Source organism: Streptomyces sp. NPDC002867, from assembly GCF_053591895.1.
On the sequence record NZ_JBSFUR010000014.1, the window covers coordinates 1 to 54010 of the forward strand.

53 protein-coding genes, 7 tRNA genes and 1 pseudogene (1 of these 61 cut by a window edge) are annotated in these 54010 nt (G+C 72.5%); 22 read left to right on the plus strand and 39 right to left on the minus strand.

What is annotated here, in order from left to right; translation table 11 throughout:
• Positions 1-152 (minus strand): annotated as a pseudogene (locus ACWD0A_RS15815) (DUF4291 domain-containing protein); the annotation flags it as partial.
• Between the two features lie 55 nt (positions 153-207).
• Between ACWD0A_RS15815 and ACWD0A_RS15820 the strand changes: the two are divergent.
• Positions 208-1875: a hypothetical protein gene (locus ACWD0A_RS15820; RefSeq protein ID WP_451298402.1), complete on the plus strand. Its 1668-nt coding sequence runs from the start codon at positions 208-210 to the stop codon at positions 1873-1875.
• A 37-nt stretch (positions 1876-1912) separates the two neighbouring features.
• On the opposite strand, the gene ACWD0A_RS15825 is transcribed toward ACWD0A_RS15820, so the two are convergent.
• From ACWD0A_RS15825 to ACWD0A_RS15840, 4 genes are all read right to left on the minus strand, one after another.
• The gene (locus ACWD0A_RS15825) at positions 1913-2470 is read right to left on the minus strand and encodes an HIT family protein (RefSeq protein ID WP_307716413.1); all 558 of its coding nucleotides are present in this window, start codon (positions 2468-2470) and stop codon (positions 1913-1915) included.
• A 71-nt stretch (positions 2471-2541) separates the two neighbouring features.
• Positions 2542-4518, minus strand: coding sequence for a threonine--tRNA ligase (thrS, locus tag ACWD0A_RS15830; RefSeq protein WP_451298405.1), 1977 nt, complete (start codon positions 4516-4518; stop codon positions 2542-2544).
• Positions 4519-4608: 90 nt separating this feature from the next.
• Positions 4609-5874 carry a hypothetical protein gene (locus ACWD0A_RS15835; RefSeq protein WP_451298407.1) on the minus strand — a complete coding sequence of 422 codons (1266 nt, stop codon included), beginning with the start codon at positions 5872-5874 and terminating at the stop codon, positions 4609-4611.
• Positions 5871-6461, minus strand: coding sequence for a DUF4365 domain-containing protein (locus tag ACWD0A_RS15840; protein ID WP_451298409.1), 591 nt, complete (start codon positions 6459-6461; stop codon positions 5871-5873). Before ACWD0A_RS15840 ends, ACWD0A_RS15835 begins: the two co-directional genes overlap by 4 nt.
• Positions 6462-6582: 121 nt before the next feature.
• Between ACWD0A_RS15840 and ACWD0A_RS15845 the strand changes: the two genes are divergently transcribed.
• Positions 6583-7308, plus strand: coding sequence for an exonuclease domain-containing protein (locus tag ACWD0A_RS15845; RefSeq protein ID WP_451298411.1), 726 nt, complete (start codon positions 6583-6585; stop codon positions 7306-7308).
• A gap of 59 nt (positions 7309-7367) precedes the next feature.
• On the opposite strand, the gene ACWD0A_RS15850 is transcribed toward ACWD0A_RS15845, so the two are convergent.
• Together ACWD0A_RS15850 and ACWD0A_RS15855 are read right to left on the minus strand one after the other, a co-directional pair.
• A tRNA-Val gene (locus ACWD0A_RS15850) sits at positions 7368-7439 on the minus strand.
• Positions 7440-7478: 39 nt separating this feature from the next.
• Positions 7479-7925 (minus strand): SRPBCC family protein, encoded by a 447-nt coding sequence (locus tag ACWD0A_RS15855; RefSeq protein ID WP_451298413.1) that lies wholly within the window; start codon positions 7923-7925, stop codon positions 7479-7481.
• Between the two features lie 102 nt (positions 7926-8027).
• Here ACWD0A_RS15855 and ACWD0A_RS15860 point away from each other — a divergent pair, with 102 nt between their 5' ends.
• Positions 8028-10508 carry an SCO7613 C-terminal domain-containing membrane protein gene (locus tag ACWD0A_RS15860; protein WP_451298415.1) on the plus strand — a complete coding sequence of 827 codons (2481 nt, stop codon included), beginning with the start codon at positions 8028-8030 and terminating at the stop codon, positions 10506-10508.
• Positions 10509-10555: 47 nt separating this feature from the next.
• On the opposite strand, the gene ACWD0A_RS15865 is transcribed toward ACWD0A_RS15860, so the two are convergent.
• Together ACWD0A_RS15865 and ACWD0A_RS15870 are read right to left on the minus strand one after the other, a co-directional pair.
• Positions 10556-10627: transfer RNA gene (locus ACWD0A_RS15865), tRNA-Val, on the minus strand.
• Positions 10628-10681: 54 nt separating this feature from the next.
• Complete coding sequence (locus ACWD0A_RS15870) at positions 10682-11173, minus strand: TIGR02611 family protein (RefSeq protein WP_451298417.1); 492 nt, start codon at positions 11171-11173, stop codon at positions 10682-10684.
• Between the two features lie 190 nt (positions 11174-11363).
• Between ACWD0A_RS15870 and ACWD0A_RS15875 the strand changes: the two genes are divergently transcribed.
• Together ACWD0A_RS15875 and ACWD0A_RS15880 are read left to right on the plus strand one after the other, a co-directional pair.
• Positions 11364-11777 (plus strand): SsgA family sporulation/cell division regulator, encoded by a 414-nt coding sequence (locus tag ACWD0A_RS15875; protein WP_003959770.1) that lies wholly within the window; start codon positions 11364-11366, stop codon positions 11775-11777.
• A 192-nt stretch (positions 11778-11969) separates the two neighbouring features.
• A complete protein-coding gene (locus ACWD0A_RS15880) occupies positions 11970-12527 on the plus strand; it encodes a CGNR zinc finger domain-containing protein (protein WP_451298419.1) in 558 nt (185 codons plus the stop codon).
• Positions 12528-12590: 63 nt separating this feature from the next.
• On the opposite strand, the gene ACWD0A_RS15885 is transcribed toward ACWD0A_RS15880, so the two are convergent.
• Positions 12591-12743, minus strand: a complete 153-nt coding sequence (locus tag ACWD0A_RS15885) for a hypothetical protein (protein WP_451298421.1) — start codon at positions 12741-12743, stop codon at positions 12591-12593.
• 123 nt (positions 12744-12866) lie between these two features.
• A complete protein-coding gene (locus ACWD0A_RS15890; RefSeq protein ID WP_451298423.1) occupies positions 12867-13292 on the minus strand; it encodes a hypothetical protein in 426 nt (141 codons plus the stop codon).
• Between the two features lie 166 nt (positions 13293-13458).
• On the opposite strand from ACWD0A_RS15890, the gene ACWD0A_RS15895 reads away from it, so the two are divergent.
• Positions 13459-13983: a DsbA family protein gene (locus ACWD0A_RS15895; RefSeq protein WP_451298425.1), complete on the plus strand. Its 525-nt coding sequence runs from the start codon at positions 13459-13461 to the stop codon at positions 13981-13983.
• Positions 13984-13991: 8 nt separating this feature from the next.
• Here ACWD0A_RS15895 and ACWD0A_RS15900 read toward each other — a convergent pair whose 3' ends face one another.
• From ACWD0A_RS15900 to ACWD0A_RS15910, 3 genes are read right to left on the minus strand one after another with little or no spacing between them, the layout of a single operon-like run.
• Positions 13992-14834, minus strand: coding sequence for a GNAT family N-acetyltransferase (locus tag ACWD0A_RS15900; protein WP_451298427.1), 843 nt, complete (start codon positions 14832-14834; stop codon positions 13992-13994).
• Positions 14835-14893: 59 nt separating this feature from the next.
• Entirely contained in the window at positions 14894-15724 is an 831-nt protein-coding gene (locus ACWD0A_RS15905; RefSeq protein ID WP_177153631.1) for an aminotransferase class IV, read from the minus strand.
• A complete protein-coding gene (locus tag ACWD0A_RS15910) occupies positions 15721-16779 on the minus strand; it encodes a chorismate-binding protein (RefSeq protein WP_451298429.1) in 1059 nt (352 codons plus the stop codon). The genes ACWD0A_RS15905 and ACWD0A_RS15910 overlap by 4 nt, the downstream gene beginning before the upstream one ends.
• Before the next feature lie 189 nt (positions 16780-16968).
• Here ACWD0A_RS15910 and ACWD0A_RS15915 point away from each other — a divergent pair.
• The 5 genes from ACWD0A_RS15915 to ACWD0A_RS15935 all read left to right on the plus strand — a co-directional run bounded on the left by ACWD0A_RS15915 (position 16969) and on the right by ACWD0A_RS15935 (position 17426).
• Positions 16969-17041, plus strand: a tRNA-Gly gene (locus ACWD0A_RS15915).
• A gap of 36 nt (positions 17042-17077) precedes the next feature.
• Positions 17078-17151: transfer RNA gene (locus ACWD0A_RS15920), tRNA-Cys, on the plus strand.
• Position 17152: 1 nt separating this feature from the next.
• A tRNA-Val gene (locus tag ACWD0A_RS15925) sits at positions 17153-17224 on the plus strand.
• Between the two features lie 19 nt (positions 17225-17243).
• A tRNA-Val gene (locus ACWD0A_RS15930) sits at positions 17244-17315 on the plus strand.
• A gap of 39 nt (positions 17316-17354) precedes the next feature.
• Positions 17355-17426: transfer RNA gene (locus ACWD0A_RS15935), tRNA-Val, on the plus strand.
• 156 nt (positions 17427-17582) lie between these two features.
• Here the strand turns inward: ACWD0A_RS15935 and ACWD0A_RS15940 are convergent.
• The 4 genes from ACWD0A_RS15940 to ACWD0A_RS15955 all read right to left on the minus strand — a co-directional run bounded on the left by ACWD0A_RS15940 (position 17583) and on the right by ACWD0A_RS15955 (position 19833).
• Positions 17583-17885, minus strand: coding sequence for a TFIIB-type zinc ribbon-containing protein (locus ACWD0A_RS15940; protein WP_451298431.1), 303 nt, complete (start codon positions 17883-17885; stop codon positions 17583-17585).
• Positions 17886-17952: 67 nt separating this feature from the next.
• On the minus strand, positions 17953-18951 hold the full coding sequence (locus ACWD0A_RS15945; protein WP_451298433.1) for a phosphotransferase family protein: 999 nt from the start codon (positions 18949-18951) through the stop codon (positions 17953-17955).
• Between the two features lie 247 nt (positions 18952-19198).
• The gene (locus ACWD0A_RS15950; RefSeq protein WP_177153635.1) at positions 19199-19381 is read right to left on the minus strand and encodes a hypothetical protein; all 183 of its coding nucleotides are present in this window, start codon (positions 19379-19381) and stop codon (positions 19199-19201) included.
• A 158-nt stretch (positions 19382-19539) separates the two neighbouring features.
• Positions 19540-19833, minus strand: coding sequence for a hypothetical protein (locus tag ACWD0A_RS15955; RefSeq protein WP_451298435.1), 294 nt, complete (start codon positions 19831-19833; stop codon positions 19540-19542).
• Positions 19834-20063: 230 nt separating this feature from the next.
• On the opposite strand from ACWD0A_RS15955, the gene ACWD0A_RS15960 reads away from it, so the two are divergent.
• Positions 20064-21272, plus strand: coding sequence for a protein kinase domain-containing protein (locus ACWD0A_RS15960; protein ID WP_451298437.1), 1209 nt, complete (start codon positions 20064-20066; stop codon positions 21270-21272).
• A 1-nt stretch (position 21273) separates the two neighbouring features.
• Here the strand turns inward: ACWD0A_RS15960 and ACWD0A_RS15965 are convergent, their stop codons facing one another.
• From ACWD0A_RS15965 to ACWD0A_RS16005, 9 genes are all read right to left on the minus strand, one after another.
• Positions 21274-22092: a TrmH family RNA methyltransferase gene (locus tag ACWD0A_RS15965; RefSeq protein ID WP_451298439.1), complete on the minus strand. Its 819-nt coding sequence runs from the start codon at positions 22090-22092 to the stop codon at positions 21274-21276.
• A gap of 64 nt (positions 22093-22156) precedes the next feature.
• A complete protein-coding gene (gene cobA / locus ACWD0A_RS15970) occupies positions 22157-23386 on the minus strand; it encodes a uroporphyrinogen-III C-methyltransferase (protein ID WP_451298441.1) in 1230 nt (409 codons plus the stop codon).
• A 232-nt stretch (positions 23387-23618) separates the two neighbouring features.
• On the minus strand, positions 23619-27341 hold the full coding sequence (cobT, locus tag ACWD0A_RS15975) for a nicotinate-nucleotide--dimethylbenzimidazole phosphoribosyltransferase (protein WP_451298443.1): 3723 nt from the start codon (positions 27339-27341) through the stop codon (positions 23619-23621).
• A 362-nt stretch (positions 27342-27703) separates the two neighbouring features.
• The gene (gene cbiE, locus ACWD0A_RS15980) at positions 27704-28936 is read right to left on the minus strand and encodes a precorrin-6y C5,15-methyltransferase (decarboxylating) subunit CbiE (protein WP_451298445.1); all 1233 of its coding nucleotides are present in this window, start codon (positions 28934-28936) and stop codon (positions 27704-27706) included.
• A gap of 145 nt (positions 28937-29081) precedes the next feature.
• On the minus strand, positions 29082-29711 hold the full coding sequence (locus ACWD0A_RS15985) for a GNAT family N-acetyltransferase (RefSeq protein ID WP_451298447.1): 630 nt from the start codon (positions 29709-29711) through the stop codon (positions 29082-29084).
• Positions 29712-29881: 170 nt separating this feature from the next.
• Positions 29882-30742 (minus strand): MetQ/NlpA family ABC transporter substrate-binding protein, encoded by an 861-nt coding sequence (locus tag ACWD0A_RS15990; protein ID WP_451298449.1) that lies wholly within the window; start codon positions 30740-30742, stop codon positions 29882-29884.
• Between the two features lie 75 nt (positions 30743-30817).
• Entirely contained in the window at positions 30818-31489 is a 672-nt protein-coding gene (locus ACWD0A_RS15995; protein ID WP_451298451.1) for a methionine ABC transporter permease, read from the minus strand.
• Positions 31486-32547: a methionine ABC transporter ATP-binding protein gene (locus tag ACWD0A_RS16000; protein WP_451298453.1), complete on the minus strand. Its 1062-nt coding sequence runs from the start codon at positions 32545-32547 to the stop codon at positions 31486-31488. The genes ACWD0A_RS15995 and ACWD0A_RS16000 overlap by 4 nt, the downstream gene beginning before the upstream one ends.
• Positions 32548-32929: 382 nt before the next feature.
• Positions 32930-33577 (minus strand): HAD family hydrolase, encoded by a 648-nt coding sequence (locus ACWD0A_RS16005; protein WP_451298455.1) that lies wholly within the window; start codon positions 33575-33577, stop codon positions 32930-32932.
• Between the two features lie 85 nt (positions 33578-33662).
• Here ACWD0A_RS16005 and ACWD0A_RS16010 point away from each other — a divergent pair, with 85 nt between their 5' ends.
• The gene (locus ACWD0A_RS16010) at positions 33663-34022 is read left to right on the plus strand and encodes a hypothetical protein (RefSeq protein ID WP_451298457.1); all 360 of its coding nucleotides are present in this window, start codon (positions 33663-33665) and stop codon (positions 34020-34022) included.
• A 2-nt stretch (positions 34023-34024) separates the two neighbouring features.
• Positions 34025-34453, plus strand: coding sequence for a hypothetical protein (locus ACWD0A_RS16015; protein WP_451298459.1), 429 nt, complete (start codon positions 34025-34027; stop codon positions 34451-34453).
• Here the strand turns inward: ACWD0A_RS16015 and ACWD0A_RS16020 are convergent.
• The 3 genes from ACWD0A_RS16020 to ACWD0A_RS16030 all read right to left on the minus strand — a co-directional run bounded on the left by ACWD0A_RS16020 (position 34450) and on the right by ACWD0A_RS16030 (position 36919).
• A complete protein-coding gene (locus tag ACWD0A_RS16020) occupies positions 34450-34953 on the minus strand; it encodes a GNAT family N-acetyltransferase (protein ID WP_451298461.1) in 504 nt (167 codons plus the stop codon). The two genes, ACWD0A_RS16015 and ACWD0A_RS16020, sit on opposite strands and share 4 nt — an antisense overlap.
• Before the next feature lie 36 nt (positions 34954-34989).
• Positions 34990-35535 (minus strand): sigma-70 family RNA polymerase sigma factor, encoded by a 546-nt coding sequence (locus ACWD0A_RS16025; protein WP_451298463.1) that lies wholly within the window; start codon positions 35533-35535, stop codon positions 34990-34992.
• Between the two features lie 232 nt (positions 35536-35767).
• On the minus strand, positions 35768-36919 hold the full coding sequence (locus ACWD0A_RS16030) for a glycerophosphodiester phosphodiesterase (protein WP_451298465.1): 1152 nt from the start codon (positions 36917-36919) through the stop codon (positions 35768-35770).
• A 230-nt stretch (positions 36920-37149) separates the two neighbouring features.
• Here ACWD0A_RS16030 and ACWD0A_RS16035 point away from each other — a divergent pair, with 230 nt between their 5' ends.
• Positions 37150-37839 (plus strand): lysophospholipid acyltransferase family protein, encoded by a 690-nt coding sequence (locus ACWD0A_RS16035; protein WP_307716383.1) that lies wholly within the window; start codon positions 37150-37152, stop codon positions 37837-37839.
• A gap of 261 nt (positions 37840-38100) precedes the next feature.
• Here the strand turns inward: ACWD0A_RS16035 and ACWD0A_RS16040 are convergent, their stop codons facing one another.
• Both ACWD0A_RS16040 and ACWD0A_RS16045 read right to left on the minus strand, forming a co-directional pair.
• Positions 38101-39645, minus strand: coding sequence for an MFS transporter (locus tag ACWD0A_RS16040; protein ID WP_451298467.1), 1545 nt, complete (start codon positions 39643-39645; stop codon positions 38101-38103).
• Entirely contained in the window at positions 39642-40193 is a 552-nt protein-coding gene (locus tag ACWD0A_RS16045) for a TetR/AcrR family transcriptional regulator (RefSeq protein ID WP_451298469.1), read from the minus strand. The genes ACWD0A_RS16040 and ACWD0A_RS16045 overlap by 4 nt, the downstream gene beginning before the upstream one ends.
• A 376-nt stretch (positions 40194-40569) precedes the next feature.
• On the opposite strand from ACWD0A_RS16045, the gene ACWD0A_RS16050 reads away from it, so the two are divergent.
• Both ACWD0A_RS16050 and ACWD0A_RS16055 read left to right on the plus strand, forming a co-directional pair.
• Positions 40570-40767 (plus strand): hypothetical protein, encoded by a 198-nt coding sequence (locus ACWD0A_RS16050; protein WP_451298471.1) that lies wholly within the window; start codon positions 40570-40572, stop codon positions 40765-40767.
• Positions 40768-40790: 23 nt separating this feature from the next.
• Positions 40791-41297, plus strand: a complete 507-nt coding sequence (locus ACWD0A_RS16055) for an HAD domain-containing protein (RefSeq protein WP_451298473.1) — start codon at positions 40791-40793, stop codon at positions 41295-41297.
• A 12-nt stretch (positions 41298-41309) separates the two neighbouring features.
• On the opposite strand, the gene argH is transcribed toward ACWD0A_RS16055, so the two are convergent.
• Together argH and ACWD0A_RS16065 are read right to left on the minus strand one after the other, a co-directional pair.
• On the minus strand, positions 41310-42743 hold the full coding sequence (gene argH / locus ACWD0A_RS16060; RefSeq protein WP_451298475.1) for an argininosuccinate lyase: 1434 nt from the start codon (positions 42741-42743) through the stop codon (positions 41310-41312).
• Positions 42744-42907: 164 nt separating this feature from the next.
• A complete protein-coding gene (locus ACWD0A_RS16065) occupies positions 42908-44104 on the minus strand; it encodes an argininosuccinate synthase (RefSeq protein WP_451298477.1) in 1197 nt (398 codons plus the stop codon).
• Positions 44105-44249: 145 nt separating this feature from the next.
• Here ACWD0A_RS16065 and ACWD0A_RS16070 point away from each other — a divergent pair, with 145 nt between their 5' ends.
• A complete protein-coding gene (locus ACWD0A_RS16070) occupies positions 44250-45671 on the plus strand; it encodes a hypothetical protein (protein WP_451298479.1) in 1422 nt (473 codons plus the stop codon).
• A gap of 41 nt (positions 45672-45712) precedes the next feature.
• Positions 45713-46312: a pyridoxamine 5'-phosphate oxidase family protein gene (locus ACWD0A_RS16075; RefSeq protein ID WP_307716376.1), complete on the plus strand. Its 600-nt coding sequence runs from the start codon at positions 45713-45715 to the stop codon at positions 46310-46312.
• 49 nt (positions 46313-46361) lie between these two features.
• Here the strand turns inward: ACWD0A_RS16075 and ACWD0A_RS16080 are convergent, their stop codons facing one another.
• The 5 genes from ACWD0A_RS16080 to argC are packed head-to-tail and all read right to left on the minus strand — an operon-like array spanning position 46362 to position 51185.
• Entirely contained in the window at positions 46362-46907 is a 546-nt protein-coding gene (locus tag ACWD0A_RS16080; protein WP_451298482.1) for an arginine repressor, read from the minus strand.
• 7 nt (positions 46908-46914) lie between these two features.
• Complete coding sequence (locus tag ACWD0A_RS16085; RefSeq protein ID WP_451298484.1) at positions 46915-48111, minus strand: acetylornithine transaminase; 1197 nt, start codon at positions 48109-48111, stop codon at positions 46915-46917.
• A gap of 1 nt (position 48112) precedes the next feature.
• A complete protein-coding gene (argB, locus tag ACWD0A_RS16090) occupies positions 48113-49012 on the minus strand; it encodes an acetylglutamate kinase (RefSeq protein WP_307716373.1) in 900 nt (299 codons plus the stop codon).
• Positions 49009-50160: a bifunctional glutamate N-acetyltransferase/amino-acid acetyltransferase ArgJ gene (gene argJ / locus ACWD0A_RS16095; RefSeq protein ID WP_451298486.1), complete on the minus strand. Its 1152-nt coding sequence runs from the start codon at positions 50158-50160 to the stop codon at positions 49009-49011. The genes argB and argJ overlap by 4 nt, the downstream gene beginning before the upstream one ends.
• Positions 50157-51185, minus strand: coding sequence for an N-acetyl-gamma-glutamyl-phosphate reductase (gene argC, locus ACWD0A_RS16100; RefSeq protein WP_451298488.1), 1029 nt, complete (start codon positions 51183-51185; stop codon positions 50157-50159). Before argC ends, argJ begins: the two co-directional genes overlap by 4 nt.
• A 245-nt stretch (positions 51186-51430) precedes the next feature.
• Here argC and ACWD0A_RS16105 point away from each other — a divergent pair, with 245 nt between their 5' ends.
• From ACWD0A_RS16105 to ACWD0A_RS16115, 3 genes are all read left to right on the plus strand, one after another.
• On the plus strand, positions 51431-52654 hold the full coding sequence (locus tag ACWD0A_RS16105; RefSeq protein WP_451298490.1) for a beta-ketoacyl-[acyl-carrier-protein] synthase family protein: 1224 nt from the start codon (positions 51431-51433) through the stop codon (positions 52652-52654).
• A gap of 159 nt (positions 52655-52813) precedes the next feature.
• Entirely contained in the window at positions 52814-53167 is a 354-nt protein-coding gene (locus tag ACWD0A_RS16110; RefSeq protein WP_451298492.1) for a YciI family protein, read from the plus strand.
• Positions 53164-54010, plus strand: the 5' portion of a protein-coding gene (locus tag ACWD0A_RS16115; RefSeq protein WP_451298494.1) for an RNA polymerase sigma factor. 398 nt of this gene lie beyond the right edge of the window; 847 of the gene's 1245 nt are visible here — the first part of the coding sequence; it begins with the start codon at positions 53164-53166; its stop codon lies off the right edge, out of view. Before ACWD0A_RS16110 ends, ACWD0A_RS16115 begins: the two co-directional genes overlap by 4 nt.

Here is a 54010-nt window from a genome sequence, read left to right on the forward strand (position 1 = left end):
GGCTTGATCCACGTCATCCGGTCCCGCTTCCAGGCCGCTGGAAAGCGGCCCGCTCGGGCCGCGGGCAGGCCGATCCCGGGGGTGCGGACGGCCGTCCCGATGTCCACTGCCGCGACCGCCCGGCCCCCGATACGCTGAGGTGTCCAGCTCATCAGGTGTGCGGGGCGCGGCAGTTGGGAACAGGCCGCAGTGCGAACGCGTGCGGCGATGGGGGCGGTAGTGACAGACGGATTCGATTTCACACCCGGGGCTCAGGTCCCGCTCATGGGGTCGGCCGGGCAGACCGCGGCGACCCATGCGCTCGCCTCGGCGGCGTACCGCGACGGCCCGGTCGCCGAGATCCTCAAGGCCAACAGCGAGTGGCACAAGTCCGAGGTGACACCGGGAAAGTTCTCCCTCTTCGAGCCGAACCTCGGTGAGGCTTTCTCCCGGGCGGTCCAGGTGCGGATGCTCGGCGGCGCCCGCAAGGCGCTGATCCAGTCCTTCGGCACCGAGCCCCAGACCGTCGTGGAGCACTGCCTGGCCGCCACCCGCATCCGCAAGGAGCGGGACGCCAGGCTCACCGCCGTCATGGCGCTGTGCGGACTGCTCTTCCTGCCCGGACTCCTGCTGTGGATGGGCGTGTTCCAGCTGCGCCGCACCCTCGCCGGCGCGGCGAACAAGCGCGCCGGAGCCGTCGGCACCCTCCTGCTCGTGGGCCTCGGCATCATGGCCGTGGTTCTGCTCCTGCGGCTGCCGTTCACCGGGTTCTGGGGCTACTACATCCGGGGCATGATCGTCGCCCCCGTCGTCGGCTGGATGCTCGCGAAGAGGATCTGCGAGTCCACCGCGAAGGACATGCGCGCGCGATGGGACAGCCTCCTGTCCGGAGGCGGCGGCATCGGCGCGAAGGTCCCCGAGGCCGTGCCGGGAAACCCCGACGAGACCGCCCGTGAGCAGCTGCGCCAGGGTCTGCAGAAGCTCACCGCCGAGCAGCACTCCAACGTCGTCTTCTACGCGGGCCCCAAGGGAATACTGGGCATGGGCACCCGCTGGGGCAGCTGGCAGATGGCCGAGGAGCTCGTCTCCAGCGAACCGGGCAAGGAGATCAACCAGTTCCGCAGCTGGGACGTCATAAGGGCCATCCACGACAAGCTGAAGCTGCTGGAACGCGGCCCGCTGAACTCCGGCGGCTTCCCGACCCCGTCCGTCCGGCACTGGATCGTCTCCCCGGTCGGCGAGAACGCCGCGGCGGTCGCCAGGCCCGAGGGCCAGGACGTGGAGACCTTCCAGGTCAGGGGCCACGAGATACAGCGCATCTGCAACCACCAGCAGTTCGGCGGCGGCAACCGCCACTACCTGGGCGTGCAGTTCACGCTGTGGGACGGCCAGTTGGTCATCACCATGATGATCACCGTCACCGTGCTCCACGAGACCCTGCGCGTGGAGGTCACCGGGCACGCGCTCGGCCCGGTGCACTCCCTGTTCACCACCAAGCCCGAGCCCAAGACGGTCACCGTCAGCAAGACCGTCAAGTTCTGGGAGACGGTCGACCGCGTGCTGCCGCTGGTGGACGCGCCCGAGGTCGTACGCCTGGCGGTGCGGGCGCCCTTCACCTGGTTCCCGCCGCTGCTCGACTTCCTCGGCGGCAAGCTGGTGCTGCCGGAGCCGTTCGGACTGCGCCACGCCTGGGCCGAGAAGCCCTGGCGGCACCGGTTCATGGCGGACGACGCGATGCGCGCCGCCACTCCGGTGCTGCGCGTGGCCCACGCCGCCGCGATGAAGGTCCTGGCCGACAACGGCGTCAGCACGGAGAAGTTCGACAACCGCTCCATGGTCGTCAGCGGGTTCGTCCAGGACCCGACTCCGCGGAACGCGGACCTGTACGACGCGTGAGGCCGTACGGCTCCGGTGCGGGCGGCTCCGGTGCGGCTCAGAGGGGCCAGGCGGCGGCGAGCATCCGGCGGGTGTCGGCGAGGAGCTGCGGCAGGACCTTGGTCGAGCCGATGACGGGCATGAAGTTGGTGTCGCCGCCCCACCGGGGCACGATGTGCTGGTGCAGGTGGGCGGCGATCCCGGCCCCGGCGGCGCTGCCCTGGTTGAGGCCGATGTTGAACCCGTGGGCGCCGGAGGCGGCCCGCAGGGCGGTCATGGCCTCCTTGGTCAGCCGTGCGAGCTCGACGGTCTCGGCGTCGTCCAGCTCGGTGTAGTCGGCGACGTGGCGGTAGGGGACGACCATCAGGTGGCCGCCGTTGTAGGGGTAGAGGTTGAGCACGGCGTAGACCGTCTCGCCGCGGGCGATGATCAGACCGTCCTCGTCGGACTTCGACGGGATCGAGCAGAACGGGCAGCCGTCGTCGGCCCCGGGGCCGGTCGGCTTGTTCTCGCCCTGGATGTACGCCATGCGGTGAGGCGTCCACAGGCGCTGGAACGAGTCAGGCGTCCCGACTCCGATCTGCTGCTCCGGCTCAGTCGTCATGCGTGCCAGCATATTCGCCGGTGAGGGCGGCATGCGGCGAGGGGCGGCCCCTTCCGGGACCGCCCCTCGCGTGCCTGCTCGGGTCAGACCTGGACCCGTCGTTCCACCACGTCGACGAGCTTGGCCAGGGCCTCCTCGCGCGGAATGCCGTTCTCCTGCGAGCCGTCGCGGTAGCGGAAGGAGACGGTGCCCGCGTTCATGTCCTCGTCACCGACGATGATCATGAACGGGACCTTCTGCTTCTGCTGGTTGCGGATCTTCTTCTGCATCCGGTCCGAGGACGCGTCGACCTCGACCCGCAGCCCCTTCTTCTTCGCGTCCGCCGCGAACTGCTGCAGGTACTCGACGTGCGCGTCACCGATCGGGATGCCGACGGCCTGGACGGGCGCCAGCCACGGCGGCATCGCGCCCGCGTAGTGCTCGAGCAGCACCGCGAAGAACCGCTCGATCGAGCCGAACAGGGCACGGTGGATCATGACCGGGCGCTGCTTGGTCCCGTCGGGGCCGGTGTACTCGAGGTCGAAGCGCTCCGGCAGGTTGAAGTCGAGCTGGACGGTCGACATCTGCCAGGTCCGGCCGATCGCGTCCTTGGCCTGGACGGAGATCTTCGGGCCGTAGAAGGCGGCGCCGCCCGGGTCCGGGACCAGCGGCAGACCCTGCTTCTCGGCCACCTGCCGCAGCGTCTCGGTGGCCTCCTCCCAGACCTCGTCGCTGCCGACGAACTTCTCCGGGTCCTTGGTGGACAGCTCCAGGTAGAAGTCGGTCAGACCGTAGTCGCGGAGCAGGTTGAGCACGAAGGTGAGCGTCGAGTCGAGCTCGTCCGCCATCTGCTCCTTGGTGCAGTAGATGTGCGCGTCGTCCTGGGTGAAGCCGCGGGCACGGGTCAGACCGTGCACGACGCCGGACTTCTCGTAGCGGTACACGGTCCCGAACTCGAAGAGGCGCAGCGGCAGTTCACGGTAGGACCGGCCGCGCGCGTCGAAGATCAGGTTGTGCATCGGGCAGTTCATGGGCTTGAGGTAGTAGTCCACGCCCTCGTCGAGCTGCATGGGCGGGTACATGCCCTCGGCGTACCAGTCGAGGTGGCCCGACGTCTCGAAGAGCTTCCCCTTGGTGGCGTGCGGGGTGTAGACGAACTCGTACCCCTCCTCCTCGTGCCGCTTGCGCGAGTAGTCCTCCATGACCCGGCGGATGATGCCGCCCTTGGGGTGGAAGACCGCGAGGCCGGAGCCGATCTGGTCCGGGATGGAGAAGAGGTCCAGCTCGTTGCCGAGCTTGCGGTGGTCGCGCTTCTCGGCCTCGGCGAGGAAGTCCAGGTGCGCCTTCAGCTCGTCCTTGGACGGCCAGGCGGTGCCGTAGATGCGCTGGAGCATCGGGTTCTTCTCGCTGCCGCGCCAGTAGGCGGCGGCGTTGCGCATCAGCTTGAAGGCCGGGATGTTGCGCGTGGTGGGCAGGTGGGGGCCCCGGCAGAGGTCCTTCCAGCACAGGTCGCCCGTCTTGGCGTCCAGGTTGTCGTAGATCGTGAGCTCGCCGGCGCCCACCTCGACGTCGGCGCCGTCGTCGTGCGAGGCGGAGCCCTTGAGGCCGATCAGCTCCAGCTTGTACGGCTCGTCGGCGAGCTCCTCGCGGGCGGCGTCGTCGGTGACGACGCGGCGCGAGAAGCGCTGGCCGCGCTTCTGGATCTCCTGCATCTTCTTCTCGATGGCCTTGAGATCCTCGGGCGTGAACGGCTTCTCGACGTCGAAGTCGTAGTAGAAGCCGTCCTTGACCGGCGGGCCGATGCCGAGCTTGGCCTCCGGGAAGAGCTCCTGCACGGCCTGGGCCATGACGTGCGCGGTGGAGTGGCGCAGGATGTTGAGGCCGTCCTCGGAGGAGATCTCGACAGGCTCGACCTCCTCGCCGTCCTTGATCTCGTACGCGAGGTCCTTCAGCTCTCCGGCCACGCGGGCGGCGACGACCGTGCGCTCGCCGGCGAAGAGGTCGGCGGCCGTAGTGCCCGTCGTCACCACGCGCTCTTCCCGCTCGGAATCGCGTTGGATGATCACACGGACGTCTGACACCGGTCTCTCCTGACTGAAGGTGGATGCACGGCCTGGCACAGCACGCGCACCTGGAATCGTACCGAGCCGGAGCGACCACTCGCGAAACGGTTACGGGGCCGGGCGTGAGTCCTCCTCGTCCCCCGCTTCCCCGAAGAAGTCCAGGTTCTCCTGGAGCGACTTCATCAGCCGGTCCCGCTCCGCGTCGTCGACCGGCACGGGGGTCACGCCGGAGGCGTCGGTCAGCCGCCGGAATCCGCCCCGGCTCTCCAGCCGGCCGATCAACCGGATCGGCAGTCCGACCAGATGGGCGTGGCCGGCCGTGCGGTAGGAGTCCTCGTCCAGCGCCACCCGCACATGCGGCACCTCGGCCCCGGCCAGCACCCGCAGCCGTACGGTGCCCGGGCCCCGTGGTCCCGAGCGGCGCATGCGGACGACGGTGCCGGTGATCCGCACGGGGACGGACGGCTCGTCCTGGAGGTAGCGGGCGCCCGCCTCGCGCAGGGCGGGCAGGTCCCCCGCCGAGAACTCCACCGGCTCCATGCGGGCGGCGCAGCCCTGGGGCACCCCGGCGGCCGGGGACCAGTCGAGCGTGATGCGCGCTCCCTCCGAGCCGCGCACGAGCGCGATCACGGCCTCGGTCAGCTCGCAGCTGACGCCTGCCTGCACGGCGGTGTCGAACGCCTCCATGCCGCCCGCGGCCCGCCGGTAGTCGATGGCCTCGCGGGTGGCCTGGAGCGCGTGGGCGAGCCGGACGGCGACCGTGCGGCCGGTCTGCACGGGGACGAAGGCGGTGAGGGAACGGCCGCCGGGCGCCGGGCCCACCAGGACGCCTTCGAGCAGGGCCTGCGCCTGCCTGCGGTGACGGGCGCCGTAGTAGCCGGCGCGGCCCCGTACGGCGAGGGCGCCGGCCAGCAGCATCTGGCGGGCGGCCGAGCGCAGCTGTTCCTGCGCGGTCCACGAGACGGTGCCGGACGGTCCCTGGGGGATGTCGCGCCACCAGCGGATCTCGTCGCTGGGAACGGTGAGCCCGACGAGGACGTCGCGGGCCGAGGGAGCGGCGCTGCGGGCGAGTGCGGTGAGCGCTTCGCCGATGAGGTCCTCGCAGTCGGGGAAGGCGCGGCTCTCGGGCACGAGCAGGCTGGTGCCGCCGGCGGCAGGGCCGGGCGGGGTCCAGCGCGTGTAGCGCCCGGCGGCCCCGCCGCGGCGCCGCCAGCCGTGGCGGTCCAGGAGAGCGCCGAGGACGGCGGGGTCGATCTGGGCGGGGTCCGGCTCCGCCGTGGCGCCCCAGGGGCCGGGCGGGTCGGCCGTGGGGTCGGGGCGGCTGCCGGGCTGCGGGAAGCGGTGGAGGTGCTCGTCGAAGGGCCGGTGCGTCAAGGTCTACCTCCCGCCCCGACGCGCGCCATGATCTCGCAGAGCGCGCGGTCGTCGAAGATCCGCGTGGTCGGGATCCGCACAGTGGTCCGGCGCCTGCCCGTCACCGGGTGGCCTGCCAGATTGGTCCAGTAGCAGCAGTGCCTGAGGTCGAGCCGGTCGTGGCTGGCGCGCAGCCACTCGTCCTGAGTGCGGGGGACGAGCATGACGACCAGGATCTTGTGCACCGAGACCGGTGTGCGGGCGAGCTTCACCAGGTGGTCGTTGTCGAGGGTGAAGGAGAACGCGGGTCCCGGTGGGTGGGGCGGGATCTGGTAGGTGCACTTGAGCTGCACCTTGATGGTCACTTCGTCGTCGACCGTGTGCCGGGCCGAGCTGTGGCTGACGTGCCAGTCGATGCCGTTGTCCGGGAACGGCTGGGACAGCGAGCAGCCGGCCGCGGCGGCGACCGCGTGCAGATAGCCCACCTGGAGCGTCTCCATGCAGGCGGTGGTGGCGAGCGCTCCGCGCAACGGAACGGTCCCGTGGGGCTGGGGGCACCTCCCGCTTGCGGGGGACAGCCCTCCCGATTCGGGCTGGGCGAGCGCCATGGCAATTTCCTTCCCCGTCACCTGTGTTGTCACCGCACGGCGTACGGCGCAAACAGCCCGGGTATCACCGATTCGGGCAGGGCCCTTCGCCATCTGCCAGGCACGTGCGAGGAGTTCGGGGATGACGCACTGGTTCGACGGCCCGCTGGCCGCATTTGACACGGAGACAACCGGAGTGGACGTCGAGGCGGACCGGATCGTGTCGGCCGCGGTGGTCGTCCAGGACACGCCCGGCGGACGGCCGCGCATCACACGGTGGTTGGTGAATCCGGGCATCCCGGTGCCGCCGGCCGCCACCGAGGTGCACGGCCTGACGGACGATCACCTCCAGCGCAACGGGCGCTGGCCGGCGCCGGTGATGGAGGAGATAGCGAGGTCGCTGGCGGACCAGTGCGCGGCGTCGCGCCCGCTGGTGGTGATGAACGCACCCTTCGATCTGACCATCCTGGACCGGGAGTTGCGCCGTCACCGGGCCTCGTCGCTGGCGCGCTACCTGGAGAACGTACCGCTGTGCGTGCTGGATCCGCGGGTGCTGGACAAGCACCTGGACCGCTACCGCAAGGGGCGGCGGACGCTCACCGATCTGTGCGCGCACTACGAGGTGGCGCTGGACGGGGCACACGACGCCGCGGCCGACGCGCTGGCGGCGATGGAGGTCGTACGGGCGGTGGGGCGGCGTTTCGCGTCACGGCTGGAGCGGCTTTCCGCCGCGGAGCTGCACACGTTGCAGGCGGTGTGGCACGCGGCGCAGGCGCGGGGGCTGCAGGCGTGGTTCGCGCGCAGCGGTGTCCCCGAGCCGGTCGATCCGGCGTGGCCGCTGCGTCCGGACCTGCCCGCGGCGGCGTGACGGTCGGCGGCACGAACGCGTGAGGCCGGTCCGCCTGCTGACGGACCGGCCTCTCCCGGTGGGCGATACTGGGTTCGAACCAGTGACCTCTTCGGTGTGAACGAAGCGCTCTCCCACTGAGCTAATCGCCCGGGAACGCACTGAACCATACAGGGCGTCGCCGCCTTCCTTCAAACCGCTTCGAGGTAAGCGGCCAGACCGCGCCGTCCACCGCGCATCATCAGCGCGTGGTTGGCCCTGAAGACCGGGCGGCAGGGCACGGCGAGGCGCCTCATCAGCGGCTTGTGCACCTCGACCTCCTGCTCGAACAGGGCCCGCGTTCCGGCGCCGTGCTCCGTCACGGTCCAGCGCGACCAGCCCGCGAGGTCTCCGTCCAGCACGATCTCCAGCACGCCGGCCGCCGGGTCCCGACGGCCGGCGTGCGCGGTGACGCGGAGGTCGTACGGGAGGAAGGAGCGGAAGCGGACGGTGCCGGACTCCTCGTCCGCGAGGTCGACGGCGCGCACCTGCGGCCACCACCGCGGGTACTCCTCGGCCCGCTCCAGGACGCGGTAGACGGCCTCCGGGGCGGCCGGCAGGTCCCAGACGCTGCGGAAGCGGTAGCGGCACCAGTCCATGGCCCCAGTCTGGCCCGGCTGCGACCGCCGCGGCCTACTCATGGCGGATCTGAGTATCCGCGCCCATGCCCGGACCTTGTGGCGCGCGCCACACTTCCGGCCATGAAGAACGTTCCGACCCCCGCCGAGGAACTGGCGATCCTCGACCGCGAGCTGCGTCAACTGGACGCCCGCCGGGCGCAGTTGCTGGCCCGGCGCAGCTGGCTGCTGGCCGCCCTGCGGCCGCCGGTCACCGCGTCCGCGCCGCCGCCCTTCCCGCCGTCGGGTTCCTGGCCGGCCGGTCCGCGGCCGCACGCCGAGGCGTCCCCGCCGAGCGTGCAGAACGTGCTGCTGACGCTCGGGGGCATCCTGCTGGCCGTCGCGGCGATCGCGTTCACGCTGGTCAGCTGGGGCCACATGGGCATCGGCGGCCGCTCGGCGGTGCTCGGCGCGGTCACGCTGGCGGCCCTGGGCACGCCGGCGGTCCTGCTGCGCCGCGGTCTCGCCTCGACGGCCGAGTCGGTGGGCGTTCTGGGACTGGTGCTGATGGTGCTGGACGCGTACGCGGTGCACCGGGTCGCCCTGGCGGGCACCGACGGACTGGCGTACGCGGCCGGGGTGTCGGCGGTGCTGGCAGGGCTCTGGTCCGCGTACGGCCTGGCCCTGCCGCGGCTGCGCGCCCCGCTGCCGACGGCGCTGGTGACGGCGCAGTTGCCGCTGCCGCTGTGGGCGCTGGCCGGTGGTCCGGCCGCGCCCCCGATGGAGTGGGCGCTGCTGCTGACCGCGGCGGCGGACGTCGCGGTGGCGCTGTGGGGGCGGCCGGCGGTGGTGCGCGGGTTCGCCTGGGTGACCGCCTCGGTCACGGGCGGTCTGGCGATGCTGACCGGCCTGTGGCTCTCCGTGGCCGCCGGCTCACCCGGGGAGGCGGCCGGTCCGGCGGTCCTGCTGCTCGCGGCCTCGGCGGTGGCGCTGTTCGCGGCGTGGCGTTCGCCGGCCGCCGCGCCGGGCGCGTCGGTGGTCGCCGGTCTGGCGGCGGTCGCGGCCGTCGGCGGACCGATCCGTACGGCGGTCCCGCAGGGGTGGGCGGTAGTGGGCTACCTCCTGTGCGCGACGGCGCTCCTCGCGGTCGTCCGCACGTCCCTGCCCGAGCGCGTGCGGCAGGGTCTCGCCCGGTCGGCGGGCGCCGTGCAGGCGGCGGCCGCGGTGACGGCGCTGCCTGCGGTGCTCGTGTCGCTCGCGGGCCCGGCCACGCAGGTCACGGACATCTGGTCGACGGCACCGGCCGGCACGCGGGAGGCGCTGTCCCTGGACGTGCCGCTCTCCGTTCTCCCGGCTGCCCCGCTGGTCCTCGCGGTCCTCGCGGCGACGGCGGCGCTGGTGGCGCGCCGCCTTCCGGCCGACGACTGCGCGTCGCAGGCCGCCACGGACCACGCGGCGGCCGGTGCCCCTCCGACGGCCGCCGACGGCCACGGCAGCGCGCTGGGCGCCCTGCTCCGTCCCGCTGCGGCCTGCGGCTCCCTGGTCCTGTTCTGGGCCGCGCTGCTGGTCCTGCCCGTGGTCCTCGATGTGCCGTACGGCATCGCGGTCGGCTGGCAGCTGGTCCTCGCCGTGGCGCTCTTCGCGCTCGGTGCCGTACGGCACGCCCCGCTCGCGCACACCGCCCTGGCCTGCGGCCTGGCCGGCTCGGTGAGCGTGGCGCTGCTGTCCCTGGCGACGCGTCCGGCGACGTTCGTCGTGCTGGGGTTGCTGCCGGCGGCGCTCGCGGCCGCGGCGTTCCGGGCGCGCGGCCCGGCGCAGCAGGTGGCCGCCTGCGCGGCGACCGTGTTCGCGACCGGCCTCGCAGGGGCCTGCGCGGCCGCCGCCGGGCTGCCGCCGCACCGCGCGGCCCTCGTGCTGCTGCTCGTCCCCGCGGCTGCCGCCCTCGCCGGTGCACGCCTCGGCCGCCACCCCGTGGCCCTGCCGGTGGAGGCCACCGCGGCCGGCGCCGGCCCGGTCGCCGTGCTGCTCGCCACCGGACACCTCCCCACCCTGGCCCTGGTGCTGGCCCTGTGCGGCGTGATCGCCGCGGGCACAGCGGTGCGGGCCGAGCGCCGCCCGGCCGCCGGGTACGTCGCCGCGGTGCTGTTCGTGCTCGCCACGTGGGTGCGTCTGTTCGCCTCCGAGGTGGCCTCGCCCGAGGCGTACACGCTGCCCGTCACGGTCCCCGCGCTCGTGATCGGCGCGCTGCGCCGCCGGCGGGACCCGCAGGCGTCGTCGTGGACGTCGTACGGTCCCGGCCTCGCGGCGACCTTCGTGCCGAGCCTGTTCGCGGCCTGGGGCGACGAGCACTGGCTGCGGCCGCTGCTGCTGGGCGTCGCCGCGCTCGCCGTCACCCTTGCGGGCGCGCGGCTGCGGCTGCAGGCGCTGCTGGTGCTCGGCGGCGCGGTGCTCGCGCTGGACGCACTCCACGAGCTCGCCCCGTACGTGGTCCAGGTCGTCGACGCGCTCCCCCGCTGGCTGCCCCCGGCGGTGGCGGGTCTGCTACTGCTCGCGGTCGGCGCCACGTACGAGCAGCGGCTGCGGGACGCGCGCAGGCTCAGGGAGAGCCTCGGCCGGATGCGCTGAACGCCGAAGGCCCCGGAGACTGGTGTCTCCGGGGCCTTCGGTCCGGGTGGGCGATACTGGGTTCGAACCAGTGACCTCTTCGGTGTGAACGAAGCGCTCTCCCACTGAGCTAATCGCCCGGGCGCACCGCAAACATTACCCCATGTCAGCGGGTCCCCAGGACCACTGCGGGGTCACTCGTCGATCTTCCACGGCATCACGATGCCGAACTTCCAGAGGTAGATGCCGACGAGCACGGCGATGATCACCAGGCCGACCGTCGTGAGGATGATGTTCCGCCGCCGGACCTTGGGGTCGAGCGCGCGCTGGGCGGCCTCGGTGACCTTGCGCTTGGTCCAGCGCAGCACCAGCTGGGCCCAGACGAACTCGGTGGCCCAGATCGCCATGCCGCCGAAGATCACGACCCAGCCGGGACCCGGCAGCACGAGCATCGCCACGCCCGCGCCGACGACCGCGAGGCCGACGACGAAGACGCCGACCTGCCAGCTGATGTGCAGCGTTCTCGACCGCTTGATGAAGTGCGGCGCCCGCGAGCCGAGCTCCCGCTCGTCCTCCCTCGCCGCCTCCTGGGCCGGCTGCGCCGCGCCCGTCGTCACGTCCCCCGTCGCGGGGGCGGAGGCCGCGTCCGCGACCGCCTCGTCCCGCTCGTCACTCTGCGCATTCATAACGCCCAACTTACCCGATCGAACACCGTCACCGGATTGGCCGTATAACACAAAGTAATGCACGCCCGTACGAGCGACCCGAGGGATCACAAAACGGTCAGAGGGGTTTACAACGGCACCGTAGGTGGCATGTCGATTTCGCCGACGTGCGAATCCCCGAGCGCACACTGAGCGAAAGGCCCTGGCGCTTATGAACACCACGGTCAGCTGCGAGCTGCACCTGCGCCTCGTTGTATCGAGCGAGTCCTCACTGCCTGTACCCGCGGGCCTGCGGTATGACACGGCCGATCCCTACGCCGTGCACGCCACCTTCCACACCGGAGCCGAAGAGACGGTCGAGTGGGTCTTCGCCCGCGACCTCCTCGCAGAGGGGCTGCACCGCCCCACCGGCACGGGCGACGTACGAGTCTGGCCGTCCCGCAGCCACGGCCAGGGCGTCGTCTGCATCGCCCTCAGCTCCCCGGAGGGCGAAGCCCTCCTGGAGGCCCCGGCGCGGGCCCTGGAGTCGTTCCTCAAGCGGACGGACGCCGCGGTGCCACCGGGCACCGAGCATCGGCATTTCGACCTCGACACGGAGCTCTCGCACATCCTGGCCGAAAGCTGAGCCAGGTGAAAAGCCGCCCGGCGCCGTCCGTCTCGGGGAGACGGCGCCGTGCGGAGAATTCCCATACAGCCGGCACCGGCGCCGTCGTCACGGAATCCACCGTGACGACGGCGCTGCTGTGATCCCGGCACGAACCGCTAGAGTCGGCGCAATTCGGCGGGCACCGGCCCGCGGCCGGCCAGGGAGCGAATCGTGCTGATCCCCCACGACACCCGTATCGCCCTCGACACCGTCGTCGATCTGGTGAACACCGCACCGGAGGGCGACCAGGAGGACGGACTCGCGGACGTCGCGGCGCTCGACGAGTTCGTCCGGAGTCACCACGTCAGCGACGTGGGTGATCTGGGGCAGAAGGACCTCGCCGCGATGCAGGGCGTGCGGGACCGCTTCGCGGAGGTCTTCGCGGCGCGGGACAGCCGTACCGCGGCAGAACTGATCAACCAGCTCGTCGCGGCTGCCGGCACGACGCCGCAGCTCACCGATCACGACGGCTACGACTGGCACGTGCACTACTTCGCGCCGGGCGCCTCGGTGGCGGACCATCTCGCGGCGGACTGCGGGATGGCGCTGGCGTTCATCGTGGTCGCGGGCGAGCAGGAGCGGCTGCGGCGCTGCGAGGCGCCGGACTGCGGACGTGCCTTCGTCGACCTCTCGCGCAACCGGTCACGGCGTTACTGCGACAGCCGCACGTGCGGGAACCGGCTGCATGTCGCGGCCTACCGGGCCCGCCGCAAGGAAGCCGCCGGCTGACGGGCGGGCGGCCCGCCCCTTCCGCACCCCGGTCGTCTCCGGCCGCCGAGGGCACGGGACGGGTCACAGCAGGAACAGGTCGTGCACCGCGCCCATCAGCAGCAGCACGCCGATCACGCCGAGGAAGATCATGAGGGGCGGCTGGGAGAGCGCGAACAAGCAGCCGCGCGGCTCTGGGGTCGGTGCGGGGGCCTGGCCCCGGGAGGTATCGAGCATCTCGGGCCGATCATGACGCAGCGCGCCACGGCGTGATCGACCAACACACCCCGAGGGCGGGGTAGTTCATCACATCCCGCGCGGCAGGACCGGGCGCCCGCGCCCGGTCCGGGCCCACGGGCCCTAGATGCCGTGCTTCTTCAGGATCGCCTCGATGTCGCTGAAGTCGTCGGCCGCGGTCGTCTTCGGCGCCGCGGACGGACGCGCACCGCCGAGGGCGGGCGTGGACGCGCCGGACTCGGCGGCGGAGCGCTGCGCCGCGGCGGCGGCCTTGCGCTCCCGGCGACTGCCTCCGGAGCGCCGTTCGACGGCACGGGTGGTCATGAACAGCAGCCAGGCGCCGCCGAGCAGGCCGAAGCCGAGCCAGGCCGACGGGCTGAAGGCCGTGTCCACGAGCCACTGGACGGCCCCGGTCAACACCAGGCCGACGGGAACCAGGGAGTACGCGGCGATACGGGTCGCGGCGAGGAAACGCCTGCGGTACGCCGTGATCGCGGCGATGCCCAGGCCCGCCGCGGACACCGCGGAACAAATGGTCTCGGCAAGCATCCGGTCCTCCAGGCATCGGCGGGCACGAGGTGTTACGTCCCTTCCATCCTGCACCGTCCCCCTGACCGCGGGCCATGCCCGGCGGCGACCTCAGGGGGATCTCGGGGACGGTCTCCTCCTGCGGTCCCGGTTGGGTGCGCCGGGGACCGGCTGGAAGACTGGCCCCATGAGCGACTCCACCACCGCCCGCCCCGTCGTCCTCGACGTCTGGTGCGAGCTCCAGTGCCCCGACTGCCGTGCCGCCCTGGAGGACCTGCGGGCCCTGCGCGCGCGGTTCGGCGACCGGCTGGAACTGCGGCTGCGGCACTTCCCCCTCGACAAGCACCGGCACGCGTTCTCCGCCGCGCAGGCCGCGGAGGAGGCGGCCGAGCAGGGGAAGGGCTGGCCGTACGCGGAGGCCGTGCTGGAGCGCACCGATGACCTGGCGGCGCGGGGCGAGCCCGTGCTGCTCGAGGTGGCGCGCGAACTCGGCCTGGACGCCGAGGAGTTCGACACCGCCCTGATCGACGGCCGGCACATCCTGATCGTCGACGCGGACCAGGCCGAGGGCAAGGCGATCGGGGTGACGGGCACGCCGACGTACGTCATCGGCGGCGAGCGCCTCGACGGCGGAAAGAGCCAGGAGGGGCTGCGCGCCCGGATCGAGGAGATCGCCGAGCGGCTGCTCGGGGAGCGGACGGACACCCCGTAGCCCCGCGGTCAGAGGAGCCGCTTGACGAAGTTGTGGTGCGTGGTCCGGTAGCCGAGGGACTCGTAGAGGCGCTGCGCCGGGGTGTTGCCCGCGAAGACGTGCAGACCGATCAGCGTGTTGCCGGCGGCGCGGGCGATGCGCTCGGCGAGCAGCATCAGGGCGCGGCCGTAGCCCCTGCCGCGGTGCTCCTCGGCCACCTCGACGTCGAAGACATAGGCCCCCTGCTCCCCCGGGCGCACCTCGTGCCGCGTCGCGACCCAGACGTGCCCGACCACGGTGTCCTCCTCGACCAGGCAGTACAGCTCGGCGCCCGGCGTCGCGAGACCTTCCGGCAGGAGGGTGCGGTGGAGGTCCTCCGAGCGGGTGAGGGCCTCCTCGCGCGGCACTCCCCTGGCGATCCACTCCTCGGCGTAGTGCGCGACCGCCTTGGAGCGCCACCTGTCGAACTCGGCCTCGTCCATGGGCCGCCCCTCGACCGCGCCGGGCAGCGGGGGCGGACCGTCCGGCAGCTCCTTGAGCATGGTGCGGCCGCGCTCGGTGTAGCCGAGGGCGGAGACCATGCGCAGGGCGGCCGTGCCGTCGGCCGGGACGGAGGTGCGGGCCTCGGTGCAGCCCCAGCCCCGCAGTACCTCCTCGGCGGCGAGCGCGGCGACGGTGCCGCGGCCGCGCCTGCGGTCCGCGTCGTCGATGGTCAGGGAGCGCACGTAGCCGACCGAGGGCCCGGCCCCGGCGTCCGTCGCGAGGAGGACGGAGCCGACCGGCCGGCCGTTCACACAGACGTCGTACGCCCGCGAGGCGGCGCCGGACTCGTCGCGCTGTATCGGCCCGGTGGGCCGCAGGGTTGTGGTCATCGGAGACTTTCTACCTGCCCCGCGGCCGTCCGACACCACGTTTTCCGACGGGCCTGCTCCTACGGGGACTTGGGGTCCGGGTCGGCGGCCGCCCGCTCCTCGAAGACGCGCATCGCCTTCGTCGTCACGGGGCCGGGGGCCTGTCCGATCTCGCGGCCGTCGATGCGGACGACGGCCTGCACGTCGCGGAGGGTGGAGGTAAGGAAGACCTCCTCGGCCCGGTCGAGCACGTCGAGCGGCAGGTCCGTCTCCTTGGCCCCCGTCCACTCCACGGTCAGGGCGCGGGTGATGCCCGCGAGGCAGCCGGAGGAGACCGGCGGGGTGTGCAGTTCGCCGTCGAGGACGACGAAGACGTTCGAGCCGGTGCCCTCGCAGAGCTGCCCGACGGTGTTGGCGAACAGCGCCTCGGAGGCGCCCTGCTGGTGCGCCCGCGCCAGGGCGACGACGTTCTCGGCGTACGAGGTGGTCTTCAGGCCGGTCAGCGCGCCGCGCTCGTTGCGCGTCCACGGGACGGTGATCACGGCGGTGGTGTCGGGCCTGCGGCCGCTCTCGCCGAGGGCGACGACCAGGGTCGGGCCGGCGTCGCCGCGGTCGGAGCCGAGCGGCGAGAGCCCTCCGGTGTAGGTGATGCGCAGGCGCCCGAGCGGCATCGGGTTGGCGTCGAGGACGGCGGCACAGGCGCGGCGCACCTCGTCGTGGTCGGGCTCGGGCAGGCCGAGGCCGCGGGCCGAGCGCGTGAGCCGTTCCAGATGGCGGGTGAGGGCGAAGGGCTGCCCGTGGACCGCCTTCACGGTCTCGAAGATGCCGTCGCCCACGGTCATGCCGTGGTCGAGGACCGACACCCGGGCGTCCTCGGCGTCCTTGAGCTCGCCGTTGACCCAGAGCTTCATCCAGCTGTCCTTCCGCTTGCCTCGTACGCACCCGACGCTACCGCGAGCAGCCGGGACGCCTTCAGTTCGGTCTCGTCCCACTCGCGCTCGGGGTCGGAGCCCCAGGTGATCCCGGCGCCGGTGCCGAAGCGCAGCGCGGGACCGTCCGGGGCTCGGCGGTCGATCCAGAACGTGCGTATGCCGACGGCGAGCTCGCCGGTGCCGCGGTCGGCGTCGACCCAGCCGATGCCTCCGCAGTACGGGCCGCGGGGAGAGGTCTCCAGCGCCTCGATGATCTTCAGCGCGCTGGACTTGGGGGCGCCGGTGACCGAGCCGGGCGGGAACGTGGCCGCCAGCAGCTCGCTCCAGCCGGCCTCCGGGGCGAGATCGCCGCGCACGGTGGAGACGAGGTGGACCAGCCCCGGGTGCGGCTCGACCGCGCAGAGTGCGGGCACGCTCACGCTGCCGGTGACGCAGACGCGGCCGAGATCGTTGCGGACGAGGTCCACGATCATCACGTTCTCCGCGTGGTCCTTCTCGAGCAGGTCCTCGGCGGTCCGGCCGGTGCCCTTGATCGGTCCCGACTCGACGGTGCGGCCGGCGCGGCGCAGATACAGCTCGGGCGACGCGGTGGCGATCTCGACTCCGTGCGCCGGGAGACGGATCGTCCCCGCGTACGGGGCGGGGTTGCCGCGGGCCAGCAGCGCGGTGAGCTCGTCGACGTCGGCGCCGTCCGGGTCGGGCAGCGGCGCGGACAGCACCCGGCACAGGTTCGCCTGGTACACGTCGCCGGCCGCGATGTGCTCGCGGATGCACCGTACGCCGGCGGTGTAGGAGGCGCGGTCCAGCGACGAGGTCCAGTCCCCGGCGGCCGGGCCCCGCCACCGTCCGGGCACGGGCTCGGGCACCGGTTCCGTACGGACGTCGCCGAAGCGGGCGCAGGTCAGCCGCCCCTCGAAGTCCGCGGCGACGGCCCAGAACCCGGAGGAGTCCAGAGCAGAGGGGTCGCTGGTGACGTCCCGGAGGTCGGTGGCGACGAGGGGGCCGAAGCGGGCCAGAGGAGCGAGGGCGTGCACGTCTGTGAGTCTATGACCGGCGGGGATGGGGCGGGGAAGAGCGGCCGGTCGGCCGCCGCCGAGCCGCCGATGAGCTGCCGCGACGCGCACACACCTCAGCACGCTGCACAAACGCGTTTTTGTACTGGCCCAGGAATCCGCTAGAGTTCAACACGTCGCCGGGACGCGTAAGCGAAACGGAAACGACAGGCGGACGTGGCTCAGTTGGTAGAGCATCACCTTGCCAAGGTGAGGGTCGCGAGTTCGAATCTCGTCGTCCGCTCGAGAATGGGGGGTCTTCCCGACCCCCCGCACTCCGGGTGGAGTGGCCGAGAGGCGAGGCAACGGCCTGCAAAGCCGTCTACACGGGTTCAAATCCCGTCTCCACCTCCATGGACGATTAGCTCAGCGGGAGAGCGCTTCCCTGACACGGAAGAGGTCACTGGTTCAATCCCAGTATCGTCCACTGGTCCGCAAGGATCCCCGCGCGATTAGCTCAGCGGGAGAGCGCTTCCCTGACACGGAAGAGGTCACTGGTTCAATCCCAGTATCGCGCACGCAGCACCTCGCAGTACGCCGCAGCAGTGCGGTGACCTGCGCGATTAGCTCAGCGGGAGAGCGCTTCCCTGACACGGAAGAGGTCACTGGTTCAATCCCAGTATCGCGCACCCTCCAAAGCCCCGGCCGTCTCGACGGCCGGGGCTTCGTCGTGTGTTCCGTGCGTGGATCCCCGTCCGGCCGCCGGCCCGGACGCTCCGGGCGCGTCCGGGCCGGCGGTGAGAGCCGTGATCAGCCGTGCGGGGGGACCCGCATCACGGAGCCGTTCAGGACGAGAAGAGCATCCGGCCGAAGCTGCGCTGACGGTAGTGCCCACCGTGGTGCCCGCCGTGGTGCGGGGCTCCCCAGGCCGGCGCGGCCGGGGCGGGAGCGGCCGGGTACGCCTGCGGGGCCGGCGGCGGGGGCGGCGGCGGGGGCGGCGCCTGCTGCGCCCACTGGGACTCCAGCCGGGTCAGCGACTCCAGCTCGCCGTAGTCGAGGAATATCCCGCGGCAGCCGCTGCACTGCTCGATCTGGACCCCGTTGCGGTTGTACGTGTGCATCGCTGCATGGCACTTGGGACACTGCATCGTCTGCTCTGCCTCTCGCCGTTCGGTCGACGTCGCCGGATGCATGCCCGGCGACGAGGACTTCACCCTATGACGAGGGTTCGCACGCCAACTCGGGCGGGAGTGTGCCGATTCGGGCACAAGTGTCGATCACCGCGCTTTCCACGTCGTCCGGTTGCCGGCCTTCGGCGGCGGACTTCGCGAGGGCGAGCGCGGCGGTCTGGACGGTGAGCGCCCGGGCGGGCACGTCGAGTTGGGGCCAGGGGGCGTCGCAGTGGGACGGGACCGCGGGGCCGTGCGCGGCCGTGTAGGCGCCGAGGAAGCGCTGCCAGATCGGTGGGGGCAGCAGGCCGGCCGCGTACCAGGCCGCGGGGCGGGCCAGGTCCCAGGCGGGGTCGCCGAGGCCGAGGTCGTCGACGTCGATGAGCAGCCAGGGGCCGTCGGGGACGGGGTGGCGTACGAGCTGGCCGAGGTGCAGGTCGCCGTGGCAGAGGGTGTGGGGGCCACGGTTCGGCGCGCCGGGGAGCCCCTCGCCCCTGGCCCACGCGGGGAGGCGCTCCCAGGCGCGCCGGACCGCGGGCGCGGCGGGGTGGTCGCCCGCGGCGGCCTCCATGCGCGCCATGGCGGCCGCGGCCTTGGCGGGGCCGCGCATGGGTGGCAGCGGGCCGGGAAGGCCGGCGGTCTCGACGCGGTGCAGCCGGGCGAGGAGGACGCCCGCCTCCTCCCAGGGGGCCGCGTCGGGGTCGGCGGGGTCGACGGGGACGCCGTAGGGCCAGGCCGTGACGGGGCGGAGCTGCGGGAGTACGCCTGCCGGAGGCGGCAGCGGCGGCAGGAGGATGCCCGCCAGCGCCGGATGGGCGGCCAGGGCGAGACGGGCGCGGTGGGCGACCGGGTCGGTCTCGGGGGCGTGCGCCTTGGCGACAGCCTCGCCGTGCCGTACGACGGTGCCGTCGGGGCGGTCGGCGAGCGTCTCGCCGTCCATGGGGGCGCCTCCGGCGCCGCAGGCCGGGCAGGGGGCGCCAGGAGTGGCGAGGTGGGCGGCGTCGCGGGCGACGGTGGCCAGGACGCGGACGAGTGGGGCGGTCACGTCGTGGAGCGTAATCGCGCCGGGCCGCCGCAAGGGACGTGTCCCGCCCCCTGCCGGAACCGGGACTCCGCCTCCGCACCTCCGCGCCTCGAACGCCGGAGGGGCTCAATGTCGCCCGACATGCGCGATGGCCGGTCAGCTCCCCAGCTGACCGGCCAAACGCTGCCGTCCGCCGCACCCCCGTCCCCACGGGGTTGTTGGCCGGATGTCCCCGACCCGGACCGCTCTTCCGGGCCCGGGGCGCTCTTCAGCGCCCCAGCATCACGCCCACGGACGACGCCTGTGTGACCACCGCTTCCCAGCCGCCGAAGACGACCACCAGCAGTGCCGCGAGGGGAAGGACCATGGCCGTCGCCACCAGCGGGTGGCGCGTGCCGGAGGGGCGGACGCCGAGCCCGGCGTAGGCCTTGCGCGATGCCGTGTCCGCCATGGTCCCTCTCCTGTCGTGGTTGGCAGCGGCGGGTGTCTGACCTCGGGGGACGAGTGCTGCACCCGCCGCTTGACATCAACATTAGGGAAACGAAGGGGCCTGGACGTCATGCCCGCGTACCGATTGCCGGGCCTCCCGGAGGATGAGCCGCCCCCCGGTCATGTACTCCCCTGGGTGGAGACGCGGACCTGCGACTTGGGGACTTCCCGGAGGGGACGCTCCCCATCGGCGTCGTCGTCGCGCGGAACCGGCTGCTCCACCAACGCCAGCACGCGGTTGGCCATGAAACGCGCCGTGCGCACGACCGTGCCCGACCTGGTGACTTCGCTCACTTCCACCACCCCTCTGCGCACCGCCGTCTCCACCCGGCGGCCCGCCCGGCTTGCCACCACTTCGTACGTACGTGTCGTGTCTCCCGCGTCCACGACGATTTCCACCCGGTCGCCCTTCATTGATCCAATCCCCCTTCTGCGACTGACCGTTGAGATCGCGCACGGGTCCGGGGGGACGGATCCGGCCTCCCCTGACCACTCCTCAAGTTTCCCACCCGGCACTGACAATCGATCCGGGCGCGAGGGCGCGGCCTATGAGCACACCGGCGCGGCGGTACGTAAGCTGTGGCACGTCAAACGGACGACCGGGCAGCGGGGTGGGGCCTCCCACCGTAGGTAGGGGACGGACAATGGCGATGATGCGGCTCCGGCGCGAGGACCCGCGTGTCGTCGGCTCGTTCAGGCTTCACCGGCGGCTCGGCGCGGGCGGCATGGGTGTCGTCTATCTGGGGTCCGACCGCCGCGGCCAGCGGGTCGCGCTGAAGGTGATCCGGCCGGATCTCGCGGAGGACCAGGAGTTCCGGTCGCGGTTCGCCCGGGAGGTCTCGGCGGCGCGGCGCATCCGCGGCGGCTGCACGGCCCGGCTGGTGGCCGCGGACCTGGAGGCGGACCGCCCCTGGTTCGCCACGCAGTACGTCCCCGGCCCGTCCCTGCACGACAAGGTGGCCGAGGAGGGCCCGTTGCGGGCCGCCGACGTCGCCGCGGTCGGGGCGGCGCTCTCGGAGGGTCTCGTCGCGGTCCACGAGGCCGGCGTGGTCCACCGTGATCTGAAGCCGTCGAACATCCTGCTGTCGCCCAAGGGGCCCCGGATCATCGACTTCGGCATCGCCTGGGCCACCGGAGCGAGCACGCTCACGCACGTGGGCACGGCGGTGGGCTCCCCCGGCTTCCTGGCGCCCGAGCAGGTGCGCGGCGCCGTCGTCACGCCCGCCACGGACGTCTTCGCGCTGGGTGCGACGCTCGCGTACGCGGCGATGGGCGACTCGCCCTTCGGGCACGGCAGTTCCGAGGTGATGCTGTACCGCGTGGTGCACGAGGAGCCGCAGCTGCAGGGCGTGCCGGACGCGCTGGCCCCGCTGGTGGCCGCCTGCCTGGAGAAGGACCCCGAGGAACGGCCGAGCACCCTGCAGCTGTCCATGCGCCTCAAGGAGATCGCCGCCAGGGAGGCGCAGGGCCTGCACGACGTCCGGCCGCCCATGCAGCGGGAGCGGGTGGAGATCGACCGGCCGACCTCGCGCTACACCGAGCGCACGGAGCGGACCGAGCGCCTGGAACGGCGTACGGGCGGCTCGTCGGCGCAGCGGCCGCAGCCGCCGTCCCGCACGGGCGGCGGCTCCCGGCCGCCGCAGGCCCGCAACACCGGGCGCGGCACGGGCCGTACAAACGGCAGGACGAACGGCAGGACGAACGGCCGTCAGAACGGGACGCGGCCGGGGGTGCGTACGACGTCGGCCGGCCGGCGGCCCGCCAATCCGCGGCTGCTGCGGCAGCGGATCGTCGTCTTCTTCGTGGTGACGCTGATCGTGGCGCTGGGCATCGCTGCCGCGCAACAGCTGTAGGTCAGGCTCCGGGGCGCCCGGTCGCCACCGCGTAGAACGCGACCGCGGCCGCCGCGCCCACGTTGAGCGAGTCGACTCCATGCGCCATGGGGATGCGCACCCACTCGTCGGCGGCCCTCAGTGCCTTGGCCGACAGGCCCTCGCCCTCGGCGCCCAGCATCAGGGCGACCCGCTCCAGCCGGTGCGGGGCCGCCTCGTCGATGGAGGACGCCTTCTCGTCGGGGGTGAGGGCAAGCAGTTCGAACCCGGCCTCGCGGACCGCTTCGAGGCCCTTCGGCCAGCTGTCGAGGCGGGCGTAAGGGACCGAGAAGACAGCGCCCATGGACACCTTCACGGACCGCCGGTAGAGCGGGTCCGCGCAGTCCGGGGAGAGGAGCACGGCGTCCATGCCGAGGGCGGCGGCGCTGCGGAAGATGGCTCCGATGTTGGTGTGGTCGTTGACCGACTCCAAGACGGCCACCCTGCGGGCCTCGCCGAGCAGGTCCCCGGCCGTCGGCAGGGGCTTGCGCTGCATGGAGGCGAGCGCGCCGCGGTGCACGTGGTAGCCGGTGACCCGTTCGGCCAGGCCCGGGTCGATGGCGTACACGGGCGCGGGGACCTCGTCGATCACGTCGCGCATGACGTCGACCCACTTGGCGGACAACAGCATCGACCGCATCTCGTAACCGGCCTGCCGGGCTCTGCGGATCACTTTCTCGCCCTCGGCGATGAACAGCCCCTCGGCGGGCTCGCGCCTGCGCCGCAGTTCGACGTCGGTCAGGCCGGTGTAGTCGGCCAGGCGCGGGTCGTCGGGGTCGTCGACGGTGATGAGTTCAGCCACGGGGTGATACTGCCTTCTCGGTGGTGCCGTGCCAACGGCTCGCGCGGAGTTCTGTTACCGCGGGTTACTTGATCGGCGGGACGCCGACGCCGACGACATCGCCGATGACGATGACGGCCGGCGGCCGCACCTCGTTCGCCCGTACGGCCTCGGCGACCGTGGCGAGCGTCGCGTCGACGCGGCGCTGGGCGGCGGTCGTGCCCTCCTGCACCAGGGCGACCGGGGTCTCGGGCGCCTTGCCGTGGGCGACGAGCGCCTGGGCGATGGCGCCGATCTTGTCGACGCCCATGAGGATCACGAGGGTGCCGGTCAGCTTGGCCAGGGACTGCCAGTCGACGAGCGACCGCGGGTCGTCGGGCGCGACGTGCCCGCTGACGACGGTGAACTCGTGGGCGACCCCCCGGTGGGTGACCGGGATGCCCGCCGCCGACGGCACCGAGATCGAGCTCGAGATGCCGGGCACGACCGTGCAGGGGATGCCCGCCGCCGCGAGGGCCTGCGCCTCCTCCATGCCCCGGCCGAAGACGAACGGGTCGCCGCCCTTGAGCCGTACGACGGACTTGCCGGCCTTCGCGTGCTCGATGAGCGCGTTGTTGATGGCCTCCTGCGCCATGAAGCGGCCGTACGGGATCTTGGCCGCGTCGATCACCTCGACGTGCGGCGGGAGTTCGTCGAGCAGGTCGCGCGGTCCGAGGCGGTCGGCGATGACGACGTCGGCGTCGGCGAGCAGACGACGGCCGCGCACCGTGATCAGGTCCGGATCGCCGGGGCCGCCGCCGACGAGGGCGACGAACGGGGCGCGGGTGCGGCGGTGCGGTGCGGCGATGCTGCCGTCGCGCAGGCCCTCGACGATGGCGTCCCGCACGGCCGCCGAGCGGCGCGGGTCGCGGCCGGTGAGCACGGCGATCGTGACGCCCTCGCTGCGGCCGGTGGCCGGGGTCCATGCGGTGGCGGCCTCGGCGTCGTCGCTGCGGACGCACCAGGTCTTGGTGCGCTCGGCCTCGGCCGAGGCGCGGGCGTTGGCGTCGGGGTCGCTGGTGGCGACGAGGGCGTACCAGGCGTCGGCGATGTCGCCGTCCTCGTACCGCCGTCGCGTCCAGGTGATCTCGCCCGACTCGGCCATCGCCTCGACGGACGGGGTCGCGGAGGGTGAGACCAGCGTGACGTCGGCACCGGCCGCGACGAGGGCCGGGAGGCGGCGCTGGGCGACCTGGCCGCCGCCGATGACGACGACACGCCGCCCGGTCAGGCGCAGTCCGACGGGGTAGGCGGGGTGCTCGGCGGGCTCGGGCATGGCGGTGCGGCTCCTCGTGCGGGTGGTGCGTGTGCGGGGGCCGCTGCGGCGGTGAAGCGGCTGGTGGGGGCGCTGCTGGCACCAGGGTACGGTTCCGTGGCCCGGCGCCGTACCCGGCCCCGACCGCGCGCCGTGGCCCGGAAGCGTCCCTGTCGGTTCCGTGGCCGGGGGTGTGGCCGTTGCCGGCCGTGCACCCGGCCCGGGCGTCCCGCGGGACGCCCGGGCCGGTGTGCTACTTCTCCGTGACGCCGGCCGAGTCGAACGTGGCGACCTCGTGCATGGCGCGTGCCGCGCTCTGGACGACGGGAAGCGCCAGCAGCGCGCCCGTGCCCTCGCCGAGGCGGAGGTCGAGGTCGACCAGCGGGCGCAGGCCCAGCTTGTTGAGCGCGGCCACATGGCCCGGCTCGGCGCTGCGGTGTCCCGCGATGCACGCGGCCAGGGCCTCGGGGGCGATGGCCCGGGCGACCAGGGCCGCCGCGCCGGTGCTGACACCGTCGAGGACGACCGGCGTGCGCAGCGACGCACCGCCGAGGATGAGACCGACGAGTGCGCAGTGCTCCAGGCCGCCCACGGCCGACAGCACGCCGATGGGGTCGGCGGGGTCGGGCTGGTGGAGTTCGAGCGCGCGGCGCACGACGTCGACCTTGCGGGCGTGCATCTCGTCGTTGATGCCGGTGCCGCGGCCGGTGATCTCCGCCGGGTCGGCGTCCGTGTAGACGGCGATGAGGGCCGCGGACGTGGTCGTGTTGGCGATGCCCATCTCGCCGGTCAGCAGCGCCTTGTTGCCGGCGGCCACCAGGTCGCGGGCCGTCTCGATGCCGACCTCGATCGCGGCGACCACCTCGTCGCGGGTCAGCGCGGGGCCGGTGGTGAAGTCGGCCGTGCCGGGCCGGACCTTGCGCGGCAGCAGCCCCGGAGTGGCGGGCAGGTCGGAGGCCACGCCCACGTCGATCACGCAGACCTCGGCGCCGACCTGGGTCGCGAAGGCGTTGCAGACCGCTCCCCCGCCGAGGAAGTTGGCGACCATCTGGCCGGTGACCTCCTGCGGCCAGGCCGTGACGCCCTGGGCGTGCACGCCGTGGTCGCCCGCGAAGATGGCGACCGCCGCCGGCTCCGGGATCGGGGGCGGGCACATCCGGGACAGGCCGCTGAGCTGCGCGGAGATGATCTCCAGCATGCCGAGCGCGCCGGCCGGCTTGGTCATCCGCTTCTGGCGCTCCCACGCCTCGCCGAGCGCCTTGGCGTCCAGCGGGCGGATGTTGGTGACGGTCTCCTGGAGCAGGTCGTGCGGCTCCTCCCCGGGCAGCGCACGACGGCCGTACGTCTCCTCGTGGACGACCCACGACAGCGGGCGGCGCTTGGACCAGCCCGCCTGCATCAGCTCGGGCTCGTCGGGGAACTCGTCGACGTAGCCCACGCAGAGGTACGCGACGACTTCGAGGTGCTCGGGCAGGCCGAGCGTACGGACCATCTCGCGCTCGTCGAAGAAGGAGACCCAGCCGACGCCCAGTCCCTCGGCGCGCGCGGCGAGCCACAGGTTCTCGACGGCGAGGGCCGAGGAGTAGGGCGCCATCTGCGGCTGCGTGTGGCGGCCCAGGGTGTGGCGGCCGCCGCGGGTGGGATCGGCCGTGACCACGATGTTCACCGGGGTGTCGAGGATGGCCTCGATCTTCAGTTCCTTGAACTGCTTGGCCCGCCCCTTGGGCAGCGACTTGGCGTACGCCTCGCGCTGGCGCTGGGCCAGTTCGTGCATCGTGCGGCGCGTCTCGGCCGAGCGGATGACCACGAAGTCCCAGGGCTGGGAGTGGCCGACGCTCGGCGCGGTGTGCGCGGCTTCGAGGACGCGCAGGAGGACCTCGTGCGGGATGGGGTCGCTGCGGAAGCCGTTGCGGATGTCGCGCCGTTCGCGCATGACACGCAGGACGGCCTCGCGTTCGGCGTCGTCGTAGCCGGGCGCGGGGGCGGTCACGGCATCGGCCTCTGGGGCGGTCGCGGGCGTGGCGGGCTCGCCCTCTGCGGCGACGGGCTCGGGGGTGCCGGGCTCGGCGTCGGCCTCGGGGGCGTTCTCGGCGGTGTCGCCCCCGGGCTCCTCGGTCTCGGCGTTCTGCGGCGCGGAGGTGTCCTCGGGCGCGGGCGCCTGCTCGGTCGCCTGCTCCGGAGCCGCCTCCGCCGCGACCTCGGGGGCCGCTTCGGCCGAGGAGTCCGCCGGTTCGGGGGACGCTTCGGCCTCGTGTGCGCCGACGGACTCGGCCTGTGCTGCCGGTGCCTCGGCGGCGACCTGCTCGGTCTCCGCAGCAGCGGGCTCCGGAGCGGTCACGGGCTCGGCCTCAGCGGGCTCGTCGGCCTCGGACGGCTCGGGGTTCTCCGTGGCCTGCGCCACAGGCTCTTCCACGCCGGCCTCCGCCGCGGTCTCGGTGCTCTCGGCGGCCGCGGCCTCCGCGGTGGTCTCCGTCGCCTCCACGGCCTCCGCCACTGTCTCCACGGGCTCCACGGCCTCCGCCGCTGTCTCCGCGGGCCGCGGCGGCTCGGAGCCTCCGGCGCGCGGAGCGGGCACGGCGGCTTCCCGCGCGGTCGCGTTCACGCTCTCCTCGGCGTCTTCGACCGTCTCCGCACCGGCGTCGGCCTGCGCGGTCACCGGCTCGGCGGCCGCCTCGGGGACGACCGTTTCTGCGGATGCCGCCGGGGCGTGCTGCACCTGCTCGTGCGGCGGCTGCGGGTCCCAGGGCGCGCCGGGCTGCGGCGGGATGTCGGCGAACTGAGGGCCCGGAAGCCGGGCAGCGTGTTCCTCGCCCGGAACGTCGAGGTATTCCACGCCCGTCGCGGCGGCCTGCGCCGGAGCGGGCCGCACGACCATCGGGTGCGGCGGGGTCCCCGCGGGTCCCCGGTCGGCGAGCGAGCGCACCACGCCGCTGTTGGGCTCGGGCACCGGCGGCCCCATGTGGAGCGGGCGGCGCGCGGGCGGCGGCGTCGGCATGGCGGAGGTGGCGGCCGCGGGCATCCGTACGGCTCCCAGATCGACGGAGCCGGAGTCCCGGCCGCCGGCCTCGTGGGCGCCGGTCTCGTGCGGCGCCTGCTGCGCCGCGGCTGCGTACTCCGGCGCGGGCGCGGCGACGGCCTCCTGCGGAGCGGCGTGGGCGGCCTCCCCGGCCGGGGCCGGGGCGTCGACCATGACGGGGGTGTGCGCATCGGCGCCGGCCGGCGCGGCGTGGGCGCCGTGGGCCGCCTCGGGCACGTGGTCGCCCGGCGCCACGCCGGGCACGACGGACATGGTGCCCTGGACCTGCGCCAACGGCTCCTGCGACAGGCCCTCCTGGGACACCTGCTGCGACGGTGTGCCGGGCAGCGGAGCGCCCTCGGCCCCGAGCGCGTGGACGTCCTGTGCGGGGGCGTCCTGCGCGTGGACCGGCGCGGTCTGCTGGGGCTCCGCTTCCTGGAACGCGGGCTGCTCCTGCGGCAGCGGCGCCTGAGAGTCGTGCGGCTGCGCCCCCTGCGCGTACGCGGCGGCGTCGGCCACCGGCGCGGGGGTGACCTCGACGAACTCCGGAGCGGGCGCCGGCTCGGGCGCCGCTTCCTGCCCGACGGGCTGCGGGACCCCGGGCGCGGCCGGGTACGCGTGCGTGCCGTACCCCGCCGCCTGGTAGTCCATCTGGTACGCGCCGCTTCCGTGCTGCGGAACGGCGTCCTGACGGTCCATCGGCTGAACGGAGACGGGCGCCGCCGCGTACTGGTCGGCGGCGGGTGCTCCGTGCGCCTGTGGCGCCTGCGCCATCGGCACCTGCTGCGGGTCGCTCCAGGCTCCCTGGGCTCCCGGCATCAGCAGGAGGTCGTCCTCTTCGGAGGTGTGCTCGGAGGGTTCGAGGTAGGTGTACGCGCCGGGGGCGGGGACGCCCGGCTGCTCCACCATGCCTGCGTTCTCCGGCAGCCCCTCGCCCGGGATCTGGCCGGTGTCAGTCATGCGTTCCCCTCGCCCATCGGTTTGCTCCTTCGCCCATCGCCCGGGACGTCCGACCGGCACACCTGACGCCCGTGAACAACAACGAGCGTGTGCGCCGCGCGGCACGATCGACCCCGGACCCAAGCATTGTCGCCGTCGTTCGCCACCATGGCAGCAAGATCCGCCGCCGACCGCTGTGGGCTGCGCCACGTCGCGCGCCCCCCAGGTTCCGACGTACCACAAACGGGAGCCAAAGTGACTCACTTTTCCGGACATTGACGAACCAATCGGCGAACGCCCGGCTGCGGTACAACGATCGGCCAGCCTACCTCCCACCGTCCGCGGCAGGAGGCGTGGGCCGGGTTCGCCGAGAGCGGGCGGGTCTACGCGCGGGGCTCCGGGTGGCGGCCGCAGAGCAGGAAGACGACGGTGCGTTCGCGCTCCGTCCAGTCGGCGGTGTCCAGTTCGACGGCCTGGAGCAGCGCGCATTCGACGTCGTAGCCCCCGGCCGCCAGGGCCGCGCCGATCGCCTCCGCCTCGTCGCGGGTGGAGGCGTGGGTGACGATGCGCTGAGGTCTGCGGTCGGCGACCGCCGTGACGACGGGCACTCCCCCGCCCCCGATGCGTACGACGTCCGGTTCGGGCAGCCGCTCCAGTACGTGTGGGGCGCGGCCCTGGACGACCTGGAGCTGGACGCCCAGACGCCGTGCCTCGCTCTCGCTGCGGCGGCAGGCGTCCGGGTCCGCGTCGACCGCGATGACCGCGGCTCCGAAGCGGGCGGCCTCGGCCGCGAGCGCGCCGCCGCCGGAGCCGATGTCCCACACGAGGTCGCCGACGCGGGGGCCGAGGCGGGCCAGCTGGGCGGCGCGCAGTCCCGCGTACTCGCCCTCGCCGGCCTGCGGCGCCTGCGGGTCAGCGGGCGGCAGGGCCCAGCCGCGCAGCTCGGGCGGATAGCCCGGTTCGCGGCCGGCGATCCAGCCGGATCCGGTACCGGAGGCGGCGGTGAGGCGGCCTGCTCCGCCGATGACGATGACGACGTTGGGGTCGCGCCACACGAGGTCGGCGACCTTGTCGGAGGTGAGGACGGTGACCTGTTCGCGGGTGGTGCCCAGCTCCTCGCAGATGACGAAGGTGCGGTGCACTCCGTCGAGGAGGAGGGCGAGTTCGGCGGGGCCCGCGCCCGGGGAGGTGAGGACGGCGACCTTGGTGTGGGCCCGGCACACATTGACGGCACGGCGCAGGGTGCGGCGGTGGGCGACGACGATCCGGGCGTCGTCCCACGGCATGCCGGCCCGGGCGAAGGCGGTGGCCACGGACGAGACGGCGGGGACGACCTCGACCTCCAGGCCGTGCTCCGGCGCGCGCAGCGTGCGGACGACGCCGAAGAACCCGGGGTCGCCGTCGGCGAGCACGACCGCGCTGCCGCGGTGGCCCGCGATGCGCCGGGCGGCGAGGTCGACGCTGCCGAGGCGGATGCGTTCGGCGCGGGGCGGGACTTCGGGCAGGGCCAGGTGGTGGGCGGCGCCGGCGACCAGGGTAGCGGCCGACAGCGCGGACCTGGCCGCCTGGGTGAGCGGTGAACCGTCCCAGCCGATCACCGTGACCCGGTCGGCCATCTCGTCAGTCTCCTGGAGTTGTTGCAGGTCGAGGGTGCTTCCGCGGATGTGCGACGCCTCGTGGGGTCGCCTCGTGAGCGTACCCGGAGCGGTTCGGGGGCGGTGAGGGTGTGCCTCCGTGCCCGGGAGGCGGGGGCCGGCGGCTTCAGTTCCAGTCGGTGTAGGAGGCGTAGCCGGCCTCGGCCAGGCGGTCGGCCTCCAGGTCCTCGGGGAGCAGGCTCCACACGATCAGGTCGGTGCGGACGTCGGTCCAGGCGCCGTCCTCCGTCTGGGCGCGCACTATCCAGGCGTTGCGCAGGACGCCCTCGCTGATGCAGCCGATCTTCTGGGCGACCTGCTGGGAGGCGGTGTTGTCGGCGGCCGTACGCAGCTCCATGCGCTCGAACCGCTGGTTGCGGAAGAGCCACTGGGCGACGGCGAGGACGGATTCGGTGGCGTAGCCCTCGCCGCGCGCCCAGGGCGCGGTGACGTAGGCGACCTCGGTGGCGAGCGTGCGCCAGTCGGTGTTCCGCAGGTGGACGGTGCCGACGAGCCGCTGGGTGAGGAACTCGGTGACGGCGAGGACGATGCCCCGGCCCGTGGTCCGTTCAGCAGGAGCGATCCTGCGCACCCAGTCCTCGGCGTCCTGCGCCGTGTAGGGGTGAGGCACCGACGTCCAGGCCGTGGTCAGCTCGTCGTTCATCATCTCGGTGAAAGCCGGGATGTCGGCGTCCTCGAAGGGGCGCAGCACCAACCGCTCCGTGCTGATGGACACGTCCGGGAAGGTGTGAGTCATGCACTGCTCCATGCCGGGACCGTCGAAAGGGTCGTTGCCGTGTGGGCGTAGCCGTAAAGGCACAGCATGCAACATCGGCTGCCGGCTGTGCATGGCCGGGTGCAGGTACGACGCGGCCCCGCGCACCTTGGTAGGCGCCCGGGGCCGGCGTCAAGTGACGTGGCGCCGTCCTACTTGGCCGCGCCGGGGGCGGCGACGACGGAACCCTGGTACGTGTCCTCGATGAACTTCTTCACCTCGGGCGAGTTCAGGAGCTTCGCGAGCTTCTGCACGCGCGGATCGTCCTCGTTGCCGTCCTTGACGGCGAGGAAGTTGGCGTACGGGTTGCCCTCGGCCTTCTCCAGCACCAGGGAGTCCGAGGCGGGCTCGAGGTCGGCCTCGATGGCGTAGTTGCCGTTGATGACGGCGGCGTCGACGTCGTTCAGGGCGCGGGGCAGCGTGGCGGCCTCCAGCTCCTTGAACTTCAGACCCTTGGCGTCCTGGACGTCGGAGAGCTTGGCGTCGTTTCCGGCGCCCGCCTTGAGGGTGATCAGACCGTTGTCGGCGAGCAGCTTGAGCGCGCGGCCCTCGTTGGTGGTGTCGTTGGGGACGGCGACGGTCTGGCCGGCCTTGATGTCCTTGATGTCCTTGGCCTTCTTGGAGTAGAGGCCGAGGGGCTCGAGGTGGACGTTGACGACGGGGACGATGGTCGTCTTGTTCTTCTTGTTGAAGTCGTCCAGGTACGGCTTGTGCTGGAAGTAGTTGGCGTCGACCTGGCCCTGCTGGGTGGCGGTGTTCGGCAGGACGTAGTCCGTGAACTCCTTGACCTCCAGCTTGAGGCCCTCCTTGGCCGCGAGCTTGTCCTTGACGAAGGTCAGGATGTCGGCGTGCGGCGTCGGGGACGCGGCGACGACGAGCGCCTTGGACGCGTCGGCCTTGGCACCGGAGTCGGTCTGGGCGCCCGGGTCGGAGGCCGTGCCGCAGGCGGTGAGGCCGAGGGTGAGGGCGGCGGTGGCGGCGGCAGCAGCGGTGAGCTTGATGTTCTTACGCACGAAAAGTGCCTCTTTCTGATGGGTGGAACAACGCCCGGACAAGGAGTGCGGGCTGTTTGGGTGGACGTCCGCGGGTCAGCCCGCGGCGTGTCCGCGGCGGGCCAGCAGCCGCACGACTCCGTCGCCGACGAGCTGCACGACGGTCACGAGCGCGATCAGGATCACGACGGTGACGAGCATGAACTGCGTCTCGAAGCGCTGGAAGCCGTAGGTGACGGCCTTGGAGCCGAGACCTTCGCCGCCGACCGCTCCGGCCATCGCCGAGTAGCCGACGAGGACGATCACGGTAGTGGTGACGGCCGCGACCAGCGAGGGCAGCGCCTGCGGGAGCAGCACCTTGCGGACGATGGTGGGGATCGAGCCGCCCATGGACTGGACGGCCTCGACGAGCCCGTGGTCGACCTCGCGGATCGCCGTCTCGACGAGCCGGGCGAAGAAGGGGATGGCTCCGACGGCGAGCGGCACGATCATCGCGGTGGGGCCGATGAAGGTGCCGACGACCAGGGTGGTGAAGGGGATCAGCGCGATCAGCAGGATGATGAACGGCAGCGAGCGGCCGACATTCACGATCACGCCGACGACCTTGTTCACCGGGGTGTTCTGCAGCAGTCCGCCCTTGTCGGTGAGGACGAGCAGCACGCCGAGCGGGAGTCCGCCGGCGACGGTGACGAGGGTGGACCACAGCACCATGTAGAGCGTGTCGAGCGTGCCCTGGGTGAGCAGGGGCTGCATCTCGGACCAGGTCACTTCGCGACCTCCTCGACGAGTGCGGTGGCCTGGGCCGGGATGGCGGCGGCGGTGTCCGCGTCGACGACGTCGACCTGGAGGCCCTGTTCGCGCAGGAAGCCGACGGGGACGACGTTCTCCTCGTAGCGGCCGGGGAGTTCGATGCGCATCCGGCCGATCTGCTTGCCGCCGACGGTGTCCATGGCGGCGCCGAGGATCGAGATGTCGACGTTGTACGTGCGCGAGAGCTGGGAGATCACCGGCTGGGTGGCGGTCTCACCGTGGAAGGTGACGTCGACGACGGTGCGGTCGGGGCCGGAGGCGTCGCCGCTCACCGGGAACAGTTCCTGGGCGAGCTCGGAGCCGGGGGTCGCGAGCAGTTCGCTCACCGTGCCGGATTCGATGATCTTCCCCTTCTTCATCAGGGCGGCGGAGTCGCAGATGGTCTTGACGACGTCCATCTCGTGCGTGATGAGCAGCACCGTCAGTCCGAGTTGCTGGTTGAGGTCGCGCAGCAGCTGGAGGATCGACCGGGTCGTCTCGGGGTCGAGGGCGCTGGTCGCCTCGTCGGACAGCAGCACCTTGGGGTCTCCGGCGAGGGCGCGGGCGATGCCGACGCGCTGCTTCTGTCCGCCCGAGAGCTGGCCGGGGTACGCCTTGGCCTTGTCGGCGAGGCCGACGAGGTCGAGGAGTTCGAGCGCCTTGCGGGAACGCTCGGCGCCGGACACGCCGAGGATCTCCAGGGGCAGTTCGACGTTGTCCTTGACGGTGCGCGAGGACAGCAGGTTGAAGTGCTGGAAGACCATGCCGATACGGCTGCGGGCCTCGCGCAGTTCCTTCGACGCGCGCCGGCCCCGGCCGGCGAGCGCGGTGAGGTCCTGGCCGTCGACGGTCACCGTGCCGGAGGTGGGGCGTTCGAGGAGGTTGACACAGCGGATGAGCGAGGACTTCCCGGCGCCGCTGCGGCCGATGACGCCGAAGACCTCGCCCTCGCGGACATGCAGGTCGACGCCGTCCAGAGCGGTGACTTCGCGGCCTCGCGATGAGTAGACCTTGGTCAGGCCCTTGGTGGTGATCACAGGGGTTTCCGTCACTGTCGAGTGCGCGGCGCGGTGTCCGCCGGGCACGGGGCATTCGGTTCAGACAGCTCTTCGCGCCGCGGCCTCCTCGGCTGGTGGCCGGGGGCGAGGCGTGCGCGGGCCAGCTCGGTCCGGGGCGTTCTCCGTGGCTGCGGAGACGATCGGACGCGGCGGCTGTCGGTCTCGCTTCGGGGCGCGAGGCGGTCAGGGACCCTCAGAAGGCGCACATTCGACACATACAACGAGCACCGGGCGTCGTGATCGCCTCGGTCGCAAGGGTGCGGCTGCTCGTCGTGGTCATGGCTGCAAGTAAAGCAGACACGCACGCGAGGAAACCGGCCGCGTCCGCTATGCGGACACCGTCGGCACGCTATGTGGACGCTTACGCTCCGGTCCGGATCGTCACGCCGGCCGCCGTCACCTGCACGGACACTGCCGACAGATCGGTCACGATCACGTCGGCAACCAGCTCGTCTGCGCGATGCGTTGTGGTCAAGGCCACGGTGCGCATGCCGGCGGCACGCCCCGAGGCGAGCCCGGCCGGGGCGTCCTCGAAGACGACACAGCGCGCCGGGTTCGCGCCGAGGCGCCGGGCCGCGAGCAGATACGGCTCCGGGTCGGGCTTGCCGCGGGTGATGTCGTCGGCGGCGACGGTCGTCTTGGGCGTGATGCCCACCTCGTCGAGCCGCGCCTCGGCGAGCCGACGGGTGGCCGAGGTGACGACGGCCCACCGCTCGGGCGGCAGCTGCGCGAGGAGCGCGAGCGTGCCGGGCAGGGCGACCACCGACCCGGCGACGTCCTCGACCTCCAGGGTCTCGATACGGGCGACCGCCTCCGGCACCGCATCGGCGGGCAGCAGGTCGGCGGCTATCTCGGCGGCGGGGCGGCCGTGCAGCTCGACGCGGGCGAAGTCCTCCGCCGTGATTCCGTACTCGTGCGCCCACTTGGTCCAGCAGCGGTCGACCGACTCCAGGGAGGAGACGAGGGTTCCGTCGTTGTCGAACAGCAGGGCTTCGGCGTGGATCTCCATGGCCACGACCCTAGGGCGCGGTCGCCGGCCCCTCGGGCCGGGGTCGCGCGCAGCGCGACCCTCGCGCCGTAATACGCTCGAGCCCATGCTCGACGCCCTGACGATCGCGGTCGCCGTGACCGCGCTCGCCCTCGCCTCGTGGTGCGGCTTCGCCGCGTACCGCGATCAGCCGACCAAGGACTGGCACTTCATCGGCACGGCCGTGGTGTCCGCCCTGGCGCTCGCCCAGCTGGTCGTCGGAATCGTGCAGCTGGCGCGGGGCGAGAAGGCCGACGAGGGCACGGCCATTTTCCTGGCGTACCTCATCGGATCCGCCCTCGCCGTGCCCGCCGCCGGGTTCCTGTCCTTGGCGGAGCGCACCCGCTGGGGTTCGGCGACCGTGGCGGCCGGCGCCGTCGTGCTCGCCGTCCTGGAAGTACGGCTCCACGACATCTGGGGAGGCTGACGATGGCCGGGCCCACGACGGAGACCGAGCGGACCAGGCTGGTGCGGGGTCCGGGGCTGCTGCTGGTGTGGCTGTACGGCGTGATGTCCGTCGGCGCCGTGTCGCGCTCCGTCTACCAGATCCTGACCGACTTCGGCAGCGCGCCGCTGGCGCATGTGCTCTCGGCCGTCGCCGCCGCGGTGTACGCGTTCATCACGTACACCCTGGTGCGCGGCGGGGAGACGGCCCGCAGGGCGGCGCTGGTGTGCTGCGCCGCCGAGCTCGCCGGCGTACTGATCGTGGGGACCTGGACGCTGGCGGAGCCGTCCGCGTTCCCCGACTCGACGGTGTGGTCCGGGTACGGGATGGGCTACCTCTTCATCCCGGTGCTGCTGCCGGTGACGGGAATGCTCTGGCTGCGCCGTGCGCGCAGCCGGAGCGCGGCCGCCTAGGCGCTCGCGGCGAAGGCGCCGGGCGTCTGCTCCTTCTCCAGCGTGACCAGCGTCAGGCGCGGGCCGACCTCCTCGATGGAGACCGGTAGGTATCCGCGGCTGCGGTAGAGGCGCAGGTTGCTCTCGCTGCGGTGGCCGGTGAAGAGCTGGAACCGCTTGGTGTCCGGGTCTCCGGCGAAACGGGCCTCGATCGCGTCGAGCAGCCGGCCGCCGAGTCCGTGGCGCTGCATCCGCGGGTGCACGATGAGCTTCGCGATCCTGGCCGTGCCGCTCTCGTCGACGCGGCCGCGCACGGAGGCGACCACCTCGTCGCCGAGCCTGGCCACCAGCGCGTGCCCCTGGGAGATCTCCTCCCGCAGGTCGGCGAGGGTCTGGGTCAGGGGCTCGATGCCGTAGTCGCCGTAGAGCTCGGCCTCGGTCTGGTAGCACAGGTACTGGAGTTTGAGGATGTGCTCCGCATCGTGCTCACCCGCCGCTGAGATGGTCACGCTCATGCCCATGTGCGCATGCCTCCCGCTCACCTGTCCGCCGGTTGTCTACCGCTCCTTTCCCCGATGTTCAGGAGCCGCAACCTCTGCCGCGAGCATTCTGCGCAGACATCCCAGGCAGCGGGAACGCATCGGCCCCAGACTCCCCTGTGACATTCCCAACGTCCCTGCGATTTCCCGGTAGGTGGGGTCCTTCGGGGACAACATCGCAGTCAGCAGCCGGGGGCAGTTCCCCGGGGTGCGGGCGACGGCGGCGCGCAGCGCGCGCCGGCGCTCCGACCGCAGGGCGGCGGGCTCGGGGCCACCGGACGGGTCGGCGGCGGGGCCGTCGGCGGGTTCGTGACGGTACGGCAGTTCCCGGGCGGCCGTACGGCGGGCGCGGCGGGCCTCGGCGCGGACCGCCGCCTTGACCCAGCGGGCGGCGTCCGGCGGCGGGCCGTCGTCGTCGAGCCGCTCCAGCAGCCGTACCCACACGGCCTGTTCGAGGTCACCTGCCTCCAGGGCGGTGCCGGGCGCCTCCGCGGTGGCCTCGGCGCTGACGAGCGGGCCGAGGACGCTGACGACATGGGCGGGGGTTTCGTCGAGAACGGTCATGCCCGGCCTGACGTCCGCCCGCGGGCCCGCGGTTTCGGAGAGCCGGCGCCATCACCCGTACGGGGCCGTCGCCTGTGGCCGAAGCCGCCGGGGACCGGCGATCGGCCGTCAACCGGGCTCCGGTCGCCTGAGGCCGACGGGAAGGACCCGGCAGCCCGTGAAGGGCGGCCGGGTCCGCGGGGTCCGGGTGTGGCGTGACCGGGCCCCGCCGGCGTGAAGGGCCGGAGGCGCGTCAGGCGGTGAAGTCCGCCACCGCGAGCAGGCCCGTGTCCGGGTTGTCGGTGAAGATGCCGTCGATCCCGGTAGCCAGATACGCCTTGTACGCGCCGAAGACGTCCCCGTAGGCATTGGGGTCGGTGCCGCGGCGGAAGTCGGCGGGCAGGAAGCTGTTCTCGTTGCGCAACGTGTACGGGTGCACCACCAGGCCCTCGGCGTGCGCGTCGCGCACCAGCGTCGTGGCCTTGGTCAGGCGGCCGTTCGCGTCCTTGGGGATGACGAGGTCGAGCAACGGGCCGATGCCCTGGGCGAATCCGGCGATCCAGGCGAGCCCCTCCGGCGTGACCAGGTCGGCGACGGTGCGCGGGTCGCCCGACTCCTGGAAGTCCCACGGGCGGTCGTCGGGGGTCCACAGCAGGACGACGCGCGGCGTGCCCACGAGCCGCGCCATGCGCTCCATGCTGGTGGGCTCGAAGGACTGCAGGAACGTCGGCGAGTCCGCGCGGTGGCGTCCGTAGCGCCGCAGCAGCTTGGCCAGGCGCTCCTCGAGACCGAGCCCGATGCCCCGGAAGTAGGTGGGGTGCTTGGTCTCGACGTGCAGCCACACCGGGCGGCCGCGGCGGCGCCCCTCGTCCTCGGCCCAGCGCAGCACCTCCTCGAAGGTGGGCACGGTCCAGCGGCCGTCGTAGAGCGTGTTCTCCTGACGGGTGCCCGGTATGCGCTCCTTGGCGCGGAGCGTCTTCAGCTCGGCGAGCGTGAAGTCCTCGGTGAACCAGCCGGTGATGCTGACGCCGTCGACGGACTTGGTGGTCCTGCGCGAGGCGAACTCGGGGTGCTGGGCGACGTCCGTGGTGCCGGTGATGTCGTTCTCGTGACGGCAAACGAGATGACCGTCCTTGGTGGGCACCAGGTCCTGCTCGATGACGTGCGCGCCCATGTCGAGGGCGAACCGGTACGCCCCGAGGGTGTGCTCGGGCCGGTAGCCGCTGGCCCCGCGGTGCGCGATCACGGCGGGCACGGGCAGTCCCTTGTACGACGGGCCGCCGCCGGGGCGCTCACCGGCCTGTGCCGCGCCCGCACCTGCGCCGGCGCCGAGAGCGGCCGTACTCAGAACGGCGGCTCCCAGAATGGTTCGGCGTGCCGGACTGCTGCTCGCACCCTGTGTCATGAAACGTTCCTCCATGTGATGTCCCGCACCTGTCGAGCGTCGCCCGATCGTAGGCAGCCGCCCCTTACCCGCGGCAGACCCTGGGCGAACACCGCAAAAACGCGCGTCAACAGTGCGTATCTCCTTCGTGAACCCGATGTGCGAGCGGCGCGACCCCCGAGTATCGTCCTCACCTGCACAGACTCACGCACCGCATGCAGCGACTGCGCCGGCCATCACCGTCCCGTCCCATGACACCGGAGGACCCGTTGTCCCGCTTGACGCTCATCAAGGCAGTGCTTGGGCCGTTCCTGCGCCTGATGTTCCGCCCCCGCGTGGAAGGCGCCGAGAACATTCCGGGGACGGGGCCGGTGATCCTCGCCGGGAACCACCTCACCTTCATCGACTCGATGGTGCTCCCCCTGGTGACCGACCGTCCGGTGTTCTTCATCGGCAAGGACGAGTACGTCACGGGCAAGGGCCTCAAGGGCCGCGCGATGGCGTGGTTCTTCACCGGCGTCGGCATGATCCCGGTCGACCGCGACGGCGCCAACGGTGGTGTCGCCGCGCTGATGACGGGCCGCCGGGTGCTGGAGGAGGGCAAGGTCTTCGGCATCTACCCCGAGGGCACCCGCTCCCCCGACGGCCGTCTGTACCGGGGCCGTACGGGCATCGCGCGCCTGACGCTGATGACGGGCGCGCCGGTGGTCCCCTTCGCCATGATCGGCACGGACAAGCTCCAGCCGGGCGGCGCGGGCCTGCCGCGCCCGGGCCGGGTGACGGTCCGCTTCGGCGAGCCGATGGAGTTCTCGCGCTACGAGGGGATGGACCGCGACCGCTATGTGCTGCGGGCGGTCACGGACTCGGTGATGGCGGAGGTCATGCGGCTGTCGGGCCAGGAGTACGTGGACATGTACGCCACGAAGGCGAAGGCGGCGTAAGCCTGCGGGGGGCGGGCCTGGCGCCTGCGGCGGGCTTGTTCCCCACCCCGCCCCTTCCCGAACCGGGGCAAGCCCCGGACCCTGTACCGCCCTTCGCGCGGTGTCCTCAAACGCCCCCTACGGCCTGGCGGCCGTGGGTGGTGCCCCCATCCCGAACCGGGGGCTCCACGCCCTGCGGCGTGGGGGGACCCCCAGCGCTTCAATCGCCGGCGGGGCTGGATTCCGCTGCGTGAAAACAGCCCGCCCGGCGGCCCCGGTGCGTCAGTGCTCCACCCCGTCCTCCAGCTTCTGCCCCCGCAGCAGGAACCACGCCGCGGCCGACGTCGCCAGAAGGACCGCCGCGCCCGCGCCCGCCGCCGCCCGCAGACCGTCGACGAAGGCCTCCTGCGCCGCAGCCAGCAGCGCCGCCGCCTCTCCGTGGGGCAGGCGGGCGGCCGCCTCCACCGCGCCGCCCAGGGACTCGTGCGCCGCCGACGCGGTGACCGCCGGCACTCCGGCCGGGGTGACGAAGCCGCTGTAGACGCCGGTCAGGACGGAGCCGAGCAGCGCGATGCCGAGCGCGGCGCCGAGTTCGTAGGCGGTCTCGGACACCGCGGACGCCGCGCCCGCCTGCTCCTTGGGGACGCTGGAGAGGATCACGTCGGCCGTGACGGTGAACGAGAAGCCCGCGCCCGCGCCGACGACCAGCAGTGCCGCGCCCAGCAGCGGATAGCCGGTGGACTGGCCGAGGAACGTCAGCGCGGCCAGCGCCAGGCCGACGGCGGCGAGACCGCCCGCGACCACCGCCCGTACCGAGAAGCGCCGGGCCACGGTGCCGGCGACGAGTCCGGTGGCCACCGCGCCGATCGCGGCGGGCAGCTCCGCGAGTCCGGCCTCGAACGGCTGCCTGCCCTGGACCAGTTGCAGGAACTGGGACAGGAAGAACACCAGGCCGGACAGGCCCAGAATGGTCAGCAGGTCGGCGAGGACCGCACCGGAGAAGCCCCGGTTCCGGAACAGCCGCATGTCGAGCAGCGGTGCGGGCAGCGTCAGCTGCCGGCGTACGAAGCCGTACAGCGCGGAGACGCCGATCACCGCCGCGGCACCCGCGACCGGACCGGGCCCGTGGCTCGCCGCCTCCTTGATCGCGTACACGACGCCGACCATGCCGACGAGCGACAGGGCGACACTGGCCAGGTCCCACGGACCGGCCACCGCGTTCCTGGACTCGGGCAGCAGCTTGACGCCGACGAGGACCAGGACGGCCATCACGGGCAGGTTGATCAGGAAGACGGAGCCCCACCAGAAGTGCTCCAGCAGGAGGCCGCCGACCACGGGTCCGACGGCGGCGCCGGCCGAGGCCATGGCGCCCCAGATGCCGATGGCGAGGCTGCGCTCCTTCGGGTCGTGGAAGATGTTGCGGATCAGGGCCAGCGTGGACGGCATCAGCGTGGCTCCCGCGACACCGAGCAGCGCCCGGGCGGCGATCATCATCTCGGGGCTGGTGGCGTACGCGTTGAGCACGGACACGGCGCCGAACGCGACCGCGCCGCCGAGCAGGAGCCTCTTGCGCCCGATGCGGTCGCCGAGGCTGCCCATCGAGACGAGGAGTCCGGCGATGACGAAGGAGTAGACGTCGCCGATCCACAGGAGCTGGTTGCCGGTCGGTTCGAGGTCCTCGCTCAGGAACGGGGTCGCGAGGCCGAGGACGGTCGCGTCGACCGCCACCAGCAGGACGGCCAGCACGAGGACGGAGAGCGCCAGCCACCGCCCGGGGCGGTACACGGTCTCGTCCGCCCTGGTCGTGGGCCGGAAGGTGCTGCTCATGTCTTCACACTCCGTCGAGCTCCGCCGAGCAACAGCTCGGCGGTCGTGTACTGGAAGTCCTTCTTGGCGACGCGGCCGTCCATGACGGCCCACGCGCAGGCGCCGATCAGCGCGTACAGCGCCTCGGTCAGCCATGCGGGCGGGAGATCGATGCGGAACTCGCCCCGCTCCTGGCCGCGCCGGAAGTGCGCCGCGACCCGGGCGTCGAGCCGCGACCAGCCCTCATTGACCTGGTCCCCCTCGAACAGCTGGCTCTCGCTGTAGAGGAAGGCCAGCAGGTCGGCGGCGGGCTCCATCTCGGCGATCAGCCGCCGCAGGCCGTCGCTCGCGTCGCCCTCGTCGAGCCGCGCCCGGTCGAGCGCGGCCTCGAACTCCTGGATGCCGAACGCCTCGAGCGCGCGGACGAGTGCGTCGCGGCCGGCGAAGTGGCGGTGCAGCGTGGCACGGCCGATGCCGGCGGCCCGGGCGACCTCGTCCATGGTGGCGGTCGATTTCCGGGACAGCAGGGCGGCGGCGGTACGGAGTACCTGTTCACGATCCATGGCCATGAGACAAGCATAGGCCATATGAGACATTGATGTCTCATTCAATGCACGGGCGTCCCATCGGGCCGTAGGTCCGGGGCGCCTCCGTCAGACCGTGGTGTCCGGCTCCTTCCGTGTTCGGTCCCGGACGCGGAGCCGGTGGACGCGGCGTGGGTCGAGCGGGTGCTGTGCGACCACGGAGCGGTGCCATCACGCTGTCCGGCACGGACCTCGCCCGGATGCGGGACGCCGCTCTGCTGTTGCGGGAGGTTCGCGGCCGAGGACCTCGACGCCGCGGTCACCGGGCCGAACCGGCTGCCTACGCTCAACGCCGGTACACTGCGCCTGACTTCGCATGGCGGCACCCGGAGGTCCCCCACCTGGACCGCGACGACGCCCCGTGGGTGAGTGGTTCCTCGCGTCGTCGTGTCTGGCGCCGACCGTCCTGATCTGGGCCCCGGCGGTCACCCTCCGCACCGGCCGGAACGTCCTCACCGTCGTCGGCAGCGGCCACGCCCATCGCTCCTGCTCACGCCGCTGCGCCACCCGCGACCGCGTGGCCGCCCACCGGCGCGCCCGCGCCCGACCGCCCCGCTGACTTTCCCAAGGAGACGGCTGCCCGTGAAACCCCTGCTGCTGATCGACGTCGACGGCCCGCTCAATCCGTACGCGGCCCAACCCGAGCGCAGACCGGAGGGATACGGCACGCACCGGATGCGCCCGACCGGCTGGACGGACGGCAAACCGCTGCGGGTGTGGCTCAACCCCGGTCACGGCACCGAGCTGCTCGCCCTCGCGCAGTGGTACGACCTGGTGTGGGCGACGACCTGGAAGGGCGAGGCGAACGACTGGATCGGGCCCCGGCTCGGGCTGCCGGAGCTGCCGTTCGTCGACTGGCCCCAGATGCACGGAAGGGCACCGCGCGGCACCTTCTGGAAGACGCAGTACATCCTCGAGTACGCGGCGGGACGGCCCTTCGCCTGGGTCGACGACGACATCACGCCGTACGACCACGAGTACGTGGAGCAACAGCACGTCGCCGCCGCCCTGTTGCTGCGCGTCGACGAGCGGATCGGTCTGACCCGGCCGGACTTCGACGCGCTCGCGGACTGGGCGGCGGCGCTGTAGTGCTGCGGGCCGTCAGCGCTTGGCCCCGGCGGAGGCCCAGGCGTGCTGTATCACCAGATCGGCCTTGACCTCGTTGAGCTGGACGGCGACCGCCGAGGGAGCCGTGCCGCCGCGGCCGCTGCGGGAGGCCAGTGCGCCGGGCACGTTCAGGACGGTGCGGACCTCGGGCGTGAGGTGCGGCGAGATCTTCGCGAACTGCTGGTCCGTCAGCTGGTCGAGCTCGATGCCCTGCTGCTCGCACTCCTTGACGCACTCACCGGCGACCTCGTGTGCGACCCGGAACGGCACGCCCTGCTTGACCAGCCATTCGGCGATGTCGGTGGCGAGCGAGAAGCCGGCGGGGGCGAGTTCCTCCATGCGCTCCCGGTTGACGGTGAGCGTCGCCATCATCCCCGTGAACGCCGGCAACAGGACCTCGAGCTGGTCGCAGGAGTCGAAGACCGGCTCCTTGTCCTCCTGGAGGTCCCGGTTGTAGGCGAGCGGCAGTGCCTTGAGCGTGGCGAGCAGGCCGGTGAGGTTGCCGATGAGGCGCCCGGACTTGCCGCGGGCGAGCTCCGCGATGTCGGGGTTCTTCTTCTGCGGCATGATCGACGACCCGGTCGAGAAGGCGTCGTGCAGGGTCACGAAGGAGAACTCCTTCGTGTTCCAGATGATGACCTCCTCGGCGATCCGGGAGAGGTTCACACCGATCATCGCGGTGATGAAGGCGAACTCGGCGACGAAGTCGCGCGAGGCCGTTCCGTCGATCGAGTTGCCCGCCGAGCCGCGCTCGAAGCCCAGGTCCTTGGCCACCGACTCCGGGTCGAGCCCGAGGGACGAGCCGGCCAGCGCGCCGGAGCCGTACGGGGAGACGGCGGTACGGGTGTCCCACTGGCGCAGCCGCTCCGCGTCGCGGGACAGGGACTGCACGTGCGCGAGGACGTGGTGCGCGAACAGAACGGGCTGGGCGTGCTGGAGGTGCGTACGGCCCGGCATGGCGACGTCCGGGTGCGCCTCGGCGAGTCCGACGAGGGCGTCCTGGAGGTCGGCGATGAGCCCGCCGATGATCCGGGCGTGATCCCGCAGGTACATCCGGAAGAGCGTGGCGACCTGGTCGTTCCGGGAGCGGCCGGCGCGGAGCTTGCCGCCGAGGTCCGGGCCGAGCCGCTCGAGGAGGCCCCGCTCGAGGGCGGTGTGCACGTCCTCGTCGGCGATGGTGCCGGTGAACTCCCCGGAGGCGACGTCCGCCTCCAGCCGGTCCAGGCCGGCCAGCATGCGCGTGAGCTCGTCCTCATTGAGCAGGCCCGCCTTGTACAGCACGCGCGCGTGGGCACGGGACCCGGCGATGTCGTACGGCGCCAGACGCCAGTCGAAGTGGACCGACGCCGACAGCTTCGCCAGCGCCTCGGCGGGGCCGTCGGCGAAGCGGCCGCCCCAGAGCCGGACGTCACCGTTGTTGCTGCTCACAGCTGTTGCTCCTTGGGAGGGTTGTGATGTGCGGCCTCCCCCGAAGGTCGCCCGGGGGGACACACCCCGGCCTTGCCGGACTGTCCGGGGAGGCGGTCTGTACAACGCGTGCGGGTTACGCGAGGTCCCGTCACGACGCGGGCGGGTTACGCGAGGACCGTGGGCTACGCCCGCAGATCACGCCGCGCCGCGATCTTCTGCGACAGGCCGAAGATCTCGATGAAGCCCTGCGCCTTGGACTGGTCGAAGGTGTCGCCCGAGTCGTAGGTGGCGAGGTTGAAGTCGTACAGCGACTCGTCGGACTTCCGGCCGGTGACGACGGCCCGGCCGCCGTGCAGCGTCATCCGGATGTCGCCGCTGACGTGCCGGTTGGCCTCGTCGATGAAGCCGTCCAGGGCCCGCTTGAGCGGCGAGAACCACAGGCCGTCGTAGACCAGCTCGCCCCAGCGCTGCTCGACCTGCCGCTTGTACCGGGCGAGCTCGCGCTCGACGGTCACGTTCTCCAGCTCCTGGTGGGCGGTGATCAGTGCGATCGCGCCGGGGGCCTCGTACACCTCGCGGGACTTGATGCCGACGAGCCGGTCCTCGACCATGTCGATCCGGCCGATGCCCTGGGCGCCGGCCCGCTCGTTGAGCTGCTGAACGGCCTGGAGCACGGTGACGGGCTTGCCGTCGACGGCGACCGGGACGCCCTCCTTGAAGGTGATGACGACCTCGTCGGCCTCCCGCGGCTCCGCCGGGTTCGAGGTGTACTCGTAGATGTCCTCGATCGGCGCGTTCCAGATGTCCTCCAGGAAGCCGGTCTCGACGGCCCGTCCGAAGACGTTCTGGTCGATGGAGTACGGCGACTTCTTGCTGGTGGCGATCGGAAGCTGCTTCTCCTCGCAGAAGGCGATCGCCTTGTCCCGGGTCATCGCGTAGTCGCGGACCGGGGCGATGCACTTGAGCTCGGGCGCGAGGGCGACGATTCCGGCCTCGAAGCGCACCTGGTCGTTGCCCTTGCCGGTGCAGCCGTGGGCGACGGTGGTGGCGCCGTGCTTCCTGGCGGCGGCGACGAGATGCTTGACGATCGTCGGCCGGGAGAGCGCGGAGACCAGCGGGTAGCGGTCCATGTAGAGCGCGTTGGCCTTGATCGCGGGGAGGCAGTACTCCTCGGCGAACTCGTCCTTGGCGTCCGCGACCTCGGCCTCGACAGCACCGCAGGCGAGAGCGCGCTTGCGGATGACGTCCAGGTCCTCGCCACCCTGGCCGACGTCCACGGCGACCGCGACGACCTCGGCGCCCGTCTCCTCCGCGATCCAGCCGATGGCAACGGAGGTGTCCAGGCCGCCCGAGTAGGCGAGTACGACGCGCTCGGTCACGGGGTTCTCCTTACGGTGCGATCACTGTCAGGTATAACTATGCAGAGCTCCGTATGTTTTGTCAATGGACCCGGAAAAGCGCTGGTCCCGGCCGCCCCGCCTCCCTAGGCTCGGCACGCGCCACGGACGATCAGGGGGAGAACAGATGGGCTGGGGCAGGCGATGGGACACGTTGGCGGGCCGTGAAGCCGTCGGCCACCTGATGCGGGGACTCCCGGGGAGCCACGTCCTCGACTTCGACGACCCGGCCTGCTGGACGGCCCTCGACCACGCGGTGCGCGAGCTCGGCCGGTACGGCAGCGAGCCGGCCGACCCGCTGAGGGCTCAGCCGGAGACCGCTCTGTGCCATCGGGACGGACGGGTGCGGGAGGCGGCCCTCGCCGCGGGAGGCAGCAGTCCCGCCTTCTGGCACCTCACCGTCATCAGGTGCGCCGACTGGGTCGAGCCGGTGCGGCTGCGGGCCCGCGGGATGCTCGCGGAGCACCTCCGGGCCGAGCCCGAGGCCGCGCTGCGCACCCTGACCCCGCTCGTACTGCGGGTCGGCCGCCGCGAGCTGGGGGTGTGGGCCCGTGATCTGTTCGAGGAGGCCCTGCGGGCCGCGCCGCACCTCGCGCTCGCCCGGCTCGGCGGGTTCGGCCGGGACACCGCCGCCCGGCGGCTCGTCGCCCGCGTCGTCCTGGACCACGGCCTGCTCGGGGCACGCGAGCTCGCGCGGCACGCGGCCGACGACCTGGACCCCGTCCTGTGGCGGTGGTGGTCGGACGCGGCGCTCGCCGCGATGGCGGCCGAGGGACCGGACGACGAGGCCGTCGACATCCTGCTGGGCGCCCATGCGCCGCTCGTACGGTCGGCCGGGGTGACCGCGCTGCGGCGCGCGGGCCGTGCGGACGAGGCGGCCCGTCACCTCACGGACCGCTCTCCTCTGGTGCGCGCCTGCGCCCGCTGGCTCGTGAGCGGGAGCGGCGGGGACCCGCACGCCGACTACACGGAGCTGTGCGCCGACCCCGGCGCGCTCGTGCCCTGGACCGTGACAGGGCTCGCCGAGTGCGGCCGGCGCGAGGACGCCGCTCTGCTGCGCGGCTTTCTCACGCACCCCGTGGCGGGGGTGCGCGCCCAGGCGGTCGCCGGTCTGCGACTGCTCCAGGCGGTTCCCTGGGAGGAAGTACGCCCGCTGCTCGACGACCCGTCGGCGGCCGTGGCCCGCGAAGCGGCGCGCGCCGTCCTGCCGTTCGCGCGCCGGCTGCCGGCGGAGGCGCTCCTCGCGCGGCTGTCGCCCGAGCTGCCCGCGCACACGCGCCGGGGGGCCTTCCGGCTGCTGAAGGCACACGGAGGTGTCACCCAACTGCGCGCGGCAGTCGTCCTGTTGTCCGACGCCGACCCCGGTGTGCGGCGGAACGCGGCAGCCACCGTGCAGCAGCGTCGCTGGCTCGAGGAGCTGTACGCGGACCTCCGCGCGGACGAGGGCGGTGTGCGGGCGGAGTTGGACGCGCTGCTCGGGCAGTGCACCCATCTGTTCAGCGACTACGTGATGAACGTGATGCGCGGGCGCCTGGGTCTCAGGGTCTGAAACCACCGGTGGGCGCCGCACCGCACGGCGATAATTCCCCCATGGGAAAGACGCATGAGCACATAGACGGACGACTCCGTGCCTTCATCGAGGCCCAACCGCTGTTCTTCACCGCGACCGCGCCGCTGTCGGAGGACGGCACGGTCAACCTCTCCCCCAAGGGCCTGAAGGGGTCGTTCGCCGTCATCGACGAACGGACCGTCGCCTACCTCGACTTCGCCGGCAGCAATGCGGAGACGATCGCCCACCTCCGCGAGAACGGCCGCATCACGCTGATGTGGTGCGCCTTCCAGGGGCCGCCCAACATCGTCCGCGTGCACGGGCGCGGCGAGGCGGTCTTCCGCGACGACGAGCGCTGGGCCGGGCTGCTCGCGCACTTTCCCGGGATCGATCCGTCACCGCACGGGCTGCGCGCCGTCATCGTGGTGACGGCCGAACTGATCCGGGACACCTGCGGGTACGCCGTGCCGTTCATGACGTACGACGAGGACCGGGATCTGCACGGAAAGCGGTTCGCGCGCGAGGACGACGCGTCGCTGGACGCGTACTTCGCCAAGAAGGAGCACATCGCGGCCAGCATCGACGGTCTTCCGGGTCTGCCGCTGCCGCTGCCGCCGCTGCCCCCGGTGAGCACGCGCTGAGGCACAGCGCGGCGCGGCACCCGGCCGGGGAGTGCCGCGCCGTATCGGTTCAGCGCTCCTTCTGCGCGAGCCGCAGCAGATGGTCCGCGAGAGCCTGCCCACCGGCCGGGTCGCGGCTGATCAGCATCAGGGTGTCGTCACCCGCGATCGTGCCGAGGATGTCGTGCAGTTCGGCCTGGTCGATGGCCGAGGCCAGGAACTGGGCCGCGCCCGGCGGCGTACGCAGCACCACGAGATTCGCCGACGCCTCCGCGGAGATCAGCAGCTCACCGGAGAGGCGCCGCATGCGCTCCTCCTTGGCGGACTCGCCCAGCGGCGCCTGCGGAGTGCGGAAACCGCCCTCGCTGGGCACCGCGTAGATCAGCTCGCCGCCCGTGTTGCGGATCTTCACCGCGCCCAGCTCGTCGAGGTCGCGGGAGAGCGTCGCCTGCGTGACGCTCAGCCCGTTGTCCGCGAGGAGCTTGGCCAGTTGGCTCTGTGAGCGCACCGGCTGGCGGTTGAGGATGTCCACGATCCGGCGGTGGCGGGCCGTGCGGGTCTGCGGTACGGCGGGGCCGCCGTGCTCACCGTTTTCGGCGTACCGGGCATCGGTCATCGTCGTCTCATTCTCCGGCTCGTCCTTCCCCGTTGCTCGCGTCGAGGATGCCCGGAAGCGCCTGGAGGAACGCGTCCACCTCGGCGTCGCCGATGATCAGGGGCGGCATGAGCCGTACGACATCGGGCGCGGGGGCGTTCACCAGGAACCCGGCATCCTGGGCCGCCTGCTGCACCTTCGGTGCGAGCGGTCCGGTGAGCACGATACCCAGCAGCAGGCCGCTGCCACGGACATGGGAGACGGACGGATGCCCGAGACCCTCGATTCCGTCGCGCAGTTTCTCGCCGAGCCGCTTGACCGAGTCGAGGACACCGTCGGCGGCGAGGGTGTCGACGACGGCGAGTCCGGCGGCGCAGGCGACGGGGTTTCCGCCGAACGTCGTGCCGTGCTGGCCGGGCTTCAGCAGGTCCGCCGCCTCGCCGAAGACGACGGTCGCGCCGATGGGCAGTCCGCCGCCCAGACCCTTGGCGAGCGTGACGATGTCGGGCTCGACGCCTTGGTGCGCCTGGTGCTCGAACCAGTGGCCGGTCCGCCCGATGCCGGTCTGGACCTCGTCGAGGACGAGCAGGGTGCCGGTGGCCCGGGTGATCTCCCGCGCCGCCTCGAGGTATCCCTTGGGCGGTACGACCACGCCGTTCTCACCCTGGATCGGCTCGATGATCACCAGTGCGGTGTCCTCGGTGACGGCCGCGCGCAGCGCCTCGGCGTCGCCGTAGGGGACGTGGGTGACGTCCGGAGGCAGCGGCAGGAACGGCTGCTGCTTGGCGGGCTGTCCGGTGAGCGCGAGGGCGCCCATGGTCCGGCCGTGGAACCCGCCGGTGGTGGCGACCATGTGCCCGCGTCCGGTCAGCCGGCCGATCTTGAAGGCGGCCTCGTTGGCCTCGGCGCCGGAGTTGGAGAAGTAGACCCGGCCGGGCCGGCCGAAGAGCTGGACGAGCCGCTCGGCGAGCGCGACGGGCGGCTCGGCGACGAAGAGGTTGGAGACATGGCCGAGCGAGGCGATCTGACGGCTGACGGCCTCGACGATCGCGGGGTGGGCGTGGCCCAGCGCGTTGACCGCGATGCCGCCGACGAAGTCGGTGTACTCGGTGCCGTCGGCGTCCCAGACCCTGGCGCCCTCGCCGCGGACCAGGGACAGCCTCGGTGTGCCGTAGTTGTCCGTCATCACGCCCTGCCACCGGTGCGTGAGCTCCTGGTTCGTCATGTCAGTCCCCCTGTCCGTCCGGCACGACCATCGTGCCGATGCCCTCGTCGGTGAAGATCTCCAGCAGGATCGAGTGCTGCACCCGGCCGTCGATCACACGGGCCGTGTTGACCCCGTTGCGCACGGCGTGCAGGCAGCCCTCCATCTTGGGGACCATGCCGCTGGAGAGGTCGGGCAGGAGCTTCTCCAGCTGGGTGGCGGTGAGGCGGCTGATGACCTCGTCGCTGTGGGGCCAGTCCTCGTACAGGCCCTCGACGTCGGTGAGGACCATCAGCGTCTCGGCGCCCAGCGCCGCAGCGAGTGCCGCAGCCGCCGTATCGGCATTGACGTTGTAGACATGTCCGTCGTCCTCGGAACGGGCGATCGAGGAGATCACCGGGATGCGTCCGTCGGCGAGCAGTGCCTCGATGGCGCCGGTGTCGATCCCGGTGATCTCGCCGACACGGCCGATGTCGACGAGTTCCCCGTCGATGGTCGGCTGATGCTTGGTGGCGGTGATGGTGTGGGCGTCCTCGCCGGTGAGGCCGACAGCGAGCGGCCCGTGCTGGTTGAGCAGGCCGACCAGCTCGCGCTGGACCTGCCCGGCGAGCACCATCCGTACGACGTCCATGGCCTCGGGCGTGGTGACCCGCAGGCCGGCCTTGAACTCGCTGACCAGCCCGTGCCGGTCGAGCGCGGCGGAGATCTGCGGGCCGCCGCCGTGCACGACGACGGGCTTGAGCCCGGCGTGCCGCAGGAAGACGACGTCCTGGGCGAAGGCTGCCTTCAGCTCCTCGTCGATCATGGCGTTGCCGCCGAACTTGATGACGACGATCTTGCCGTTGTGGCGGGTCAGCCAGGGCAGCGCCTCGATGAGGATCTGTGCCTTGGGCAGGGCGGTGTGCTTCCTCGTGGTGCTCATGAGCTGTACGCGCTGTTCTCGTGGACGTAGTCCGCGGTGAGGTCGTTGGCCCAGATGACCGCGGACTCGGCGCCCGCGGCCAGGTCCGCCGTGATGCGCACCTCCCGGTAGCGCATGTCGACCAGGTCGCGGTCCTCGCCGACGGAGCCGTTCTTGCAGACCCAGACGCCGTTGATGGCGACGTTGAGCTGGTCGGGCTCGAAGGCGGCCTTGGTGGTGCCGATGGCGGAGAGCACCCGGCCCCAGTTCGGGTCCTCGCCATGGATGGCGCACTTGAGGAGGTTGTTGCGGGCGATGGAGCGGCCGACCTCGACGGCGTCGTCCTCGGTCGCCGCGTTGATCACCTCGATGCGGATGTCCTTCGAGGCGCCCTCGGCGTCGCCGATCAGCTGCCGGGCCAGGTCGTCGCAGACCGTGCGCACAACGTCGGCGAACTCCTCGTACGCGGGCTTCGCGCCGGACGCGCCGGAGGCGAGCAGCAGCACGGTGTCGTTGGTGGACATGCATCCGTCGGAGTCGACCCGGTCGAACGTCTGCCGGGTGGCGTTCCGCAGCGCCTTGTCGAGGGTGGCCGCGTCCAGGTCCGCGTCGGTGGTGAGCACGACGAGCATGGTGGCGAGGCCCGGGGCGAGCATGCCCGCGCCCTTGGCCATGCCGCCGACGGTCCAGCCCTCGCCCTGCGCGACGGCCGTCTTGTGGACCGTGTCGGTGGTCTTGATGGCGATGGCGGCCTTCTCGCCGCCGTGCTCGCTGAGCTGGGCGGCCGCCTGCTCGATGCCGGGCAGCAGCTTGTCCATGGGGAGCAGGACACCGATGAGTCCGGTGGACGCGACGGCGACCTCGCCCGCGCCGATGCCGAGGACGTCGGCCGCCTTCTCGGCGGTGGTGTGGGTGTCCTGGAAGCCCTGGGGACCGGTGCAGGCGTTGGCGCCGCCGGAGTTGAGGACCACGGCGGTGACCTCGCCGCCCTTGAGGACCTGCTCGGACCACAGGACCGGCGCGGCCTTGACGCGGTTGGAGGTGAAGACGCCCGCGGCGGCGCGGCGCGGCCCGTTGTTGACCACGAGGGCCAGGTCCGGGTTGCCGTTCTCCTTGATCCCGGCGGCGATGCCCGCCGCCGTGAATCCCTTCGCTGCGGTCACGCTCACGGCGCAACTCCAATCGTGGAAAGACCCGTGCCCTCGGCGAATCCGAGGGCGATGTTCATGCTCTGCACCGCGCCGCCCGCGGTGCCCTTGGTGAGATTGTCGATGGCGCTGATGGCGATGACGCGCCCGGCCGCCTGGTCGTACGCCACCTGGATCTGGACGGCGTTCGATCCGTAGACCGAGGCGGTGGCGGGCCACTGCCCCTCGGGCAGCAGGTGGACGAACGGCTCGTCCGCCAGCGCCTTCTCGTACGCGGCGCGGACGTCGCCCGCGGTCGTGCCGGGCTTCGCCTTCGCCGAGCAGGTGGCGAGGATGCCCCGCGCCATCGGCGCGAGCGTCGGGGTGAAGGAGACGGCGACGCGCTCCCCCGCCACCGCGCTCAGGTTCTGGATCATCTCGGGGGTGTGCCGGTGGCTGCCGCCCACGCCGTACGGGCTCATCGAGCCCATCACCTCGGAGCCGAGCAGGTGCGGCTTGAGGGCCTTGCCCGCGCCGGAGGTGCCGGTGGCGGCGGTGATCACGGCCTCGGGCTCGGCGAGTCCCGCGGCGTAGGCCGGGAACAGCGCGAGCGAGACGGCCGTGGGATAGCAACCGGGCACCGCGACACGCTTGGACCCCTCCAGCGCGGCGCGGGCGCCCGGCAGCTCGGGGAGACCGTACGGCCACGTGCCGGCGTGCTCGGAGCCGTAGAACGCCTCCCAGTCGGCGGAGTCCGCGAGCCGGAAGTCGGCGCCCATGTCGACGACCAGGACGTCGTCCCCGAGCTGCTCGGCGACGGCGGCGGACTGGCCGTGCGGAAGGGCGAGGAACACGACGTCGTGGCCGGCGAGGACGTCGGCGGTCGTCGGCCGGAGCACCCGGCCGGCGAGCGGCAGCAGGTGCGGTTGCAGTGCGCCGAGCGGCTGGCCCGCGTTGGAGTTGGCGGTGAGGGCGCCGATCTCGACCTCGGGGTGCGCCAGCAGCAGTCGGAGCAACTCTCCGCCCGCGTACCCGCTCGCCCCTGCCACTGCTGCTCGAACCGTCATCGAAAGCCTCCTCATCGATGGCATGACTATACGCAGCGATGCAGAACTATGCAATGACCTCTCGCGCGAGTAGATGGAGCGAGCATCAAGAAAGTGTCGGAACTCTACAGAACAATAATCCCCGACTCGGTCGTTCGCCGCACACGGTCCGGCCTCCTGTACTTGGAAGGGTGGAGTCACAACAGACCGACACACCCGTGACCGACCGGACCGGGTGTTGTCACTCCACGACAAAGGGGGTTCCCATGCCGGGAGGCACGAACCACGTGGCGGTCACGGGGGTGGGCGCGACCACCCCGCTCGGCGGCGACGTCGCCTCGACCTGGTCCGCGCTGCTCGCCGACGAGTCCGGGATCACCGCGATCGAGGACGAGTGGGCGGCAGAACTGCCCGTACGGATCGCCGGGCGGCTCAAGGTCGAACCGGCCGAGGTCATGGAGCGTGTACAGGCGCGCCGCCTGGACCGCTGCGAGCAGATCGCCCTGATCGCCGCGCGCGAGGCGTGGGCGGACGCCGGACGCCCCGAGGTCGATCCGGAGCGGCTCGCCGTGGTGATCGGCACGGGCACCGGCGGCGCGCTGACCATGCTCGGACAGGACGACGTCCTGGAGTCGTCCGGCGTACGGCGCGTGTCCCCGCACACCGTGCCGATGCTGATGGCGAACGGCCCCGCCGCCCGGGTCAGCATCGAACTCGGCGCCCGCGGAGGCGCCCACACCCCGGTCAGTGCGTGCGCCTCCGGGGCCGAGGCGATCGCCATGGGCCTGGACCTGATCCGGCTCGGCCGGGCCGACGTCGTCGTGGCCGGCGGCACCGAGGCCTGCGTCCACCCGCTGCCGCTGGCCGGTTTCGCCCAGGCCAAGGCGCACTCGACGCGCAACGACGAACCGGGCCGGGCCTCGCGGCCCTTCGACGCCGACCGCGACGGATTCGTCATCGGCGAGGGCGCGGTGGTGGTCGTCCTGGAGCGGGCCGGGTTCGCCGCCGCCAGGGCCGCCCGTGCCCATGCCTCGCTCGCCGGGGCGGGCGTCACCTCCGACGCCCACCACATCACGGCCGGGCACCCGGAGGGCCAGGTCCGCGCGATGCGGCTGGCCCTCGAGGCGGCCGGAGTGGCGCCCGGGGCCGTGGGTCTCGTGCACGCGCACGCCACCTCGACCCCCGTGGGCGATCTGGTGGAGGCACGGTCCGTCGCGGAGGCGGTCGGCACGCACCCGGCCGTCACCGCGACCAAGTCCAGGACGGGCCACCTCTTCGGCGCCGCAGGGGCGATGGGCGCGCTGGCGACGATCCTCGCCGTGCGGGACGGGATCGTTCCGCCGACGCTGAACCTGGACCGGCCGGACCCGGAGGTGAAGCTCGACGTCGTCACGGGCGGGCCGAGGCGCGTCGGTCCGGAGGCGGCGCTGACGAACGCGTTCGGCTTCGGCGGCCACAACGCGTCCCTGGTGTTCACGCCCGCCGCGTGAGCGGTGCGGGCCGGCCGCCCCGGGCCGCACAACCCCGCCAGGGACGGTCCGGCGTCGCGCGCCGGAATTTTTCGGCGGGCCGTGTCGATCCGGGGCCGGCCCGTTCGTGTAGAGGGTGAGAACGCGGCAGGACGCCGCGACCGCACCGAGGAGGCCACCATGCAGCAATACCTGCTCAGCATCTACCAGCCCGACGGGGACCCGCCGCCGCCCGAGGTGCTGGACCCCATCATGCGGGACGTCGAGGCCGTGATCGCCGACCTGAGGGAGGCCGGGGCCTGGGTGTTCTCCGGCGGGCTGCACCCGCCGGCCACCGCCACCGTCCTCACGCTCAAGGACGGCGAGGTGCTCACCACCGACGGCCCGTACGTCGAGGGCAAGGAGCATCTCGGCGGTTTCACCGTCATCCAGGCGCCCGACCTCGACGCGGCGCTCGCGTGGGGCCGCAAGCTGGCCCGCGCGATCACGCTCCCGATCGAGGTGAGGCCGCTCGCCCACGGCAGCGGCGGATGACGACGTGTCCGGCGGGGACGGGAGGCGCGGCGGCCGTCGAGCGGGTCTTCCGCGAGGAGTACGGACGCGCCGTCGCCGTCCTCGTCCGGGTCTTCGGCGACATCGACATCGCCGAGGAAGCGGTCCAGGACGCGTTCACCGCGGCGCTGGAGCGGTGGCCGGTGGACGGGCTGCCGCCCAGCCCGGCGGGCTGGATCATCACCACCGGCCGCAACAGGGCGGTCGACCGTCTGCGGCGGGAGGCGTCCCGGGCGGACCGGCACGCCCGGGCCGCGCTGCTGCATGCGCGCGAACGTCCGCTCGAGGAAGGTCCTGTGGAGGACGACCGGTTGCGGCTGATCTTCACCTGCTGTCATCCCGCTCTCGCGCCGGCCGCCCGCGTCGCGCTGACCCTGAGGCTGGTCGGCGGGCTCACCACGGCGGAGATCGCCCGCGCCTTCCTGGTGGCCGAGCCCGCCATGGCGCAGCGCCTGGTCCGCGCCAAGGGCAAGATCCGCGATGCGCGGATCCCGTACCGCGTCCCGAACGAGGCCGAGCTGCCCGACCGGCTGCCGGCCGTGCTGTCGGTCGTCTACCTGGTCTTCAACGAGGGCTACAGCGCGGGCTCGGGCGACCGGCTGGTGCGCGAGGACCTGTGCGCGGAGGCGGTGAGACTGGGCCGCTTGCTGACCCGACTGATGCCGGACGAGCCCGAGGTGCTGGGCCTGCTGGCGCTGATGCTGCTGACGGAGTCCCGTCGCCCCGCACGCACCGGCCCGGACGGCGAGCTGGTGGTGCTCGCCGAGCAGGACCGTGGCCTGTGGGACCGGGACCTGATCGCCGAGGGCCAGGCGCTGGTGCGGC

Excerpts from the sequence above, each read along its gene's own strand:
- ACWD0A_RS15820 (WP_451298402.1), top strand. The coding sequence starts at position 208 with ATGGGGGCGGTAGTGACAGACGGATTCGATTTCACACCCGGGGCTCAG.
- ACWD0A_RS15825 (WP_307716413.1), bottom strand. The coding sequence starts at position 2,470 with ATGCTGGCACGCATGACGACTGAGCCGGAGCAGCAGATCGGAGTCGGG.
- ACWD0A_RS15840 (WP_451298409.1), bottom strand. The coding sequence starts at position 6,461 with ATGGCGCTCGCCCAGCCCGAATCGGGAGGGCTGTCCCCCGCAAGCGGG.
- ACWD0A_RS15845 (WP_451298411.1), top strand. The coding sequence starts at position 6,583 with ATGACGCACTGGTTCGACGGCCCGCTGGCCGCATTTGACACGGAGACA.
- ACWD0A_RS15855 (WP_451298413.1), bottom strand. The coding sequence starts at position 7,925 with ATGGACTGGTGCCGCTACCGCTTCCGCAGCGTCTGGGACCTGCCGGCC.
- ACWD0A_RS15860 (WP_451298415.1), top strand. The coding sequence starts at position 8,028 with ATGAAGAACGTTCCGACCCCCGCCGAGGAACTGGCGATCCTCGACCGC.
- ACWD0A_RS15870 (WP_451298417.1), bottom strand. The coding sequence starts at position 11,173 with ATGAATGCGCAGAGTGACGAGCGGGACGAGGCGGTCGCGGACGCGGCC.
- ACWD0A_RS15875 (WP_003959770.1), top strand. The coding sequence starts at position 11,364 with ATGAACACCACGGTCAGCTGCGAGCTGCACCTGCGCCTCGTTGTATCG.
- ACWD0A_RS15885 (WP_451298421.1), bottom strand. The coding sequence starts at position 12,743 with ATGCTCGATACCTCCCGGGGCCAGGCCCCCGCACCGACCCCAGAGCCG.
- ACWD0A_RS15890 (WP_451298423.1), bottom strand. The coding sequence starts at position 13,292 with ATGCTTGCCGAGACCATTTGTTCCGCGGTGTCCGCGGCGGGCCTGGGC.
- ACWD0A_RS15895 (WP_451298425.1), top strand. The coding sequence starts at position 13,459 with ATGAGCGACTCCACCACCGCCCGCCCCGTCGTCCTCGACGTCTGGTGC.
- ACWD0A_RS15900 (WP_451298427.1), bottom strand. The coding sequence starts at position 14,834 with ATGACCACAACCCTGCGGCCCACCGGGCCGATACAGCGCGACGAGTCC.
- ACWD0A_RS15905 (WP_177153631.1), bottom strand. The coding sequence starts at position 15,724 with ATGAAGCTCTGGGTCAACGGCGAGCTCAAGGACGCCGAGGACGCCCGG.
- ACWD0A_RS15940 (WP_451298431.1), bottom strand. The coding sequence starts at position 17,885 with ATGCAGTGTCCCAAGTGCCATGCAGCGATGCACACGTACAACCGCAAC.
- ACWD0A_RS15950 (WP_177153635.1), bottom strand. The coding sequence starts at position 19,381 with ATGGCGGACACGGCATCGCGCAAGGCCTACGCCGGGCTCGGCGTCCGC.
- ACWD0A_RS15955 (WP_451298435.1), bottom strand. The coding sequence starts at position 19,833 with ATGAAGGGCGACCGGGTGGAAATCGTCGTGGACGCGGGAGACACGACA.
- ACWD0A_RS15960 (WP_451298437.1), top strand. The coding sequence starts at position 20,064 with ATGGCGATGATGCGGCTCCGGCGCGAGGACCCGCGTGTCGTCGGCTCG.
- cobA (WP_451298441.1), bottom strand. The coding sequence starts at position 23,386 with ATGCCCGAGCCCGCCGAGCACCCCGCCTACCCCGTCGGACTGCGCCTG.
- cobT (WP_451298443.1), bottom strand. The coding sequence starts at position 27,341 with ATGACTGACACCGGCCAGATCCCGGGCGAGGGGCTGCCGGAGAACGCA.
- cbiE (WP_451298445.1), bottom strand. The coding sequence starts at position 28,936 with ATGGCCGACCGGGTCACGGTGATCGGCTGGGACGGTTCACCGCTCACC.
- ACWD0A_RS15985 (WP_451298447.1), bottom strand. The coding sequence starts at position 29,711 with ATGACTCACACCTTCCCGGACGTGTCCATCAGCACGGAGCGGTTGGTG.
- ACWD0A_RS16005 (WP_451298455.1), bottom strand. The coding sequence starts at position 33,577 with ATGGAGATCCACGCCGAAGCCCTGCTGTTCGACAACGACGGAACCCTC.
- ACWD0A_RS16010 (WP_451298457.1), top strand. The coding sequence starts at position 33,663 with ATGCTCGACGCCCTGACGATCGCGGTCGCCGTGACCGCGCTCGCCCTC.
- ACWD0A_RS16015 (WP_451298459.1), top strand. The coding sequence starts at position 34,025 with ATGGCCGGGCCCACGACGGAGACCGAGCGGACCAGGCTGGTGCGGGGT.
- ACWD0A_RS16020 (WP_451298461.1), bottom strand. The coding sequence starts at position 34,953 with ATGGGCATGAGCGTGACCATCTCAGCGGCGGGTGAGCACGATGCGGAG.
- ACWD0A_RS16025 (WP_451298463.1), bottom strand. The coding sequence starts at position 35,535 with ATGACCGTTCTCGACGAAACCCCCGCCCATGTCGTCAGCGTCCTCGGC.
- ACWD0A_RS16030 (WP_451298465.1), bottom strand. The coding sequence starts at position 36,919 with ATGACACAGGGTGCGAGCAGCAGTCCGGCACGCCGAACCATTCTGGGA.
- ACWD0A_RS16035 (WP_307716383.1), top strand. The coding sequence starts at position 37,150 with ATGACACCGGAGGACCCGTTGTCCCGCTTGACGCTCATCAAGGCAGTG.
- ACWD0A_RS16040 (WP_451298467.1), bottom strand. The coding sequence starts at position 39,645 with ATGAGCAGCACCTTCCGGCCCACGACCAGGGCGGACGAGACCGTGTAC.
- ACWD0A_RS16045 (WP_451298469.1), bottom strand. The coding sequence starts at position 40,193 with ATGGCCATGGATCGTGAACAGGTACTCCGTACCGCCGCCGCCCTGCTG.
- ACWD0A_RS16070 (WP_451298479.1), top strand. The coding sequence starts at position 44,250 with ATGGGCTGGGGCAGGCGATGGGACACGTTGGCGGGCCGTGAAGCCGTC.
- ACWD0A_RS16075 (WP_307716376.1), top strand. The coding sequence starts at position 45,713 with ATGGGAAAGACGCATGAGCACATAGACGGACGACTCCGTGCCTTCATC.
- ACWD0A_RS16080 (WP_451298482.1), bottom strand. The coding sequence starts at position 46,907 with ATGACCGATGCCCGGTACGCCGAAAACGGTGAGCACGGCGGCCCCGCC.
- ACWD0A_RS16085 (WP_451298484.1), bottom strand. The coding sequence starts at position 48,111 with ATGACGAACCAGGAGCTCACGCACCGGTGGCAGGGCGTGATGACGGAC.
- argB (WP_307716373.1), bottom strand. The coding sequence starts at position 49,012 with ATGAGCACCACGAGGAAGCACACCGCCCTGCCCAAGGCACAGATCCTC.
- argC (WP_451298488.1), bottom strand. The coding sequence starts at position 51,185 with ATGACGGTTCGAGCAGCAGTGGCAGGGGCGAGCGGGTACGCGGGCGGA.
- ACWD0A_RS16105 (WP_451298490.1), top strand. The coding sequence starts at position 51,431 with ATGCCGGGAGGCACGAACCACGTGGCGGTCACGGGGGTGGGCGCGACC.
- ACWD0A_RS16110 (WP_451298492.1), top strand. The coding sequence starts at position 52,814 with ATGCAGCAATACCTGCTCAGCATCTACCAGCCCGACGGGGACCCGCCG.